General features: G+C 58.6%; 53 protein-coding genes and 2 pseudogenes (1 of these 55 only partly in view). 34 read left to right on the forward strand and 21 right to left on the reverse strand.

Annotated elements, in window-relative coordinates; genetic code table 11:
* From ACIPZE_RS24520 to ACIPZE_RS24540, 5 genes and pseudogenes are all read left to right on the forward strand, one after another.
* The coding region (locus tag ACIPZE_RS24520; RefSeq protein ID WP_400775840.1) for an RHS repeat-associated core domain-containing protein at positions 1 to 1176 on the forward strand (1176 nt) is incomplete at its 5' end.
* Positions 1176 to 1466, forward strand: coding sequence for a hypothetical protein (locus ACIPZE_RS24525; protein ID WP_400775843.1), 291 nt, complete (start codon positions 1176 to 1178; stop codon positions 1464 to 1466). The genes ACIPZE_RS24520 and ACIPZE_RS24525, both read left to right, overlap by 1 nt.
* A 945-nt stretch (positions 1467 to 2411) precedes the next feature.
* Positions 2412 to 2759, forward strand: coding sequence for a hypothetical protein (locus tag ACIPZE_RS24530; RefSeq protein ID WP_400775846.1), 348 nt, complete (start codon positions 2412 to 2414; stop codon positions 2757 to 2759).
* A 742-nt stretch (positions 2760 to 3501) separates the two neighbouring features.
* Positions 3502 to 3915 (forward strand): hypothetical protein, encoded by a 414-nt coding sequence (locus ACIPZE_RS24535; protein WP_283435893.1) that lies wholly within the window; start codon positions 3502 to 3504, stop codon positions 3913 to 3915.
* Positions 3916 to 4028: 113 nt separating this feature from the next.
* Positions 4029 to 4229, forward strand: a pseudogene (locus tag ACIPZE_RS24540) (hypothetical protein); the annotation flags it as partial.
* Here ACIPZE_RS24540 and ACIPZE_RS24545 read toward each other — a convergent pair.
* Both ACIPZE_RS24545 and ACIPZE_RS24550 read right to left on the reverse strand, forming a co-directional pair.
* On the reverse strand, positions 4186 to 4386 hold the full coding sequence (locus tag ACIPZE_RS24545; protein ID WP_283438677.1) for a hypothetical protein: 201 nt from the start codon (positions 4384 to 4386) through the stop codon (positions 4186 to 4188). The pseudogene ACIPZE_RS24540 and the gene ACIPZE_RS24545 sit on opposite strands and share 44 nt — an antisense overlap.
* A 395-nt stretch (positions 4387 to 4781) precedes the next feature.
* The gene (locus ACIPZE_RS24550) at positions 4782 to 5594 is read right to left on the reverse strand and encodes a VanW family protein (protein WP_283435892.1); all 813 of its coding nucleotides are present in this window, start codon (positions 5592 to 5594) and stop codon (positions 4782 to 4784) included.
* Positions 5595 to 5821: 227 nt separating this feature from the next.
* Here ACIPZE_RS24550 and ACIPZE_RS24555 point away from each other — a divergent pair, with 227 nt between their 5' ends.
* Complete coding sequence (locus ACIPZE_RS24555) at positions 5822 to 6625, forward strand: glycosyltransferase family 2 protein (RefSeq protein ID WP_283435891.1); 804 nt, start codon at positions 5822 to 5824, stop codon at positions 6623 to 6625.
* Between the two features lie 337 nt (positions 6626 to 6962).
* Here ACIPZE_RS24555 and ACIPZE_RS24560 read toward each other — a convergent pair whose 3' ends face one another.
* The 7 genes from ACIPZE_RS24560 to ACIPZE_RS24590 form a co-directional block, all read right to left on the reverse strand.
* Positions 6963 to 7547 (reverse strand): hypothetical protein, encoded by a 585-nt coding sequence (locus ACIPZE_RS24560; RefSeq protein WP_283435890.1) that lies wholly within the window; start codon positions 7545 to 7547, stop codon positions 6963 to 6965.
* A gap of 84 nt (positions 7548 to 7631) precedes the next feature.
* Entirely contained in the window at positions 7632 to 7829 is a 198-nt protein-coding gene (locus tag ACIPZE_RS24565; protein ID WP_283435889.1) for a hypothetical protein, read from the reverse strand.
* 11 nt (positions 7830 to 7840) lie between these two features.
* A complete protein-coding gene (locus ACIPZE_RS24570) occupies positions 7841 to 8083 on the reverse strand; it encodes a hypothetical protein (protein WP_129394643.1) in 243 nt (80 codons plus the stop codon).
* Between the two features lie 168 nt (positions 8084 to 8251).
* Positions 8252 to 9322 carry a lipocalin-like domain-containing protein gene (locus ACIPZE_RS24575; protein WP_400775851.1) on the reverse strand — a complete coding sequence of 357 codons (1071 nt, stop codon included), beginning with the start codon at positions 9320 to 9322 and terminating at the stop codon, positions 8252 to 8254.
* On the reverse strand, positions 9312 to 11783 hold the full coding sequence (locus tag ACIPZE_RS24580) for an ABC transporter permease (RefSeq protein ID WP_400775854.1): 2472 nt from the start codon (positions 11781 to 11783) through the stop codon (positions 9312 to 9314). Before ACIPZE_RS24580 ends, ACIPZE_RS24575 begins: the two co-directional genes overlap by 11 nt.
* Positions 11780 to 12433 (reverse strand): ABC transporter ATP-binding protein, encoded by a 654-nt coding sequence (locus ACIPZE_RS24585; protein ID WP_283435886.1) that lies wholly within the window; start codon positions 12431 to 12433, stop codon positions 11780 to 11782. The genes ACIPZE_RS24580 and ACIPZE_RS24585 overlap by 4 nt, the downstream gene beginning before the upstream one ends.
* Positions 12434 to 12607: 174 nt before the next feature.
* On the reverse strand, positions 12608 to 14305 hold the full coding sequence (locus ACIPZE_RS24590; protein WP_400775857.1) for a sulfatase-like hydrolase/transferase: 1698 nt from the start codon (positions 14303 to 14305) through the stop codon (positions 12608 to 12610).
* 390 nt (positions 14306 to 14695) lie between these two features.
* Between ACIPZE_RS24590 and ACIPZE_RS24595 the strand changes: the two genes are divergently transcribed.
* From ACIPZE_RS24595 to ACIPZE_RS24675, 17 genes are all read left to right on the forward strand, one after another.
* Positions 14696 to 16048, forward strand: a complete 1353-nt coding sequence (locus tag ACIPZE_RS24595) for a UDP-glucose/GDP-mannose dehydrogenase family protein (protein ID WP_283435884.1) — start codon at positions 14696 to 14698, stop codon at positions 16046 to 16048.
* Complete coding sequence (locus tag ACIPZE_RS24600; RefSeq protein ID WP_283435883.1) at positions 16045 to 17082, forward strand: NAD-dependent epimerase; 1038 nt, start codon at positions 16045 to 16047, stop codon at positions 17080 to 17082. The genes ACIPZE_RS24595 and ACIPZE_RS24600 overlap by 4 nt, the downstream gene beginning before the upstream one ends.
* 18 nt (positions 17083 to 17100) lie before the next feature.
* The gene (locus ACIPZE_RS24605; RefSeq protein WP_053119140.1) at positions 17101 to 17847 is read left to right on the forward strand and encodes a sugar transferase; all 747 of its coding nucleotides are present in this window, start codon (positions 17101 to 17103) and stop codon (positions 17845 to 17847) included.
* Positions 17847 to 18494 (forward strand): CpsD/CapB family tyrosine-protein kinase, encoded by a 648-nt coding sequence (locus ACIPZE_RS24610; RefSeq protein WP_008084477.1) that lies wholly within the window; start codon positions 17847 to 17849, stop codon positions 18492 to 18494. Before ACIPZE_RS24605 ends, ACIPZE_RS24610 begins: the two co-directional genes overlap by 1 nt.
* A 21-nt stretch (positions 18495 to 18515) precedes the next feature.
* The gene (locus ACIPZE_RS24615; RefSeq protein WP_129394650.1) at positions 18516 to 19541 is read left to right on the forward strand and encodes a polysaccharide biosynthesis/export family protein; all 1026 of its coding nucleotides are present in this window, start codon (positions 18516 to 18518) and stop codon (positions 19539 to 19541) included.
* A gap of 16 nt (positions 19542 to 19557) precedes the next feature.
* Positions 19558 to 21150 carry a Wzz/FepE/Etk N-terminal domain-containing protein gene (locus ACIPZE_RS24620; protein WP_283435882.1) on the forward strand — a complete coding sequence of 531 codons (1593 nt, stop codon included), beginning with the start codon at positions 19558 to 19560 and terminating at the stop codon, positions 21148 to 21150.
* On the forward strand, positions 21147 to 22238 hold the full coding sequence (locus ACIPZE_RS24625; protein ID WP_400775861.1) for a glycosyltransferase family 4 protein: 1092 nt from the start codon (positions 21147 to 21149) through the stop codon (positions 22236 to 22238). The genes ACIPZE_RS24620 and ACIPZE_RS24625 overlap by 4 nt, the downstream gene beginning before the upstream one ends.
* Positions 22235 to 23608, forward strand: a complete 1374-nt coding sequence (locus ACIPZE_RS24630) for an O-antigen ligase family protein (RefSeq protein WP_400775864.1) — start codon at positions 22235 to 22237, stop codon at positions 23606 to 23608. Before ACIPZE_RS24625 ends, ACIPZE_RS24630 begins: the two co-directional genes overlap by 4 nt.
* The gene (locus tag ACIPZE_RS24635; protein ID WP_400775867.1) at positions 23605 to 24573 is read left to right on the forward strand and encodes a glycosyltransferase; all 969 of its coding nucleotides are present in this window, start codon (positions 23605 to 23607) and stop codon (positions 24571 to 24573) included. Before ACIPZE_RS24630 ends, ACIPZE_RS24635 begins: the two co-directional genes overlap by 4 nt.
* Entirely contained in the window at positions 24566 to 25702 is a 1137-nt protein-coding gene (locus ACIPZE_RS24640) for a glycosyltransferase (protein WP_400775870.1), read from the forward strand. The genes ACIPZE_RS24635 and ACIPZE_RS24640 overlap by 8 nt, the downstream gene beginning before the upstream one ends.
* A 13-nt stretch (positions 25703 to 25715) precedes the next feature.
* Positions 25716 to 26717 (forward strand): polysaccharide deacetylase family protein, encoded by a 1002-nt coding sequence (locus tag ACIPZE_RS24645; protein WP_400775872.1) that lies wholly within the window; start codon positions 25716 to 25718, stop codon positions 26715 to 26717.
* Positions 26714 to 28018, forward strand: coding sequence for a lipopolysaccharide biosynthesis protein (locus tag ACIPZE_RS24650; RefSeq protein ID WP_283435876.1), 1305 nt, complete (start codon positions 26714 to 26716; stop codon positions 28016 to 28018). The genes ACIPZE_RS24645 and ACIPZE_RS24650 overlap by 4 nt, the downstream gene beginning before the upstream one ends.
* The gene (locus tag ACIPZE_RS24655) at positions 28015 to 29934 is read left to right on the forward strand and encodes a hypothetical protein (protein WP_400775875.1); all 1920 of its coding nucleotides are present in this window, start codon (positions 28015 to 28017) and stop codon (positions 29932 to 29934) included. Before ACIPZE_RS24650 ends, ACIPZE_RS24655 begins: the two co-directional genes overlap by 4 nt.
* Before the next feature lie 224 nt (positions 29935 to 30158).
* Complete coding sequence (locus ACIPZE_RS24660) at positions 30159 to 30848, forward strand: N-acetyltransferase (protein WP_400775878.1); 690 nt, start codon at positions 30159 to 30161, stop codon at positions 30846 to 30848.
* 4 nt (positions 30849 to 30852) lie between these two features.
* Positions 30853 to 32037: a GNAT family N-acetyltransferase gene (locus ACIPZE_RS24665; protein WP_400775881.1), complete on the forward strand. Its 1185-nt coding sequence runs from the start codon at positions 30853 to 30855 to the stop codon at positions 32035 to 32037.
* Entirely contained in the window at positions 32009 to 32800 is a 792-nt protein-coding gene (locus ACIPZE_RS24670; protein WP_283435873.1) for a ChbG/HpnK family deacetylase, read from the forward strand. Before ACIPZE_RS24665 ends, ACIPZE_RS24670 begins: the two co-directional genes overlap by 29 nt.
* A gap of 114 nt (positions 32801 to 32914) precedes the next feature.
* Positions 32915 to 33607 carry a GNAT family N-acetyltransferase gene (locus ACIPZE_RS24675; protein ID WP_129394662.1) on the forward strand — a complete coding sequence of 231 codons (693 nt, stop codon included), beginning with the start codon at positions 32915 to 32917 and terminating at the stop codon, positions 33605 to 33607.
* A gap of 165 nt (positions 33608 to 33772) precedes the next feature.
* Here ACIPZE_RS24675 and ACIPZE_RS24680 read toward each other — a convergent pair whose 3' ends face one another.
* Complete coding sequence (locus ACIPZE_RS24680) at positions 33773 to 34570, reverse strand: class I SAM-dependent methyltransferase (protein WP_400775884.1); 798 nt, start codon at positions 34568 to 34570, stop codon at positions 33773 to 33775.
* Positions 34571 to 34844: 274 nt separating this feature from the next.
* Here ACIPZE_RS24680 and ACIPZE_RS24685 point away from each other — a divergent pair, with 274 nt between their 5' ends.
* The 3 genes from ACIPZE_RS24685 (at position 34845) to ACIPZE_RS24695 (ending at position 35978) form a co-directional block, all read left to right on the forward strand.
* Positions 34845 to 35138, forward strand: coding sequence for a type II toxin-antitoxin system RelE/ParE family toxin (locus ACIPZE_RS24685; RefSeq protein ID WP_400775887.1), 294 nt, complete (start codon positions 34845 to 34847; stop codon positions 35136 to 35138).
* A 2-nt stretch (positions 35139 to 35140) separates the two neighbouring features.
* Positions 35141 to 35446 carry an addiction module antidote protein gene (locus tag ACIPZE_RS24690; protein ID WP_400775890.1) on the forward strand — a complete coding sequence of 102 codons (306 nt, stop codon included), beginning with the start codon at positions 35141 to 35143 and terminating at the stop codon, positions 35444 to 35446.
* Between the two features lie 181 nt (positions 35447 to 35627).
* Positions 35628 to 35978, forward strand: a complete 351-nt coding sequence (locus tag ACIPZE_RS24695; protein ID WP_400775893.1) for a hypothetical protein — start codon at positions 35628 to 35630, stop codon at positions 35976 to 35978.
* Between the two features lie 115 nt (positions 35979 to 36093).
* Here the strand turns inward: ACIPZE_RS24695 and ACIPZE_RS24700 are convergent, their stop codons facing one another.
* The 5 genes from ACIPZE_RS24700 to ACIPZE_RS24720 all read right to left on the reverse strand — a co-directional run bounded on the left by ACIPZE_RS24700 (position 36094) and on the right by ACIPZE_RS24720 (position 44721).
* A complete protein-coding gene (locus tag ACIPZE_RS24700; RefSeq protein ID WP_400775896.1) occupies positions 36094 to 37524 on the reverse strand; it encodes a sigma-54-dependent transcriptional regulator in 1431 nt (476 codons plus the stop codon).
* Positions 37493 to 38986, reverse strand: a complete 1494-nt coding sequence (locus tag ACIPZE_RS24705; protein WP_400775898.1) for a sensor histidine kinase — start codon at positions 38984 to 38986, stop codon at positions 37493 to 37495. The genes ACIPZE_RS24700 and ACIPZE_RS24705 overlap by 32 nt, the downstream gene beginning before the upstream one ends.
* Positions 38987 to 39080: 94 nt before the next feature.
* Complete coding sequence (locus ACIPZE_RS24710; protein ID WP_400775901.1) at positions 39081 to 40160, reverse strand: SCO family protein; 1080 nt, start codon at positions 40158 to 40160, stop codon at positions 39081 to 39083.
* Between the two features lie 17 nt (positions 40161 to 40177).
* Positions 40178 to 42985 carry a multicopper oxidase domain-containing protein gene (locus tag ACIPZE_RS24715; RefSeq protein WP_400775904.1) on the reverse strand — a complete coding sequence of 936 codons (2808 nt, stop codon included), beginning with the start codon at positions 42983 to 42985 and terminating at the stop codon, positions 40178 to 40180.
* A 287-nt stretch (positions 42986 to 43272) separates the two neighbouring features.
* Positions 43273 to 44721: a sensor histidine kinase gene (locus ACIPZE_RS24720; RefSeq protein WP_283435865.1), complete on the reverse strand. Its 1449-nt coding sequence runs from the start codon at positions 44719 to 44721 to the stop codon at positions 43273 to 43275.
* Between the two features lie 397 nt (positions 44722 to 45118).
* Here ACIPZE_RS24720 and ACIPZE_RS24725 point away from each other — a divergent pair, with 397 nt between their 5' ends.
* The 4 genes from ACIPZE_RS24725 to ACIPZE_RS24740 all read left to right on the forward strand — a co-directional run bounded on the left by ACIPZE_RS24725 (position 45119) and on the right by ACIPZE_RS24740 (position 50751).
* Complete coding sequence (locus tag ACIPZE_RS24725) at positions 45119 to 46465, forward strand: hypothetical protein (RefSeq protein ID WP_283435864.1); 1347 nt, start codon at positions 45119 to 45121, stop codon at positions 46463 to 46465.
* Positions 46466 to 46500: 35 nt separating this feature from the next.
* Positions 46501 to 48735, forward strand: a complete 2235-nt coding sequence (locus ACIPZE_RS24730; RefSeq protein ID WP_400775908.1) for an Ig-like domain-containing protein — start codon at positions 46501 to 46503, stop codon at positions 48733 to 48735.
* Between the two features lie 72 nt (positions 48736 to 48807).
* Positions 48808 to 49272, forward strand: a complete 465-nt coding sequence (locus ACIPZE_RS24735; protein ID WP_283435862.1) for a curlin — start codon at positions 48808 to 48810, stop codon at positions 49270 to 49272.
* A 27-nt stretch (positions 49273 to 49299) separates the two neighbouring features.
* Positions 49300 to 50751: a curlin gene (locus tag ACIPZE_RS24740; RefSeq protein ID WP_129394674.1), complete on the forward strand. Its 1452-nt coding sequence runs from the start codon at positions 49300 to 49302 to the stop codon at positions 50749 to 50751.
* A gap of 589 nt (positions 50752 to 51340) precedes the next feature.
* Here the strand turns inward: ACIPZE_RS24740 and ACIPZE_RS24745 are convergent.
* Both ACIPZE_RS24745 and ACIPZE_RS24750 read right to left on the reverse strand, forming a co-directional pair.
* A complete protein-coding gene (locus ACIPZE_RS24745) occupies positions 51341 to 51712 on the reverse strand; it encodes a DUF6124 family protein (protein ID WP_400775911.1) in 372 nt (123 codons plus the stop codon).
* 469 nt (positions 51713 to 52181) lie between these two features.
* Positions 52182 to 53108: an alpha/beta hydrolase gene (locus tag ACIPZE_RS24750; protein WP_400775914.1), complete on the reverse strand. Its 927-nt coding sequence runs from the start codon at positions 53106 to 53108 to the stop codon at positions 52182 to 52184.
* A gap of 294 nt (positions 53109 to 53402) precedes the next feature.
* Between ACIPZE_RS24750 and ACIPZE_RS24755 the strand changes: the two genes are divergently transcribed.
* From ACIPZE_RS24755 to ACIPZE_RS24765, 3 genes are read left to right on the forward strand one after another with little or no spacing between them, the layout of a single operon-like run.
* On the forward strand, positions 53403 to 53672 hold the full coding sequence (locus ACIPZE_RS24755) for a hypothetical protein (protein ID WP_129394678.1): 270 nt from the start codon (positions 53403 to 53405) through the stop codon (positions 53670 to 53672).
* A 52-nt stretch (positions 53673 to 53724) separates the two neighbouring features.
* Positions 53725 to 54108 (forward strand): hypothetical protein, encoded by a 384-nt coding sequence (locus tag ACIPZE_RS24760; RefSeq protein ID WP_400775917.1) that lies wholly within the window; start codon positions 53725 to 53727, stop codon positions 54106 to 54108.
* Positions 54109 to 54129: 21 nt separating this feature from the next.
* Entirely contained in the window at positions 54130 to 54318 is a 189-nt protein-coding gene (locus ACIPZE_RS24765; protein WP_400775920.1) for a hypothetical protein, read from the forward strand.
* A 145-nt stretch (positions 54319 to 54463) separates the two neighbouring features.
* Here ACIPZE_RS24765 and ACIPZE_RS24770 read toward each other — a convergent pair whose 3' ends face one another.
* The 4 genes from ACIPZE_RS24770 to ACIPZE_RS24785 form a co-directional block, all read right to left on the reverse strand.
* Positions 54464 to 54793, reverse strand: coding sequence for a hypothetical protein (locus tag ACIPZE_RS24770; protein WP_400775922.1), 330 nt, complete (start codon positions 54791 to 54793; stop codon positions 54464 to 54466).
* Positions 54794 to 54826: 33 nt separating this feature from the next.
* A complete protein-coding gene (locus tag ACIPZE_RS24775; protein ID WP_400775925.1) occupies positions 54827 to 55216 on the reverse strand; it encodes a hypothetical protein in 390 nt (129 codons plus the stop codon).
* Positions 55217 to 55245: 29 nt separating this feature from the next.
* Entirely contained in the window at positions 55246 to 56250 is a 1005-nt protein-coding gene (locus ACIPZE_RS24780) for a hypothetical protein (RefSeq protein ID WP_400775928.1), read from the reverse strand.
* A gap of 148 nt (positions 56251 to 56398) precedes the next feature.
* Positions 56399 to 56743: a superinfection immunity protein gene (locus tag ACIPZE_RS24785; RefSeq protein WP_400775933.1), complete on the reverse strand. Its 345-nt coding sequence runs from the start codon at positions 56741 to 56743 to the stop codon at positions 56399 to 56401.
* Between the two features lie 115 nt (positions 56744 to 56858).
* Here ACIPZE_RS24785 and ACIPZE_RS24790 point away from each other — a divergent pair.
* Positions 56859 to 57327 (forward strand): annotated as a pseudogene (locus tag ACIPZE_RS24790) (tyrosine-type recombinase/integrase); its annotated part runs 142 nt beyond the window's last position; the annotation flags it as partial.

A 57327-nucleotide genomic window follows, 5' to 3' on the forward strand; every position in this document is an offset into this window, starting at 1 on the left:
CGTGGTGCAACACCGGAAAGCTTCGCCCACGATCCAGCAGGCAACCTCCTCGGTCAGAATGACCTGCCCGTAGCCAATTTGGCTAACGTCAAAGGTAACCGCCTGCTGATGCAGGGTGACCGCCATTATGACTACGACGCTTACGGTAATTTGAGCCGTGAACGTCGTGGCGCCGGCCAGAAACTCATCACCGAGTATCGCTACGACTGCCAGCATCGCTTGATTGGCGTCTCGCTGCCCGGTGGTAGCACCGCAAGCTACAAGTACGACGCCTTTGGTCGTCGCATTGAGAAGACCGTCGATGGTCAGACCACAGAGTTTCTCTGGCAAGGTGAACGCCTGATCGCCGAAAGTGCCGAGAATCGCTATCGCACCTACATCTACGAGCCTGGAAGCTTCCGCCCATTGGCAATGCTCGATGGCGAAGGCCCGCTGAAGGCAACGCCGTTCTATTACCAACTCGACCACCTCGGCACACCGCAGGAACTCACCGATTACAGCGGCGAGATCATGTGGTCGGCCAGATACCGAGCTTATGGCAACCTGGCGGCACTCGATGTCAGCGAAATCGATAACCCGCTACGTTTTCAAGGTCAGTATTTCGATGCCGAGACGGGGTTACATTACAACCGACACCGCTACTACAATCCGGGGACTGGACGGTTTTTGACGCCGGATCCGATCAAGCTTGCTGGCGGACTGAATAACTACCAGTACGTGCCCAACCCTACGGGGTGGGTGGATCCGCTGGGGTTGAATAGTGAGTGCCCAAAGAAAAATTTCAAATCTACGGGTAATGTCGGAAACCCTACAGAAAAAGCGAGAGTCAATGAAGGCGCACCTGCAGTACCTGCTCCCGCACCACGCGGAGAAAGTACGACTCGCGTCCGGCATTACACCAACAGAAAGGGATCCACTGGCATCGAACGTGATGGAGCAATCCAAGCTCAGGATAACAATCGTGTCTACGTGGAACCTGCCAACAAAAAGCCATTGAGCCAACTAGATGCTGAAGATAAGTATCAAATTGGCAGAGGACGCGGCAGAGACTACATTGAAACAGACGTGCCGGACTCTCAACTTGAATGGGTAAAAAACCCTAGGTACGGCACAATGGAGCTTACGATTAAAGGAAATGTGAAGCTAGAGAATCCAACATTCAACCGGCGGAAATGATGCTAGAAAAAAACAAACAGATAGTTCTTAATGGAAAGGATGCACTCGAAGTTCTAGCAGACATCGAGTTCATCCTAATTTCACTACACAAAATGGGAAGCTACTACGCGGATAAACCCATCGAAGATTACCGGAAGGCCACTACCGACTTTATTGATAACGAAAAGGTTACTCAACGCCTTGCCAAAGTAAGAAAAATCATCAGCAAGAACTTTGACTCAACACTTGGAGATGATGACATGGATGATATAGAGCGCCACTTGGAAGAAATTAAATTCTGGAAGCCTTAAAAGCCATAATCAGTCGCAATCGGGGATAAACCCTATGGGGTCCCCACAAATTCACTACAGGTTCTGCGCCTGATGATGCACCTCATCGCGCAGAGCTTCCTTCAATTTTTCCCAATCTTCGCTGCCTCCGTAAGACGGGGACAGACCACGAGAAAACGGAGAAAACGGGGACAGACCACGGTTTCTTTTTTGTATCTATAATCTGCCCTCTAGAAACTCTCCTCTTTCTCGCTATTTATAGTGGTCTGTCCCTTAACAACACAAGATATATGTTTTATAGATCAGAAACCCCCGTTGACTAAAATAATGGCGAGCTAACAAACTGGGTTAGGATTGAACTTTCAAAAGCGGGCGAACCTGTCATACACAGCTTTCCAGCCTCACCCGAACAAGTTAAAAAATACATGGGTAATGTAAAATGAGACCCAAGCTAAAGTACAAACTTCAACCAATTCGAGTACCAAGCGGCTGGACAATAACAATCAACAACTTTTTTGAGGTTGAGTTAACCCCAGAAACTAACGACTGGTTCACCTCCTCAGTACTATTAGGGGGCGTAAGGCGTAGTAGTGGGCACTGCTTCGATTCTAGATTAGAACCAGAGGGAGACCCCGACGGAGAGTTTGTAATTGATTTCCTAAAAATCGAATATGATCACAAAGGAAAACCGGTTAAAAACTCCGAGGTTTTTCTCGGCGAATTTATAACTAAAAGCAAGATTGAATTCATTAAGCAGATTGAATCATTCATGATCGAAGCATGAAATACAGATAGAGAAAATCAGAAAGGAGACAGATTTATTTTCTAAAAAATGAAAATAAATCTGTCCCATTTTCTCGTCCTTTTCTCAATTCTTAACTTCTTGATTTATCATGACCAAAAAGGGGACAGATTTATTTCCTAAACACTGAAAATAAATCTGCCCCCTTTTCTTAAGTATGAGAAATGAAACTAGAACCCACTCTCGACATACTACCTTCACTACTGTTCCCCATTGACATAAACAGCGAGCAAAATGAAGTCACCGCAAGTTTTATAGCAAATACGGATACAAACAATGAAGATGAATTAATTAAATTATTTGACGCGCTCATCCAACCGGAATTCAGAAGCCGCATCATGAGTGAACAGCAGTGGTACATCGACACACTCACGTTCTTTCTAAACAAAAAAGAAAAATTTAACCGCGTATTCTCAGATATTACAACATATTTTCCGGAGGACTCATTTGACAAACGCCAATTCATGTCAGTTCTTCTAACCTGCTTAAAAAAATACAAAGAAACAAACTAATGATTAACAATGGCGCGCAAACGGAGAGCATAAAATTTTGACAAATTTATATCGTCCTCAACCTAATAGACGAACCAGTAGTTTCTTCAATAAAATTTCAGAATTAAAAATTCCTAGATAACATGGACGATGACGGCTTCCTGATACTCAAGAAAGCAATCATTACATTTGAGAAGATGAGGGGTTATGAAAAACTAATACGCCTATTAAACCAAGATAAAGGCTACTTGACGCACGAATCTTACGGGCCAAATTAGCGAACGAAGATAAAATCTACAACGTTGGAGGAAGATCATTCTCAACACCACAGTTATTGATCAATCTTGCCATTGCCTCACCAAAAAAAGTTACTATCGAGTTCACCCCTTCGAACCATACTTATATAGCAACATACGAAGAACTCCAGAACTCAGTAGAATTCTTAAATTACAAGCAAATCGTGTCCAACCTCCAATTCAGGGATATTCGACATAACCTACAGAAATATGCACACCGTTAGCGATTTTGATGCGGGTTATCGAGTGTACAAACTATAGAACAATGGTAAGTGGAGCCAGTGCATATCTACCCTAAACAGCCCAAAAGATTTTTCACTTCACCCAACAAATGAAGCCCTAGCGCGTAAACCTGAACGGGGACATACCACGTTTCTTTTCCATAAAAAAAGACTAAAAAGGACTAAAAAGGGACAGATTTATTTTCTACGGGGTAACGATCCAAGCGTTCCACCTGGAGACAAAAAGTGAAAGTCACATGCAAAACAAACAAGATAGGCGAAAACTTCTCGACAGAAACAGCATCAAGACTAAAGTGCTACATTTCAATTGGCGACGATGAACTGGAAATCGAAATTGGAAAAGAATATGTAGTTTATGGCATTGAGCTTTGGGATAACTGCCCTTGGCTTTACATTTGCACAGAGCCTTATGACGAGTACCCAAAACCGTTTGCCCTTGATTTTTTTGAAATTTCTGAAAAGAAGCTTTCATCTCACTGGATTTTGAAATCCAAAGAAACTCACAACAACAAAAACAAGACTCAATTTGTTTTTCCAGAATGGGCTGAAGACGACAGTTTTTATGAGAACCTAGTTAACGAAGATCGAGCCTGCATAACTATATTCAACCGATACAAAAAACTCATTGATACAGAATAAAATCAAAAACGATATATGAGCAACTTTTTCACTTGCGAGCTCCGCGCAATAGGAGACAGGCTATATTTTTCCGTTTCGCACTTTAAACGTGGTCCGTCCCTGATTAATTTTACGGCAGCCAACTGCGTTATCGCTACGACAACTCGCAACTCAACCTCACCGAGATCGAGAACGAGCGTGGCGAACGCTACCAACTCGACTACTACTCGAATAGCCTGATCCAGCAGGAAACTGGTTTTGACGGTCGACGCACTGCCTACGAGTACGACCTCAACGGCCAGTTGCTGAAGAAAATCGAGTTCGGCGATGACGGCTGCTGGTTTTGCGGATCGGGATTAAGAGCTTCAGTGAGCCGGGGTTGAGATAGAAGTTGATGGCGCGGTCGGTCGCCTCTTTTATCTTTTGGGGTTCTAGCGATGGGTCGTACGGGATCGGATCGGCGTCCGGTGGGTTTGGCGTTGGTTTGAACATTGATGAAGCTCCGTATCAAGAAAATAGAAGCCATCACTCTCGCTACCAAACGATGGGTGGCGGCCATGCGCGGGTTGGTAGACCGGTCGATACGGAACCCGGCGCTCACGAATGAGCCCCACGCATGCCCACCATTAAAACGCAGCCGCAAAAAAGAGGCTGAATAAGGTGGCACCATACGGCCATACCGAAGCGGGCTACCAAACCCGTTCACTGTTTTGCAGTGACAGGAAAACGATATAGCCCGCCCTATAGGCGCGTATGCCGGCGGATTCTGGAGTACGCGTAGGCAACGGCGCAAGGCGTTGTAGCCTTTGTGGCGTAACGGTTTGTGTAATTTAAACGAGCTTGCAAACGTCCGTTAATACCGCCAGCGACGAAGCTGTTTGTGCGCCCTACCCGATCAACTCTTCCATCACCTCGTACTTAACCACCACCCGATTCCGATACAACCTCACCCGCTCCACCAATTCCCCAACCTGCCCCTTCTCCCTCACCTCCCGCCAGATCTCATTCTCCCGATACACCCGCTCCCCCTCTCGCACAAACCGGTGCCCTTCCTGAAACACGTGATACCGATACGCCCTCACCCGATCACACAACAACTCCCCTTCGAGTTGTGTCTCGCCGACGTTCAACTTCAGCTGAAAAATCCGATCCGTCGGGTTATGCAGCACCAAATCAACGTAGTTGTAGAAAATCGCCGCCCCGGACCCGAACGGCAGCACCCGTCCTTCATCCGGGAATGGATCGAAACTGTGGTTGGAGCGCTCGACCACCACCAGCGGTGAGTGAATCGCCATCCAGTGAATTAGGTTGCTCAGTTGGCAAATACCACCGCCTACCCCGCGTCGTGCCTCGCCGAAAGACAGTTCCATGCCTTCAACGTAGCCGCGCTTCAACGTCGGGCGGCCGACCAGGCGGCAGAAGGAGAAGTGTTCGCCGGGGGCGATGATCACACCGTCGATCGCGGCGACGGCGAGTTTGAGGTTGATGACTTTGTTGTGTTGCAGGGCGAGGTCGGAGTCGCCGAGTTTGCGGATGAGTTTCGAGGTGTGTTTGAGGTAGCGAAATGGCAGGCGCTCGGCCATAGCAACGGGGCGTGCGTAGCGTTTGCTGGAACAGCGCCAGGCAATTTGGCGGAACAGTCTTTTTTGCCACACGCGCAGCCAATACAAGGCTGGGTGGTAGAGGGAGAGTGGTTTCATCCGTGACACAACGGCGTGCGCCGTTTCTTCCTTGAACAGTGAGAGTTGCGCGCATTTTATCCGGTAATGACCGGCAGCACCGCAGGCATTTCATACCACCAGCGGTCTCAATTCGACACACTCTGCCGGCCACCCAATCCGCAAATTAAGGTTCGCCTAAGGTTGCCTCGCTACGATCACGGCCACGAAACCCTGTCGCCCTTGAATCGCAGATGAGTCCTTCTGACATGAAATCGTTTGATTTACCAACCCAGCCAGCGTCGAACTTCAGCCTTGTCTTGGTAAATTACAAAACTGCGGATCTCACCCGAATGTGCCTGGAGCTTTTGCGCGAGCACGTTCAGGAGCGGCAAATTCCCGTGTGGGTGGTGGACAACGATTCGGCGGATGCCAGTCTCGATTACTTGCGCTCGCTGGACTGGATCAACTTGATCGAACGGCCTTCGCCGGGCAAAGAGGCCGGGCATATTGCCCACGGCAAAGCGCTGGATCTGGCGCTGGACCAAGTTGCCACCGATTACCTGTTTCTGCTGCACACCGACACTTTTGTCTACGACAAGGAAGTGTTTGCCATGATGATGCGCGAGTGCACGAAAACGCCGGATATCGCTGCGGTCGGTTGTGTCGAGCAAATCAATCGTGGGGTTGTGCGAGATACCTGGCGTTTAACTTCGCGCTTCTGCAAACACTATGTTCGCCGGGCAAAGACGCAGTTGGGACTAAAAACCAAAGAGCCGAAACCGTATAGGGAAACCCATCTGAAGAGTTTCTGTACGTTGTGGAATGCGCGGTTGATGAAGTCGCAAGGACTGCACTTTTGTATGGATGATCGAGTGCCGGGTTATACGCTGCAGGACCGGATGTCGGCGTTGGGCTACGGCATCAAGTTCCTTTCTCCGCGCAAGATCTTTCATTATCTGGATCACATCCAGTCCGGCACGGTCGCGGCGGCAGGCACGTACGGCAAGGATCACCGCCGCACGAAAATGTATCAGGCGACGCTCAAGCGCATTCAGGCACAGCAAGCGTAGCCGGGCACTGCTTAAATCAAGGGTGAACAAAAAAGGGCGACTCTAGAGTCGCCCTTTTTGTTTTCAAATATTGTATACAACCTCCAAAGAGGTGTTCGCCCAGTGTAATGGCCTGGCAATCCATGCACCGGTAAAGAGCCCTGACACTGGGCGAACGAGAGGGATTTTAATAGAAGTTGGCGGTTATGTCGTCATTGATAATGATGAATTTTATGTACTAGAAAGTTAAAAAGTGTGTATCGCCGATATTTACCGAGAAACTTCCGACAACACACTTTTATATGATTGTTCTCATACCTAAACCTGTACAAGAACAATCACCCTGTAGAGTTAATGCTCAACTTTCGTGTTGACTGGTCACTTTCAAGATATCGGTGTAAGTGACGATGACGCTCTGCCCTTCTTTCAAATCTTTCAATTTGGCTTGAATTTCAGGCTTTTTCACGTCGAGGGTTTTCGATACGCCGGCCGGGTTTTCCAGGGTCACCTGATTCTTCTTCAAATCAATTTTGGTGATTTTCAGTTGCACCTGAACCTGACGGAATGCTTCGCCGCCGGGGTTATCGCTGCCTTGCGCCTTGCGCAGCTCACCGGTTCGCTCGGTGGAGCCAGGCAAACCTTTATCCACATCGGTATCGAGATAAGCGGCGACCGAACGCTGCACTTCGATGTTGACCTGATCGCCGACCTTCAGATTGGCGAGGTTTTTCGCTTTGTCGCTGAGCTGTACGTGAACCGGCTTACCTTCGGCGCCTTCCAGAACCACCTGATGATTGGCCGCATCGACGGACAACACTTTGGTGGTGACCTGATCCGCCTCAACCGTGGCGGACAACGGGATATCGGCAGCCAGGGCGCCGAAGCTGGTGGCGGACAGTAAGGTTGCGAGGGTGATGGCCTTGGCCAGTGCGTCGAGCTTCATAAGCAATACTTTCCCTGTGATGAATGGCAGCGCCCGGCGCCAACGTGGCTTGGCGGCGGACGTGCCACTGAGCATAGACGCTGTTCAGGGCTTGGCTTTGTTTTGTGACGGCGAGGTGTGTTGCTTGGCGGTGTCTTGCGCAGTTGATTCGCCACTGGGCGTGCCTTTGCCACTGTTTTCACGCTGTTTGGGATCAGTGGGGCGCAGGGCATCGTTGTCGCGTTCGGTTTCGCCCGGTGGCCGGGGTTCATCGGGGTGTTCACCTTGGGTGATCGGTTTCATGGCGGTAGTCCTCAGGCTTCGGGATCGTCGAGTTCACGGGCGACGTTGATGGCGGGGGAATCCTTGTGCAGATCAGCGGCCTTGGCACGCAGGATCTGCCATTGTTCGAGGTCGATGGCGCCTTGGCCGAGCAGGTCGTCGGCGATGCGCTGCAGATCGAAGTAATGCGCGTCGGGCGATTGCTGCCAGTAGCTTTCGTCGTCGAACAAACGCTGCCAGGTGTTGAGATCCGGGGGTTGCAGGTCGTCGCTCATGGCAAATCCTCGACAGGTTTCCCTGTAGAGGACAACACCGCAGCCCAAGTTCAAACCGATCCTTGTAGGGGCTACCGAGTGCAACGAGGCTGCGATCTTTCGATCTTGCCCTGAAAAAACACGATCAAAAGATCGCAGCTTTCGGCAACTCCTACACAGAGGGGGGGGTTAGTAGCCGGTCATTTCCAGGTAGCCCTGGCCGGGATGGCTGCCGGTGATGCGCACCGGGCCTTCCCAGTAGGGGATGCGCAGGTTCATCCAGGCGTTGGGATTGAGGGCGTTGAGCTGAATGTCGAAGTGTTTGTCGGGAATACTGATCGACCATTTCACCGGCATCGAGCGGCCGGCGACCGTGGCGGTATCTTGCGGAGTCAGTGTGATCTGCTCGCTGCGCAGGGTTTGCGTCTGGCCGTCGGCGGCAATCCAGGTGCCGGTGAGGTACGGCACGCCGTCCTTCTGCCGGGTGCGGAAGAGCATGACCTTTTCGCCGCTGTCGAGGTGCAGCGACAGCCAGTCCCAGCCGGTCTGGTTGGCGCTCAGCGGCTGGCTGCTCCACTCGCGATCGAGCCATGCCGGGCCGCTGACGGTGTAGCTCTGGCCGTCGATCTGCAAGGTGCCGCTGGCCTGAAAAAACGGCTGACTGTAGTAATACGACGCCTGCCCCTCTGCGGATTTGCGGCTGAAACCGTTATCACCTTGCAGCACCAGCGGACGGCTGGAGGTGAGGTGCAGTTGATAGGCGAAGTCTTTGTCGCGGGCGCTCAATTGCAGATCGCTCAAAGGATCCGGTGCCTCGCTGGCGAAACGCCAATCGTCGATCCACGCCTCGAACGGCGCCACGCGCACACCCGCTTGCCCTATGCCACCGCGGGCATAACGTTCGGCGGCGTGATGTACGCCAGCGGAGGTCACCGCCGCATGCCCCAGCCAGATCGTCTGATTGGCCCAGCCGGCCTGCTCTGCCACAGGTTTCAGGGCACTGCGAAACAACGTCCACTGCACACCGAATTGATTGCCCTGCTGATCCTTCAGATTGGCCGTGACGTACCACCATTCGATGCGAAAACCGGCATGCGCGCCATGATCCGCCGGGAAGCTGAACACTCGCCCGGGCACCACCGGGGTGAACGCTAAAGCCTGATCGCCCATCCCGGCAAAGCCCTTCTGCTCCGGCGCCGATTGATCGCAGCCACCGAGCAGCAACACAACCAGCAGCAATACAACGGCGTCAATCCTCATGGGCAAACGTCCTGAGCAAGTCCGCCGGTTGCGTGCGGTACAGCGAATACAGCGGCCACGCCGACGCCAACAATGTCGCCAACAATGCCAAACCCATCAACTGCAAAAGCTGCCAAGGGAATACCCGCAACGGCAGACGCCAGCCAAATGCCTGCACATTGATTACCGCATCCAGGCACCACGCCAATGCGATTCCCAATGGCAGCGCCAAGACCAGCGTCAGCACTGCCAACAGCCAGGTTTGACCGAGGTTGAGCAGCATCAATTGTTTGCGCGTCACGCCCAGCGCCCACAGCGGCGCGAGCTGTCCGAGACGGCTCTGGCTCTGCGTCAGCAGGCTGATAAACAGCGCCACACCGGCGACGGCCAAGGTCAGGCTGTTCAACGCTGCCGTCGCGGCAAAGGTGCGTTCGAAAACCTGCACCGACCAGCCCTTGAGGCGGGCCTGATCGACGATACGGCTGTCATCCAGCTGAAAACGCGCCTGCAACGCGCTCAACAACGGCGGGATATTCGCTGGATCGATGCGCAGGTTAAAACGGTTCGGGGTCAGTTGCGGCCAGCCGCGCAGCAGGTGATTGACGTTGGCCAGCAAGTGTCCCTTGGGATTGCCGTAATCGGCGTAGATGCCGACGATGCGCGGCGACCATGCGCCGTTGGGTGTGGGAATGGTCAGGTGGTCACCCGCGCGCACCTTCAGGCGCCGGGCGAGTTGTTCGCTGAGCATCACCGCATCGTCGGTCGCCAGGTGCCCCCACGGGTCGCCGCCACTGGCATCGAGCAACGGCCAGTGTTGGCGATAATGCGGGTGATCGATCACCCCGAACACCTCGGCGGGCCAACCTTGCAGCGTTACCGACACTTGCCAGTTGGGCAGCACCGCCGCGACGTTCGGTTGCTGCCTGAGCCAGCTGTACATCTCGCGCGCCTGCGCCGGATTGCTCGGGTTGATGTACAGCTCGGCGCTCAGGCGTTGTTCGAGCCAGTCATTGAAGGTCTGGCGAAAACCGGCGGTCATGCTGCCCGCGCCGATGTTCGCGGCGAGGGCCAACAGCAACGCCATCAACGCCAGACTCAACGCCGGCAATTGTTGCCGGCAATCGGCGAGAAACCACTGCCCGAGCACCGAGCGACTGTGCCCCAGCAACTGATTCAAGATAGCGCTGAGCAACACCGGCAGCGCCAGCGCGGCGCCGAGCAGCAACCCGGCCATCAGCACAAATCCGCTGGCCAGGCTGTCGCCCCACACCAGTGCAGCCAGTGCCAGCGCTCCCAACAGCAAGGCAAGCCAGCACTGGCGACGCAGCCACAGCGCATATTGCTGGTGCCAGGCTTGCGGGTCCGCCACTGCCAGCAGTGGTAACTTCGCCGCGCGCAGCAAACTGTTGGCCCCGGCGAGCAAGGCGCCGAACAGGCTCAAACCAATGCCGCTGAACCACCACCAAGGGCTCAGCCGCAACTGCCCCGCCACTTCCGCGCCGTACAAACCGCGCAGGCTGGCGGCGACGTCCGGCAACAGCACGCTGGCCAGCCAGTAGCCGCTGATCACACCGAACAATCCGCCAATCAGCGCCAGCACACCTAATTCGACAATCAGGCAAAAAATCAGCATCCGCGCGCTGACACCACAGGCCCGCAGGGTGCGCAGCAAGCCTCGGCGCTGTTCCAATGCGAGGCCGATGGCGGCATGGACGATGAACAATCCCACCACAAACGAGAGAAAACCCAAGGCATCGAGATTGAGATGAAAGCTCTCGGTCAGCCGCGCCAGATTGTTTTCCTCGCCGCTGCTTTTCAACTGCAACTGGCCTATGAACGCCGACGGCAGCGGCTGGTGAAAATCCTTGGGCAGCAACAGCCGCGACAATTGTCCGGGTTGTTCGAGCAAGGTTTGCGCCACGCCGATATCGACCAGCAAGACACCCGGCGCCATGTCCTTTTGCACGCGCAACGGTGGCAACGTCAGCCCATTGATAGTCTGCGGTGTGGCGCCCTCGGCGAGGTTCAAGGCCTGCAAGGTTTCCGGGGAAACCCAGGTAGTGCCCGGCGGCGTGAAGAATTCGACGATGCGCTCGATCGGCATCGCCTGCCCGGCCACAGCAGAGTCCGCCGGCAACGACACCGGTTCGATACCGATCAATTGCAGCCGCTGGTTTTCCTCACCCTTGAGGAGCAAACGGCCCTGCAACAGCGGCGACACCGGCCAGCCCTGTCGACGCAGATCGACAAACCACTGTTGGCTGAACGTCGCACCGTTTGGCGTACTCAGACTGGCCTGCGGTTCGCCGCCGATCATCTGGCTGGCGCGGGCGTAGCTGTCGCGAGCCTGACTGTTCAGCGCTTCGACGCCGGTGAGCAGGCTGGTCGCCAGCCACAACCCGGTCAACACACTGAAAAACTGCACGGGATGACGTCGCCAATGGCTGAGCAACGCGCGCAGGGTCTGGCGGAAAACGTTCACGTCAGCCGCCCTTTCGACAGCACCAGCCGTTGCGCCAACCGCGCCGCCACCCGTTGGCTGTGGGTGACCATCAGCAAAGTGGTCGACGTGTCATCGAGCAATTCCAGCAACAGACGCAGCACTTCATCACTGGTCGCTTCGTCGAGGCTGCCGGTGGGTTCATCAGCCAGCAACAGTTTCGGTTGCGACGCCAGCGCCCGGCCCAATGCAACCCGCTGTTGCTGACCACCGGAAAGCTGTTCCGGATAACGCTTGAGCAAATCACCCAGCCCCAGGCGCTGCACCAGATGCGCCTGCCAACGCGGCTCATGACGCCCGGCCAGGCGCGCCTGAAACGCCAGATTGTCCTCGACGCGCAAACTGCCGATCAGGTTGAACTGCTGAAACACCAGACCGATTTCCGTACGCCGCCAATTGGCCAGTTGCGCCTCGTTCATCTCTTCCAGCCGATGCTCACCGCTGCTGATGCTGCCGCGATCGACCTTGTCCAGGCCGGCGACCAAGTGCAACAAGGTGCTTTTGCCGCTGCCGGATTCGCCCATCAGCGCCAGGCTGCTGCCGGCTTGCAGCGTCAGGTCGACGCCTTGCAGCACCGGCAGCGAGCCTTGGGGTGTAACGTAGCTTTTGAAGACGTTTTCAACGCGAAGCATGCCGCCACCTGATCGGTCAGAGTGAGGCAAGGATAGCGGATGCCGATGACAGACCAGAATCTTGCGGTGAATCACACGACCTCTTCGCGAGCAGGCTCGCTCCCACATTTGGAATGCAGGCAACCTGTGGGAGCGAGCCTGCTCGCGAAAGCGTCAGCCCAGCCAACTCAAAATCTACTCTCCCGCCGCCACACTGGCGGGCGCCTGCGTCGGCGTGACAATACTGCCCAGATCAATGTGCTTCCACTCAGGCTTAGCCCCGAGCCGAGCATTGAAGCGATAGTTGAAAGTGAACTCATCCGCCGTCGGCACGCTCAGCGGTTTGCCGTATACCGCCTCGATCCCCGCCAGGTCATAACCCATCAACTGCAACAGCGTCGGGAAGATGTTGTAGTGACTGGAGCGGTCCTTGTTCGCCGGCAGTTGCGCCGACCAGTCCAGTGTCTTCAGATCATTGCCCTGAATCACCACCAATGGCACCAGCCCTTCCTCTTCCACCGGGTCGCCACCGCAATGGGTATTGAGCCCGGGATTACCGCGTTCATGCAGATCCTGACCATGATCGGAGGTGTAGATCAGCAACGCATTATTCAGATGGGCTTGGGCAAACACCCGCGCAAAGAATTCGCCGACGTTCCATAACACGGTGTTCTTGTAGGCGTTGCGATACAGCACCCAGTCATCCGGCTGGCCATTGAAACCGGTGCGTTCGCCCGTGTCGGCGACTTCGGTGAACTGCCCGCGCGGCAAGGTCGGGCGGTAGGCCATGAACGCATCCGGGTATTTATCGTGCACCGGAAAATGCGCGCCAACCTTGTTGATCACCACCAGTTCCGGCTGGTCGTCGTTGAGCAGTTGGATCAGCTTCGCCGCAGCCGTCATGTCGCGATCGCGCACGCTGGTCTGGTCGAATTGCACGAACTCGTCGATGTCCTTCTTCTCGGTATCGGTCATCAGATTCTGCAGATTGCCGCCGGTACGTTGGGCATCGATGTACACCGTGCGCAGCCCGGCCTTTTTCGCGTACTGCCAGATCGACGGCAGCGTGCTGTTGATGCGCATGTAGTCGGCGCGAGTACCGCCGTAGCGCAGCGTGACGTTGGTGTCGGCGCTGCAATTGGCGATGGATGCCGCATAGCCGTAGTTGAAAATGGCGACGCCGGGGTGCGCCTGGTTGAGGTTGCTGTGCACACCGAACGGCGCGTTGATATCGAGGTAATTGCCGGAGATGCTTTCGTCGATGATCAGCACGATGTCATGCCCGACCGCCGTCGAAGCGCGCGCCAGCGTCACCGGCTCACGCGGGCCGACGGTGTTGTGCAGCGCTTCGTAGGCAAACAGGTTCAGATAGGCCAGCGGCGTGTACATGATCGGCAGGCCACGGGCGCCCTCGCCCGCCCGCAAAAACAGCACCGCGCTGAGCAGCAGCACGCCACACACCGGCGCCGCTACGCGCAGGGCATTGGGCACCACCAGTGCATGCCGCGGTTTGAGGCCAATGCCCAACAACAGCAACAAACCGCTGAGCGCACCGTGCAGGATCGCGTCACGGTACTGATACGCCGCTTCCTGGATGAAGCCACCGGAGTAGACCAGCGAGACGAAGCTGCTATAGCTGAGATAATCGGCCGTGACCCGCGTATAGACATCAAAAAACACTGCTGAGACAAACATCGCCAATGCGAATAAATGCCGAATGAGTGTCTGCCGTATATACGCCGTTAGATATAACGCTAAAGTCAGCGCCAAAAACATCGCGCCAAAAAGAAGTGCAGCAAAACCGAAGCCGATAGCATTTAACCGATCAATGTAATATTCGCAATAAAGCAGCAAATAAATAACTAAAAGCAGTTCTTTCAAATATCGAAACATGGCATTCCGCTCGCGCAAAAACGGCAGAGGGTCAAGAGATTGTCGGTCAAAATCTGACACTAGCACCCGGCCATCAAAGCGCAAGAAATGGCTGACTTTTCGTAAAAGCGTCAAAAAACCGATGACTCAAATCTGACACACTCAAGTTGCTGAAAGCCTTTAATTTCGCGGGCTTCGACCGTTTATCGCTTTCTTTTAAATGTGAAAAAAGCGTCAAGGACGGGACAAATCCAGCAATAGCAAGTACTTGATGGCCAATCGCCCCCAAAATTGGGGCTGTTATACAGGTGCAACATGTCATTTTGCTGACACGCTTTTCCCACCCTGCGCTATACCCCTTTTGACAGTCTCATTTCGAACTCTTTCCACCGTCTTACGAGGCACGCCAATATGGACGTGAGCGTATTTGGTACGGGCTATGTTGGCCTGATACAAGCAGCGGCACTTGCCGATGTTGGACATCGTGTTCTTTGCGTGGATATAGACCCGAATAAAATCAAGCAACTGCAACAAGCAGTTCCACCAATCAGTGAACCGGGATTATCCAGCACCCTGGAAGAAAACATTAAAGCCGGGCGTTTGTTGTTCAGCACCCAGGCCAGTGATGCCGTCGAGCACGCCGAGCTGATCTTCATCGCCGTGGGCACGCCGGCCGACGAGGATGGCTCTGCCGACCTCAGCCACGTGCTCAACGTTGCTCGCCAGATCGCCTCGCACATGGAAGCGGATCGCACGCTGATCATCAAATCCACGGTGCCGGTCGGCACGGCCGATCAGGTGCTGGCCACGGCCACCAGCGAACTGCTGCGTCGCGGCAAAACCGAGCTGACCGTGCGTGTGGTTTCCAACCCGGAATTCCTCAAGGAAGGCAGCGCCCTCGCCGATTGCATGCGCCCGGACCGGATCATCGTCGGCACCCGCGACGACGAGGCCCGCGAGCAGATGAGCGAGCTGTACGCGCCGTTCTGCCGCAACCACGAAAAACTGATGTTCATGGACAACCGCAGCGCCGAGCTGACCAAGTACGCGGCTAACGCGATGCTCGCCACGCGCATCAGCTTCATGAACGAGCTGGCCAACCTCACCGAGCTGCTTGGCGCCGACATCGAAGCGGTGCGTAAAGGCATCGGTTCCGACCCGCGCATCGGCTACCACTTCATCTATCCGGGCTGCGGCTTCGGTGGCTCGTGCTTTCCCAAAGACCTGCGCGCCCTGCTGCACACCGCCGAACACAACGGCATGCCGTTGAAATTGCTGCGCAGCGTCACCGACGTCAATGACAGCCAGCGGCACATCCTGTTCAGCAAACTGAAAGCGCAATTTCCCCAAGGCCTGGCCGGCAAGTCCATTGCGGTCTGGGGCCTGGCGTTCAAACCGAACACCGACGACATGCGCGAAGCCCCCAGCCGTTATCTGATGGATGCGCTCTGGGCCGAGGGCGCCAGCGTGCAGGCCTACGACCCGGAAGCCATGTCCGAATGCCGACGCCTCTACGGCTACCGCAATGACCTGCATCTGTGCGCGACCCGCGACGACACCCTCGAAGACGCCGATGCGCTGGTGATCTGCACCGAATGGAAAAACTTCCGCGTGGTCGATTTCGAACTGCTCGCGCAAAAGCTGCGCTCGAAGGTGATCATCGACGGCCGCAACCTCTACAACCCCGAACAAGTGGCCGCCGCTGGCCTGCACTACAGCGGCATCGGCCTGCGCCACATCGCTCCCGAAGGGCTGCGGCCATGAAAATTCTGGTCACCGGTGCGGCCGGTTTCATTGGTGCCCATTGCGTGTTGCGGCTGATGCGCGATGGCCACGCGGTGGTCGGCCTGGATAATTTCAACGCCTACTACGACCCGCAACTCAAGCATGATCGCGTGCAATGGGTGCGCGAGCAGGTTGGCGATTTCCCGCTCGCCACGGTTGACCTGGCCGATGCCTCGGCCATCGAAGCGCTGTTTGTCCGCGAACGCCCGCAAGTGGTGATTCACCTCGCGGCGCAGGCCGGCGTGCGTTATTCGCTGGAAAATCCACGGGCGTATCTGGACAGCAACCTCAGCGGCTTCCTGAATATTCTGGAAAGCTGCCGGCATCACCCGGTCGAGCATCTGATCTACGCCTCGTCGAGTTCGGTGTACGGCGCCAACCAGCACACGCCTTACTCGGTAAAGGACGGCGTCAATCACCCGCTGTCGCTGTACGCGGCGACGAAAAAAGCCAATGAACTGATGGCGCACAGCTACAGCCACCTGTTCGGCATTCCCAGCACCGGGCTGCGCTTTTTCACCGTGTACGGGCCATGGGGCCGGCCGGACATGTCGCCGATCCAGTTCGCCCGGGCGATCACCGACGGCACGCCACTGAAGCTGTTCAATTACGGCGAACACCAACGCGACTTCACCTACATCGACGACATCGTCGAAAGCATCGCCCGCCTTGTCGAACATGCGCCGCACGCCCATCCGGAATGGGACCGCGAACATCCCGATGCGGGCACCAGCATGGCGCCGTGGTGCCTGTTCAACATTGGCGGCCACCACCCGGTGGAACTGAAAACCTATCTGGCGCTGATGGAGAAACACCTCGGCCAGAAAGCCCTTGTCGAGCTGTTGCCACTGCAACCGGGCGACGTGCTCAACACCTGTGCCGAGACCGACGATCTGGCCCAGGCCACCGGATTCCAGCCACGCATAGAGCTGGATGAAGGACTTGGACGCTTCATCGCATGGTTTCGCGACTACTACCCGACTGCCTATCGCCCACGCGCCGCTCGCGGCTGAACATCAGCGGAGGACTCCATGACTGGACATGAAAAAGGTGTACCGATCCAACAACTGCAGCGCGACAAGCGCATGGATCCTGAGCAGCGAATGCGCCTCGACGCAGCGATTCATCGCCAGGGTCGCGGTTGGTTCACGGGCCGCGATGGCGGTCGCCCGTGGCAACTGTCACGCACCAACCGCGTGGTCGCCTGCCTCGGTGCGCTGATGATTCTGCTGCTGATTTCGCCGCTGCTGCTGGGCCTCGCGCTGGCCATCAAATACTCCAGCAAAGGCCCGGTGATGTTCGTGCAGAAACGCACCGGCTACCGCGGCCGCAAATTCGGCATGTACAAATTCCGCACCATGGTCGCCAACGCCGAAGAATTGAAAGAGTCGCTGCGTCACCTGAACAAACACGGTGCCGACGCCATCGACTTCAAGATTGACCAGGACCCACGCATCACCGGCATCGGCGGTTTTTTGCGGCGCACCAGCCTCGACGAACTGCCCAACCTGATCAATGTAGTGACCGGCGACATGCGCCTGGTCGGCCCGCGTCCGACCTCGTTCAACGCCTACCGCTACAAGGACAGCCACCTCGCCCGTTTGGCGATTTACCCCGGCATGACCGGCCTCTGGCAGATCTCCGGGCGCAGCAACATCGACTTCGACCAGCGCGTTGAGTTGGACCTCAGCTACATCGCCGAGCAGAGCCTTTTGCTTGATCTGAAGATCCTGTTGAAAACCCCTTTCAAAGTATTCAGCGGCCACGGAGCAAGCTAATGGACGGTTCAACGAATAAAAGCCTGAGCATTGCCAATCCCAGCGAATCGAACCTGACCTCGACCGTGCTGGATCTCGATCTGCGGATCCTGTTCCTAACCGCCGCCAACCCCGGCGCGGGTACCACCACCAGTGCGCTGGCGCTGGCCAGCCAACTGGCGCAAATGAGCAGCGGCCAAGTGCTGTTGGTCGATGCCAGCCAGTCGGCGAGCAACCTCACCCAGCAACTGAACCTGAGCAAGGAGCGCGGCCTGCGCGACTTGCTGTTCAACCCGGACAACCCGCCGCTGTTGCAGGACTGCGTGGTGCAGGTGTCGAGCCTGCCCTTCCACGTGCTGCCCAATGGTCGGCCGATCCGCACCATGGAACACCTGACCGCCGAGCGCCTGAGCCCGTTGCTCGACCAGTTGGGCAGCCAGTACCGCTTCGTGGTGATTGACGGCGACGCGGTGTATTCCGCCGCTGACACGCTGGTCATCAGCACCCAGGTCGATGGCGTGGTGTTTGTCGTGCGCGCCGAGGACACCCGCTGGGAAGTCGCCCAGGCCGCCGTGCAACGCCTGACTCAGGCCGGGGCAAAAGTGGTCGGCAGCGTGTTCAACCGGCGCAAGTACTACATGCCCAAATGGCTTTACAAAAACCTCTAAGCGAACGCGAAGGATGACGCCATGAACGCCAAGATTCTTGTGCTGCTGATGCTGCCGCTTGCAGGTTGCTCCAGCAATTCCGAAACCCAGAACATGCCGGTGAATATCCTCACCGCCACCCCGGCCAACGCCCAGGCCACCGATATGCCGAAGATCGAGCAGACCCTGCGCCCGCAGGATGTGCTGGATGTGATCTTCCATATCAGCACCAGCGGCTCGGACGCTTATCGCGTGCAGTCGGGTGACCAGATCGGCCTCAACTTTACCGCTGCCAGCCAGCTCAACGGCAATCAACTGGTGCTGCCCGACGGCACCATCGAACTGCCGGGCGCCAACACTTCGGTGAAAATTGCCGGGCTGACCAGTGATCAGGCGCGCGAGGAAATCCAGCGCGCCTATCAGCGCAAACAACTGTTCCAGCCCAACCGCAATCAGTTGACCGTGCAGATCATCAGCCCGCTGACCAATGAGCAGAACCTGAAAAGCGCGCTGAACCACCCGGCCACCGGCATGAGCCGCGAGATCACCGTCGGCACTGACGGCTATGCGAGTTTCCCGGAAATCGGCGCCGTGCCGCTGCAAGGCATGACTGTCAATCAACTGGAAACCTTCCTCAACAAGAAGTACGCGCAACTGCCCGGTCGGATGACCGTGGACGTGCTGCTGAAATCCACCGCAGGCAACGAAATCTATGTGCTCGGCGAAGTCGGCCAACCGGGTTCCTACCCGATCCGCCGGCCGGTCTCGGTGCTTGAAGCACTGACGCTGGCGCGTGGCACCAATGCCAAGGCGCGGCTCGATTCGGTGGTGATCATGCGCCGCAACGGCAATCAGGTGCAGGCGGTGCGTTATGACGTCGAGAAGGCTCTGTCGGGCGAGGCGCCGCAAATCGCCTACCTGCAACCGGACGACATGCTCTACGTGCCGAAAACCAAACTGGCCAGCGCCGGCGAACTCGCCCGGCAATTGGCAGACGTTGTGTTGTTCCAGGGTGTTGGCCTGAGTTTCGGCTATCGCCTGGACAACAAAGACGACAACAGCAACTGACTCTCAGGTGACCGACATGAATCCAAAGGAAAACTACCTGCATGAGTTCTTCAGGATCTTCTTTGCCAACAAGCAACTGGTGAAGCGTGTCTTCCTGATCTTTGCAGTGATCGCCCTGCTCCTGCCGCTGGTGCTCAAACAGAGCTTCGATATCACCGCGCAGGTCATCGTGCAGTCGAAAAAACTCTCCCAGGGTGACGCCACCACGTCGCTCACGGTGGACAACGCCACGTTCATTCCGCCGTCGCTGGCGGACATGGAAACCGAAAGCAACATCCTCCGTTCCCCAGCGTTGATCCGCCAGACCATCAGTGAACTGCGCGCTAAGGGTGAATACACACCTTCGCCGGGTATCTTCAGCAAACTGGTGGCCGAACCGTTCAAGCGCTACATCAGTTCGCCGCTACGCCAGTATGTGATCAATCCAGTGCGCAGCGTGCTTGGGCTGGAGACCGATCCTGTGCGTGACACGGCGCTCGACGCCCTCACCCAACAAGCCATCGACAGCCTGAAAATCGAGACCCTGCCCGGCTCCAACGTGATCTCGATCGTCTACAGCTTCCCCGATCCGCATCAGGGCACGACGTTTGTCAGTGCGCTGCTGCAGAACTATCTGGTCAGCCGTCAGGCGCTGCAATCGATCGACTTGCCGCAGTCCTTCTACGAGACCAAAAAGCATCTGTATCAAGTGCGCATCGATGGTCTGGAAGGTAATCGTCAGGCCTTGCTGGAAAGTGTTGGCGCTTCGGATCCGAAGGAAGAAATCACCTTCCGCCTCAACGCGATCAATACCGAAGAACAAGCGCTGAACCTCTACCGCGATCGCCTGCTGCAAAGCCAGCGCTGGCTCGAATACCTGAAAACCGCGCTGGCCGCTGCGAGCACTAACAAGCTCAACGACTACACCTTTCCCTACACCTTCACCACCACCGTCGACAACGTCGCGTTCGAGGATCGTGAGATCAAGCAAATGGGCGAACAACTGACCACCCAGGTCAGCCGCTACATGAATGATCTGGCGGTGTTCCAGCCAAGCAGTGAGCCGATGCTGCTGACCCGTGAACAGATTGCCCGCACCCGTGGCCAGTTCCTCAAAGTGGTGAGCAACCGCATTCAGGAACGCACCAACGATCTGGCCGTGGTGCAACAGGTGATCGATCAGAAAACCGCGCGCATCACTGAGTTCAAGAACCGCATCCACGAGTTGCAGCAGACCCAGAGCAAACTGCGGCAGATGGACACCGAGATCGATGCGATGCACGCCGCGTTCTCGACCTACGCCCAGCGCTTCGCGGAAAGCAGCACCACCCGCTCGCTCAGCGACGATCTGTCCAACGCGCGGGTGCTCAGCCCACCGTTCGAACCGACCGAAGCGGCGTTCCCGAAACCCGGCCTGATCATTCCGTTCGGCTTGTTCACCGGGTTGTTGCTGGCGATTGCCCTGGTCTACGTGCGTGAGTTCTTCGATCACCGTTTCAAACACCCGGCGCAAATCAGCCACGAGCTGGGCGTACCGGTGCTGTTGGTGATCAACGATCAGAACGTGCTGCCAAGCAACCCGCACAAGAACTGGACAGTGCCGAGCTTCCTGCACTGGGTGCGCAATTGAACACCGCGCCATCCCCTGTTGCCGCGCTGCCGATCATTCATTTGCTCAGCAGCGGCGGTTTCTATGGGGCCGAGCGGATGTTGCTGGATCATTGCCTGGCGACGCCGGGGCAGCATCAGGTGCTGTTCCTCGACGCGCCACCAGACTTGATCCAGCGCTTTCGCGAGGCCGGGGTGGACTGTCGCGGCTGTGCCGGGCTTGGGGAGTTGCTGCGGCACTTGCGTCAGCGTCGCGGTGAAAAGCCGCTGATCAATACGCACAACTTCAAAGGTCTGCTGTTCGGCTGGGTCGGCGCGACGCTGTTGCGCCTGCCGCTGGTGATTACTCAGCACGGTTTTACCCCGCGCAGTCGCAAGCAGAAGTTCTACACCTGGCTGAGCCTGCAACTGTGCCGCACGGCGTCGGTGGATCGGGTGGTCTGCGTGGCGGAAAGCATCGCCACGCTGCACCGTCAGGCCAGCGTCCGGGCGGACAAGTTACAGGTGATCCCCAACGGCTTGCCGGCGGCTGCGGCGCTGGTGCCGGATGCCGATCGGCAACGCTGGCTGGCCGGCTACGTCGGCCGCTTGAGCAGCGAGAAAGGCCCGGATCTGTTTCTCGATGCGTTGATCGCGCTGTGTCATCAACATCCGCAACTGGATGCGGTGATGCTCGGCGATGGCCCGGAACGCGAGGCGTTGCAGGCGCGAATCGACAACGCCGGTCTGCGCGAAAGGATTCGTTTGCCCGGTTACCAGATCGCCATGCAGCCGTGGTGGCAGCAACTCGATGCGCTGGTGATCAGCTCGCGCACCGAAGGTACACCGATGATTTTGCTCGAAGCCATGCAGGCCGGAGTGCCGGTGGTGGCGTTCGCCGTCGGCGGGATTCCCGACGTGCTGCAAGACCGCCACAACGGTCTGCTCGCCGCACCGACCGACACCGCCGCCCTCGCCCGTCAGCTCGACACGCTGCTGACCGAGCCGAAGCTGGCCGCACAGCTGCGCGACAACGCAAAACGCACGCAACAGGATCGCTACGACCTCAAGGCCTTGGCCGAACGCTGGTCGCAGCTGTACATCCGCACGGCACGGGAGGCACGCGCATGATTTTCCCGCTCTCGATCGTCAGTTTGCTCGGTCTGGTCTGCATCGCCCTGCTGGCCAGCCCTTATCCGTATCTGGCGCCGGGAGTGGTGCTCGGCCTGGTGGGTTTTGCTGTGCTGTATCGCAAACCGACCTGGGGCCTGCTGGGCATTGCCGCACTGGTGCCGTTCGAAGGTTTCTTCAAGGACAGTTCGTTTTCCGGGAGCAAATTGCTCGGCGCAGGGCTGGCGGTGATCCTGATGCTGCAACTGGCGCTGCACCAGATTCCGTCGGAGCGTCTGCGCAGCAATAGCTGGCGCTACCTCATCTGGTTCATGGTCCTGTACTTTCTCAGCCTGCTCGATACCGATGACATGGGCATGTCGCTGGGGCATCTGCGTGAACTCAGTGTCGGTCTGATTCTGTTTGTCATCACCTTGTTGATTGGCCGCGAACTCAACCTCGACCTGTTCGCCCGCCTCGTCACCCTCGCCGTCAGCACCACCTGTGCGATGGCCATGTTCTCGACCAAATTCCAGGATCAGGGCCGCGCCGCCGGCTTGCTCGAAGACCCCAACGCCTTCGCCCTGCTGATCGCTTTTGCCGTGCCGATGGGCCTGCTGCTGGTGATTCGCAGCCCGAACCTGCTGCACCGCTTGTTCTGGGGCGGTTGCTGCCTGCTGTTGCTCGGCGGCATGACCAAGACCGAATCGCGCTCGGGTCTGGTGGTGTTGGCCTTGAGCCTGCTGATCGGCTGCTGGCATTACCGCACGCAACTGACGCGGATTCGCCCACGGCATCTGGGCTTTGCCATGCTCGGCGCGGCCATCGTGATTCCGCTGGCGATTTACGCGATGCCCGCCGGTTACCTTGCGCGCATCCAGTCGCTGAGTGTGTTGAGCGCTGGCGCCAAGGGCCACGACGACGAATCCCTCGGCCGCCGCGCGTCGTACATCGTCGTCGGCAGCCAGATGATCCGCGAGAACCCGCTGCTCGGCTCTGGCCCCGGCACCTTCCCGCTGCATTACGCGACCACTGGCTACGCCAAGGCGTTTTCCGCCAACCGCAAGATCGGCGACTTGTACCGCCGCGCGCACAACACCTATCTGGAAATTTTCAGTGAGCTGGGCGTTCCTGCCGGGCTGTTGTTCGTCGGCATGCTCGGCCTCGGTTTGTACAACCTGATTCGCGCACGAGCGGCGTGGATGTTGCGCCGCGATTCGTATCAAGCAGACCTGATGACCCACCTCGGTGTGAGCTTCCTGTCGTTGACGCTGTTCCTGATGTTCCTCAGCGCGCCGAACCAGAAATACGTGTGGATCATGCTCGCGCTGACCAGCGTGCTGCGCCTGAAAGCCGAGCAGGCACCGCTGACCACGGAGACGAAGGCATGAGCCGGATCAGCATCGTCATCCCGATGTTCAACGAGGCCCGGCACATTGGCCGGACCTTGCTCGCTGCGCAAAAAGCCGCGTTCGCCGCCAGTGTCGAGTGCGAGCTGATCGTCGTCGATAACGGCTCAAGCGATGACGGCCCGCACATTGCCCGCCAGTTCGGTGCGCAGGTGCTGGAACTGCCGGGGTTGTTGATCGGCGCGCTGCGCAATCGCGGCACGGCCATCGCCAGCGGTGAGTGGCTGGCGTTTATCGATGCCGACATCGAAATGCCCGAAGACTGGCTCAAGCCGCTGTTCGAACTGGAGGCCAGCGGCCAGGCCGATGTTTTCGCCCTGGATCTGCACACCCCCGCCGAAGCGCCGTGGTACGCCACCGCGTGGCAACGCCGGACCTTGCGCGTATCCTCGCAAACCTCCCACGCCGTGGATTGGCTACCCAGCGCCAACCTGCTGATGCGTCGGCGCTGGTTCGACAAGATTGGCGGCTTCAACGAAACCCTGCGCACCGGCGAAGACAAAGAGTTCACCCTGCGCCTGCACGAACAAGGCGCGCGGCTGCTGTTGATCAACAACAGCGTCGCCCTGCACTGGGGTTACGAAATGAACTGGCGCGAGTGGATGGGCAAGGAGATGTGGCGCCAGGGCAGTCATCTGCAACTGCTGCGCACCCACGGTTTCAGCCTGCGCCTGCTGCGTTTCCCGATGCTCTCGCTGCTGGTGTGGTTGCTGGATTTTCTGGCGATTTCGGCGCTGTTCAATGGCTTCCCGCATCACGCGGCGATCATGGTCGCGATCACCAGTTTACCGGGGCTGGTGCTCAGCCTGCGCCAGAGCGCCAAACACCACGATATCGGCCTGACTCTGCAACTGTGGGGCCTGCACTGGGTGCGTCTGCATCTGGCCGGCGCTGCATTCATCTTGAGTCTGTGTCATTGGAACGCCAGGAGGCCTGCCCGTGGCTGAGTTCATTTTCTGGATGTGCCTGTTGTTGCCAGTCTACGCCTACGTCGGCTACCCGCTGCTGCTGACGCTGGTGGCGCCGCTGTTCCCGGCCTGGCGCCACACCCCGGCGCCGCCGCTGAACGTCAGCATCGTGATTGCCGCACACAATGAGGCGCGGCATATCGAGCACAAGTTGCGCACGTTGCTGGCGCAGGATTATCAGCCGGCGACCCTGCAGATCATTCTCGCCAGCGACGGCTCGACCGATGACACCGTGGCGTGCGCGCACAAGATCGTTGATCCGCGCATCACCGTCCTCGATCTGCCGCGCCAGGGCAAAGCGGCAACGCTGAATGCCGGCGTAGCGCTGAGCAGCGGCGACATTCTGGTGTTCACCGACGCCGACAACCAATGGTCGCGCGAAACCCTCGGCTACTTGCTTGCGCCGCTGAATGATCCGCAGGTCGGCGGCTGCGCCGGGCACATGGTCATCCCGGTGACTGGCGGTGGCTTGAGCGTCGGCGACAGTCTCTATCGGCATTACGAAGGCTGGCTGCGCCGGGTCGAGAACCGCACCGGCTGCATGGTCTCCGCCGACGGCGCCCTGCTCGCCTTGCGCCGCGAGTTGTTCCAAAACGTGCCGGCCGAGGTCAACGACGATTTCTTCATCAGCACCTGCGCACCGGTGGCGCACAAGCGCATCGTCTACGTGCCGGAAGCGCAAGTGATCGATCACGGCGTCGATGAAGCGGACAAGCAATTTCGCCGGCGCCAACGCGTCACCGTCGGCGGTCTGCAAAGCCTCGCCCAGCGTCGCGAGCTGCTCAATCCATTGAAATATGGCCTGTATTCGATTGCCTTGATCAGCCACAAACTGATCCGCCGACTCGCACCGATCCTGTTGCTGCCGCTGCTGCTGAGCAACTTCTGGCTGTGGGACGACCACGGTTTCTATCGCCTGGCCCTGATCGCGCAACTGTTCGGCTACGCCATCGCGATTGCCGGGCTGCTGGATTCGCAACACCGTTTGCCGAAACCCTTCCGCCTCGCCGCGTTTCTGCTGGTCACCCTTGCCGGGATGAGTCTCGGCCTGTGGCAGTTCCTGCGCGGCCAGCGGTATGCCCAGTGGAATCCTGAACAGAACCGTTAAGAGGACCGAAGCCATGGCGATCAAACAATTAATAAAACGCACCAGTGGCTGGCTCTATCTCAATTCATCCGTGGGCCGCAACCAGTTGCACGGCGCCGGGGTGATTCTGATGCTGCACCGGGTGCTGGCCAACGACCGCGCCGCCGACCTGCCGCATCGCAATGAATTGTGCGTCGGGCCGAAAGCCTTCGAGCATTTGCTGGTGTGGCTGCGCAAACATTTCGATTGCGTGCCGCTGATGGAAATCCTCCAGCCCAACTCGTTGCGCACCGAGCGTCCACGGGTGGCACTGACCTTCGATGACGGCTGGCGCGACAATGCGGTCAACGCCTTCCCGTTGCTGCAAAAACATCAGGTACCGGCGAGTATTTTTCTCTCCACCGATTTCATTGGCAGCCGTCAGCGTTTCTGGTGGGAAAGCCTCGGCGAAACCCTCTGGGGCAGCCACGGCGACAAGGCGCGGATGCACCTGATCGAATGCCTGCACAGCCTGCATCACCCGTTGCCGGTATTGCTCGATGACATCGACGTCGACCGGCGCAGCCTGGCGCTGCTGCATTACCTGCAAGGGTTGAAGTCGATTGACCCGCAGGAGCTGGAACGGCTGACCGATGAATGTCCACAGGAGTCGCAACCGCAAGCGCTGGATTGGCATCAAGTGCGCGCGCTGGAGGCTTCCGGTCTGGTGCGCTTCGGCCCGCACGGTGCCAGCCACGCGATCCTCACCGGCCTCGACGATGTGCGTTTGGACGAAGAAATCACTCGCAGCCGCGATGCCCTGTACAACGGCTGCAACCGGCCATTGCCGGTGTATTGCTACCCCAATGGCGACAACGATGAACGCGTACGCCAACAGATCGCCAGCCATGACTATCCGTTTGCGCTGGGCACCGGCACCGGCATTTATCGCGGCGAAGGCGATCCGCTGAACCTGCCGCGTTTCGGTGTCAGCCAGCGCACCGCGCGCAATCCCGAACTGCTGTCGTGGCGGATATTTCGCGGGGCGCGGCCATGAGCCGAGGCAACTACCTCAGGCATCTGGCGCTGAGCATGGGCACCAAACTGGCGATGATCGCCCTGCGCTTGCTGCGCAACGTGCTGCTGGCGCGGATTCTCGGGCCGAGTGAGCGCGGGCTGTTTGCGTTGCTCAGCACCTTGCCGGATCTGATCAGCGCGGCCACCAGTGGCGGCTTGAATTCGGCGGTCGGCTATCAAGCGGCCAAGCAACGGCCGATGGGTTTGCTGCTCAGTCAGGTGTTGGTGTTCGGTTGTTTGCTGGCGGCGTTGCTGACCTTGCTGGTAGTGGCGTTGGTGCGCGAATTCGGCACTGAACTGGATATAACGATGCAGCTTGGCTTGCTCGCCTGGCTGTTGCTGCTGGCGGTGCCGCTGACCGTATTGAAAAGTGGTTTGCTGACACTGCACAACGCCTCCGGCGGCGTGGTGGCGTTCAATGCCTTGCGTCTGGTCGAGTCGCTGGCGCCGCTGCTGCTGTTTCTTGCGCTGTTCTGGATGTGGAAAAGCGCTGCCCTCGAAGCGGCGCTGATCAGTTGGCTGGCCGGGATCAGTCTGGTGGTGCTGGTCGGTTGGGTCTGGCTCAAACGTGCGCAGCCGTTGCAGTTGCAATGGGACCGCGCCAGCCAGAAAGAACTGCTGCGCTACAGCGCGCGCAGTCATCCGGATCTGCTCTTCCAGCAAGTGATCCTGCGTTCGGATTACCTGTTTATCGGCGCCCTGCTCGGCAGCACCGCACTCGGTCATTATGCGATGGCCAGCGCTGCCGCCGAATTGCTGCTGATCGTCCCGGAAGCGGTGACCACACCACTGATGAAACGCCTGCTGCAACAGGACGAAGGCATGGACAAGGTCACACCGCTGGCCCTGCGTTTGACGGCGACGGTGATGCTCGGCGCCTGCCTGACCATGGCGGTGATTGGCGAATGGCTGATCGTCACGCTGTTTGGTGCGGCGTATCAGCCGGCGTATCCAGCGCTGCTGGCGTTGCTGCCAGGGCTGTTGGGTCTGTGCTACGCGAGCATCCTGCGTCTCGATTTGCTCGGCAAGAATCGTCCCGGCACGGTGTCGTTGCTGATGGGGCTGGGCGCGCTGCTGAATCTGGCGCTGAACCTGGTGATGATTCCGGCGTACGGGATTGTCGGTGCGGCGGCGGCTTCGTCGATTGCCTATCTGGCGGTGACCGTGGCGATGCTGGTGCTTTATTGCCGTTTGAGCGGCGTGCCGTTCTGGCAAACGCTGATCATTCTGCCGCGCGACGTCATGCCGATGTGGCTGATGCTGCAACGGAAAACCGCATGAAAGGCCTGGCGCTGCTGCTCGGTCTCGGCCTGTCGCTGGACGCCTTTGCGGCGTCGATGCGTTGGGGCGAGATCCGTGACGGCAGTCTGTATCTGCAAGCCGATCGGCCGGACACGGTGACCGTGCGCTGGACGCCGGCGTGGCAGGCCGAGGCCAATGAAGAGCATCTGTATCTGCTCGATGGTCAGGGCAAACTGGCGGGTGACCGGTTTATAAAAGCCAGCGAAGTGCGTGGCAGTCAGAGCTGGCCGCTACTGCCCGGCGCGGCCAGTTATCGGCTGGAGATTACTGGCTACAGCTTCCGCAATTACCGCGTCGAACACGACGAGCGCACGGTGGCGTTGTTCGCCCCGGCAAAAGTGCATTTCAGCGCCGACACGCACAATGGCGACGAGTTGTATTTCAAGGTCGCGCCGGGTGAACACGCGGTGCTGGCGGGCAAGTTTCATGGCGGCGTCAGTGGTTTGCAGGCGCAGCGGGTCGGCGATGATCAGCAACTGACGCTGGCGCTGAAACCCTATCGCGCCTATTGGCAGTTCGATCAACTTGCCCTGCCGGTCAGCGAACGCGAACAGATCTGGCGCCTGCGTCTGCAAGGCAGCGGCAAAGCGGCTTTTTGGCTCGATGGCACGGCCAATCTGTTTGCGCAGAATCCGCAGCAACTGAAAGCGCTGCGTGAAGACGCCGGGCAGACCCGCTTGACCCTGCACGATAAAGTTCTCGGGCGCACGCCGGATCTCGGCATCGCCCTGCCCTACGTGATGCCGCCGCCCGCCAGTCATGCCGCGCTTGATGCGCTGAAACCGACGGCGGCGAGTTACTACAGTTTTGTCGATGTGATGGCGAAGAATGCACATTTCGAAGATGCGTTCCGGCAGGTGTATCAGGATCGTTTCGGCATCAAGCAGGACATTACCCTGCTGGCCGGCAGTCAGCGTCAGGCCGATCTGCGCGCCGATGTGCAAAGCAACAGCGGCCTCGACGCGTGGCTGGCCGGCACTCGTGCGCTCGGTGGCAAAGGTACGCACTACATCGGTTTTGCCGATGAGCCGAACCTCAACTATTCCAGCTACGCGCAATATCAGGCGATTTTCACCAGCATGGCCCGCCAGGTGCGCAGCGATCCGGCGAATGCCAAGGCTGGCGTACGCATCGCCATGCCGGCCAGTTCGCGCCTGGTCAACGGGCCGTTCGCCGATAACGCGGCGAGCAAGCGCGGGATCGACTGGGCGCGGCGCTTGCTCAGCGAATCGGGCGATCAGGTCGATGCGCTGGCGTGGCACGAATGGATGATCCGCGACCTGCTCGCCACCCGCGTCTACCGCGACAGCGTGCATCGCGCCGCCGAACTGGTCGGCCTCGACGCCAAGGGTCAGCCGCGCAAAGCCTTGCTGCTCGACCAGACCAACATGTCCAGCGGCTCCAGCCTCAGCCCCTACGATCAGGAAACTCACTACGCTTCGCTGTGGTGGGCTTCGGTGGTGATCAACGCTTCGCAGGATGGCTTGCTGAGCATGCTCAACTGGTTCCAGGCCGCCGATGAGCCACAGTATCCCAAGGGTATGTTGCGGGTTGTGGGCGACGACCATTTCGAGTTGAAACCGGTCGGTCTGGCCCAGCAATTCATCGCACAGCACTGGCTGCATCAGGTGCTGTGGCTGGAAAACGATGCGTTCGAAGTCGACGTGCTGGCGATGGCCGGCGACGATCAGCGTGGCTTGCTCGGGGTGAACAAAGGCACGCGTCTGCAACGTGTCGACTTGAGCGGCGCCAAATGCCCGCTGAACAACGGCGCCCTGCGCTACTTCGGCGCCGACAACCGCAGTCGCGACGCGCCGTTTACCTGCCGCGATGGACGCGTGAGCTTTGAGTTGCCGGGACAAACCCTGTTTGCACTCAGCTGGATCGCGTCATGAAGCCAATTGCGAACATTCATGAGAAAGGCCAGGCGAACTTTAACCCCGATGTGATTGAGCTTTTGTGGCGAGGGGATTTATCCCCGTTCGGCTGCGCAGCAGTCGTCGCTTCTTATCCTGTTAAAGCGGGGCCGCTTCGCAGCCCAACGGGGATAAATCCCCTCGCCACAGGAGTTCTCTCAACAATTGGGGTCGCTGCGCCGAAAGGTTCAGGAGCACACACCATGGGCATCGTCAGCAAACTCAGCGAACACATCAAGCAAAAAGGCCTGCGCGCCACTTTGGCGAAAGCCTGGAAACACTACGTTTTTTCCCATCAGGAACTGCTGTGGATGGAGCGCGATCTGGTCAGCCCGGTGCCACCGCACAGCCTCAAACCCTACCCGCCGCTGCGGGTGGTGAAAATCACACCGGACAACGCCAGTGCCTTCGCGCGCTACTTCGGCGACCGCGTCGGCACCATGGCCGAACTGGCCAACGAGGGCCACACCGGGCACATGCACCTGGACGATCAGGGCGATGCCGTGGCGTTCATCTGGGGCAGCTCGCGGGACTATTTCGACCGGCATTACTACGGCTGCATGTTCCCGGTGAAACCCGGCGAGTTCTTCGAGTTTGGCGGTGAACTGACACGCGCCTATTGGGGCACCGAGCTGTCGGTGGATCTGCAACTGGAGCTGTGGAAAGCCATGGCCGCGCAAGGCTGCGACAAGGTCGTCGACGTCTGCGAATTTCACAACATTCCGGCGCTCAAGCTGCATTTGCGCATGGGCTATACCGAGCAGAACCGCATCATGAATGTGTACACCCTGTTCGGCCGCTGGCGCTTCTACCGTGAAAGCCGCTACAGCGGCTCACGCCTCGATGCGCTGCGCAAACCGTCCCGTCCACCCGTAACAGCCACGGCGGCCTGAGCCTATGCTGACGCGATTCGAATGGCGCACTTCGCTGTGCGCCGCCGACTTCCCGGCAACTGCGTATGAAGCGCTGCGCCTGCAGGTGACGGATCACACGCCGTTCAACAACCTTGGCTGGTTGTGTGCGGCCGAGCAGGCCCTTGGCGAGGGTGAGCGTCTGCACATCCTGCTGAGTTGGGAGGCGGACGAATTACGCCTGTGCCTGCCGCTGGTGGCGAGTCGCGAGCGCTTTGCTGGCGTGCCGTTTCGGGTCTTGCATCACTTGGGCTATCCGCTGTCGGATCGCCTGGCGCTGTTGTCTTTGCTGGGCAGCGAAGACATGGGCAAGGCGCTGGTGTTGATTCGCCAACGTCTGCCCCACGCAATGCTGCAACTCAATGAGCTGTCCGAACCTGTCGGTGAAGAAAGTGCGCTGACCGAATGGATGGCGCGCAGCTCGACCGGTGAACGAAGGCTGAGTTGTCGGGTGCCGGTGCACCTGATCAGTGAGACCGATCATCAGGAAGTCTCCGGTGACCCACGCTACAAGCTGCGGCGGGCGCGCAAGCGAATTGCCGCGTGTGGTGCCGAAGTGCACCGGATCATTCCCGATGCGATGAGCATGGGGCCGCTGCTGCAGGTCATCAGCGAAGTCGAAGCAGTGAGCTGGAAAGGTGATGAAGGTGTGGGGATTTTCGCCGGTGAACGCAGTCGACAATTGATCGAACGCGCCTTCACCGCCCTCGCCGGCCAAGGTCTGGTGCGCGTGGTGACGCTGGAGTTGAACGGGCGTTGCATCAGCTATCGCCTCGGTCTGCTCGAACAGGGTCGGCTCTACGATTACAACCTCGCCTTCCTGCCGCAATACGCCGATCTGGGCAGCGGTCGGGTGTTGCTGGAAGAGTGGATTCGCTGGGGCCTGGATGACCACTGGCGCTGGATCGACGCTTCACGCGTCAGTCTGGAAAACTCCAGCCATCAACTGCACGAACGCATGAGCGGACAACTGGAACACTGGCGCTGGAGTTTTTATTCCTGGCGTCCGGGCGGCATCGTCCTCGGTCTGGGCCTGCGCCTGTGGCATCGACTGAAACCGCACGTGCAAGCCTGGCGCGCGCGCCGTGCCGAGCATGCGAAACCCACACTGAAACCTGTCGCAGTCACCACGGAGGGCGAACATGCCTCGCCAAGTCATAGTCAACGCTGACGATTTCGGCCTCAGCCCAAACGAAAACGCGGTGATCCTCGCTGCGTTTCAGGCCGGGGTCATCAGCTCCGCCACGGCCATGGCCAACATGCCGGCGTTTGAAGCAGCCTGCGCAATGGCCCGCCATCCGAGCCTGCAAGGCCGGGTTGGCCTGCACTTCAACCTGACCTACGGTCGCCCCTTGAGCCAAGCGATTCTGGCACGTCGCACCTTCTGCGATGACTTCGGTGTGTTCGACCTGAGCCTGCCGCGCCACAGCTTCTGGCTGGGCCGCGAGGATCGTGAAGCGGTGCGCGAAGAGTTGCAGGCGCAGTGGCAACGTTGCGTCGATCACGGCATGCGCCCCAGCCATATCGACTCTCACCAGCACGTGCACAACATCTGGCCGATTGGCGAGATCGTCGCGCGCTTCGCCGCGCATCAGGGTGTACCGATTCGCCTGGCACGCAATCTGGGGCGCAACCTCAGCCTGCCCAAGCGCGTCTTCAAGGGTTTGCTCAATTGGCGTTTGCAGAATCTGGCCGGTGTGACGGCCGACTATGTGTGCACGCCGATTGACCTGCGCAACGACACTTCGCCGACCGACGGCGTGCTGGAAATCGTCGCTCATCCGACTCAGCTCGGCAGCGATTTTGGTGATGCCTATCTCAATCCCGACGAATCCCTGAGCCGCGTGCTAGAGCAGCGGCTGGCCGGGGTTGCACGGGTTTCCTACACCGATCTGAACAAGGATTTTCTACGCGGTGCCGCAGCACTCGATTGAGTTACATACCTTGCAATACTTTCGAAGATGGCACTTTGAAATGAATTTGCACAGGTGATCTATACCCTCAAAAGCACCATCCACAACACCCGGGCTACGGCCACGGAGGGCATCATGAGCGTCATCGAAAAACTACAAGAACGCATCCGGCAAAAAGGCTTGGGCCGCACTTTCGGCACGCTGTGGAAACGCTACGTGTTCTTCCATTGGGAACTGTTGTGGATGGAACGCGACCTGGTCAGCCCGGTGCCGCCGCACAAACTGCGCCCTTACGATGGGCTGCGCAAAGTCGACATCACCACGGAAAATGCCGGGGCGTTCGCCAAACATTTTGGTGATCGCGTGGAGACCATGGCGGAGCTGGCGGCCGAGGGTCACACCGGGCACATGTACCTCGATGCGGATGGGCATGCGGTGGGGTTTATCTGGGGCAGTCTGCGTGATTATCACGACCGTCATTATTACGGCTGCACGTTCGCGGTAAAGCCCGGGGAATTCTTTGAGTTTGGCGGTGAAATGACCCGCGCGTATTTCGGCAGCAGCCTGTCGGTAGATGTGCAGGTGGCGCTGTGGGAAGCGATGGCGGCCAAAGGCTGCAACAAGGTGGTGGATGTTTGCGAGACGCACAATATTCCGGCGCTGAAGCTGCATATCCGCATGGGCTATCACGAGCAGGGGCGTGTGATGAACGTCTACTGCCTGTTCGGTCGCTGGAAGTTTTTCCGGGAGACGCGGTATGAGGGTTCACGGCTGGAACCGCTGCGCAAACCAGGGCGGCCGGTGGTGAGTGCGGCGGCGCGGGCTTGATTCAGATCTGAAATGTTGGGGCGATCATGAGGCCTCTTCGCGAGCAAGCTCAGCTCCCACAAGGGTGCTGCTGTGCGCCGGAGACCCTTGTAGGAGCTGCCGCAGGCTGCGATCTTTTGACTTTGAAGATCAAAAGATCGCAGCCTGCGGCAGCTCCTACAGGTTTCAGATTTTAGTGGCGATGAGGGTAAAGCACATCGGCATCTGCGCTTGCTGATTCAGATACTGGTCATACACCTCTTCCCGATTCGAATGCGCATACTCCTTGAAGTGCGCGATGTTCAGCCCGGCCGCAATCGCACCGCTGAAGATGGCGCCAAGGTTATGCACAAACCAATAAGACTTCGCCGCCTGCTGCTCGACTTTGCCGACGTAGACAATCGGCTCTTCCTGCACAAACGGCTCGGCGCGGAAGTACGAGCTGGCGAGGCGGTACGGATCTTCGCCATCGGGGTCGACCATTTCCAGGAACGGATGAGTTTCGTAGATCACCAGTTTGCCGCCCGGTTTCAGGGTCTTCGCAACGTGGCCGAAGAACTCGCCGATATCGGGCATCCAGTTGAGAACACCGATGGTGATCAGCGCCACGTCGAAGCGATTGTGCAAGGACGCTGGCAGGTGATGGATATCGCTTTCGATGAACTCGGCGTTGTGCGGCGAACGCTTGTTCAGCTCCCGCGCCTGTTCGAGAAACGCCGCCGACTGGTCGACACCGACCACACTGCGCGCGCCGAGCGCGAACAACGAAAGACTCTCGCGACCGTTGTTGCAGCCCAGTTGAATCACATCCTTGCCGTCGACCTCAAGCAACCCGCTCAACGTCTCATCGAGGCAAGAAAAATCCGCCTGCGCAACTTCGCCGAGTAATGCCCGCCAGTCAGGCGAATCCTGGTGATGGCGGGCGGAATCGTTCCACGCCTGTCGATTGCTGTCGATGGCGGTTTTATTGTTGGGCACTTCCATGGCGCACTCCGGACGATGCTCGTGATTGAGCGGATCCGAGTCTAGTTCAGCCCGCCAATCCCGGTTGTTACAAACTTGTAAACCACCCCCCTGTAGGAGCTGCCGCAGGCTGCGATCTTTTGATCTTGTTTTTAAGATCAAGATCAAAAGATCGCAGCCTGCGGCAGCTCCTACAAATGAAGCGATCGTTGCCTACAAATGCCGACGATTTTTCAAGGTTTGATAGAAGACTTGGCTGACTGCTCGCCTGTATCTACTTGGATACAGTCGGGCAATGAATTATCTTATTCGACAAACAGCGGTATTTCAGGCTTGGCACCAATCGGTTCGAGACCTGCGGGCCAAGGTGGCCATCGCCCGCCGCATTGATCGGGCTTCAACAGGAAATCTCGGCGACGTCAGATCGGTGGGTGATGGCGTCTCTGAAATGCGCGTAGATGTGGGTGCGGGCTTTCGGGTGTATTTCACGATGCGTAACGGTGCAGTCATCGTTCTTTTGGCTGGAGGCGACAAATCTTCAAAAAACGCAGACATCCGACGCGCACAAAAAATGGCTAAGGAGGTTTAACCATGAGCCAGACGTTGACGAATTTCGACATGGCAGCACTGCTGGACAGTGACGAAGCCATCAGCGAATACCTGTCTCAGGTACTCGCAGACGGGGATAACGAAGAGTTTCTTCGCGCAATCGGCTACGTGCTCAAGGCGCGCGGGATGACGCAGATAGCCAAAACTTCTGGCATGGGTCGCGAGAGTCTGTACAAGGCGTTCGCACCGGGTGCAAAACCGCGCTTCGACACGGTTTTGAAAGTTATTCATGCCCTTGGCATCGATCTTTACGCACAGCCGGGGCACGTGAGCCACCCGATTTCCTGAGTGTAGGAGCTGCCGGAGGCTCGGGCCGCGTTCGGACGATCTTTGGATCTTTCTTTTCAAGATCAAAAGATCAAAAGATCAAAAGATCAAAAGATCGCAGCCTTCGGCAGCTCCTACATCGGTTTCGTGGGGGCAGCTATAGTTAATAGCCTTGGGGAAAACCGTATTTGCAGGTACCGCCATGTATAGGCTCGATCGGCTGCTGTTGATGGGTTGTCTGCTTGCTGCCAGTCAGGCGCAAGCGCTGGACAGCAATTTTGTTTACTACGGGCCGAACCAGCCCTTCGCTCACCCTGCCCCGTATTCGCTGAGTTCCACGCCGCCCAAGTCTTATGACGATACGGCGCCGCAGGATTTTGTGGTGATCCCGGGTGACCACGAGTTCTCCGATTCGCAATTGCCGACGGTGGCGGATGCGACGGTGCGGGTGTTTATCCGCACGTACGATGCCGAGCGCGGGATATATGTGAATGACGAGGTACTGGATCCGGGGTGTTTGCTGGAGTGTCTGAGCCGGCAGCAGCAACACTGAATACCGAACGCCTACTGTAGGAGCTGTCGCAGGCTGCGATCTTTTGATCTTGATCTTAAAAACGAGATCAAAAGATCGCAGCCTGCGGCAGCTCCTACATTGTCGTGTACGCCCGTTACCACTGGCGTTTGTCGGGGCGGGCGAGGCCGAGTTTTTCGATGCGGTAGCGCAGCATGTCGCGGCTCAGGCCCAGCAGGCGCGCGGATTTGGTGACGTTCCAGTCGGTCTTGTCGAGCATCTTGCGCACCATGTCGCGTTCGACTTCCGGCAGGTTCATCGATTCGGTGTTGCTCGCCGGGCGTGGTTCGTAATGCATTGGCGCTTCATGGATATGCAGCGGTGGCTCGTCGACCAGGCTCATGCACACGTTCAACTGATGTGCGGCGATGGTGTCGCTCGGCGCCAGCAACACGGTCTGCTCAAGCATGTTGCGCAGTTCGCGCACGTTGCCCGGCCAGGTGTAACTGAGCAGCAGCTCCTCAGCCTGCTGGCTGAAATGCAGGTTCGGTTTGCCGTAGCGTTTGCCATGGCTGGCAAGGAAGTGCCGCGCCAACAGCAAAATATCCTCGCCCCGGGCATACAAACGCGGCACCTTGATCGAGATGATCCGCAAGCGGAAGAACAGATCGCGGCGGAATTTGCCCTGCTGCACCATCTGTTCAAGGTTGCAGTTGGTCGCGCTGATCACCCGCAGGTTGACCTTGCGCTCCTTCACGGAACCGACCCGGCGAATCGTTCGATCCTCGAGCAACTTCAAAATCTTCGCCTGCAACAGCAGGTCCATCTCGCCGATCTCGTCAAGAAACAGCGTGCCGCCATCCGCCGCTTCCACCAGTCCGACACGGCGATCCTTGGCGTCGGTGAACGCGCCTTTCTCATGACCGAACAGCTCCGACTCGACCAGATTCGAGGGGATCGACGCGCAGTTGAATTCAATGAACGGGCCTTTGCTGCGCGGGCCGTCGAAGTGCAGCGCACGGGCCACCAATTCTTTACCGGTGCCGGTCTCGCCTTCGACCAGAACCGGCGGCAAATCGGTGTTGGCCATGCGCCGCTCGGCATCGAGCAATTGGCCGATGGTGTTTTTCAGATACTGCATCGGCGCCGAGTCGCCGATCAGCGCCTGCACCCCGGATTTCTGCGCCTCGCGTTCCTGATAGAACGACAGCGTGCGCTCCATGCGCTCGGTGGCCAACGCCTTGTCGAGCAGCAGTTTCAGTTCCGCCAACGCCACCGGTTTGGTCACGTAATGAAAGGCGCCCTCCTTCATCGCCACCACCGCATCTTCGACGTTGCCGTAACCGGTCATCATGATCACTTTCAGATCCGGCGCGCTGATGCGCAGCTTCTGGATCAGGTCATGACCGCTCATGCCCGGCAGCGAGTTGTCGGTCAGCACGATGTCAGGCATGAAGCTGCCCAACTGCTCCAGTGCGTCTTCGGCCGAATGGCAGACCGTCACCTCGAAGTCCTTGCGCTCCAGGTAGGTCTGAATATTTTCGGCCAGCAGTTCGTCATCTTCGACCAGCAGAATGCTGTGCTCCATATTCCCCTCCCGATGCCACTTTGAAGTTGAGACTGACGCGGGTTCCTTCCTGCTCGCGACTGGTCAGCACGACCGAACCTGCGAAACGCTCCATGATTCTTTTGACCAACGCCAGGCCGACCCCGAGGCCGCCCTGTTTGGTGGTGAAAAACGGTTTGAACACCAGCAGTTGCTGCGGCGCGCTCATGCCCTTGCCGGTGTCGCTCAGGGTCATGCGTACGCAGTCTGGCTGCGGCGTGGCGAATTCGACGCTGAGCACGCCGCCCTTGGGCATGGCTTCCAGGGCGTTGGCAAACAGGCTATTGAGGATTTGCGTGAGCAGCACCTTCTGACTGAGCACTGGCGGGCAGATTTGCGGATTGAATCGCACCTCGACGCGGCTGCGCTGGATCAACGCATCGAAGGCGCCCAGGGTGTCCTCGACCGCCAGCACCAGATCGACCGCCTCGCCGTCGTCATTCATTGGCCGCAGCGACACCAGCAGTTCTCGCACCCAGCGCGACATGCGGTCGACCTGGCTGATGATGTCGCCGATGTTGCGTTGCGCGCCGGAGCTGGCCACTTCCTGGGCCAGTTCGGCGCTGGAGCGAATGGTCGCCAGCGGATTGCGCAGGCTGTGCGCCACCGCCGAGGACATTTCGCCGAGGGCGACAAAGGTTTCGTTGCTGATCAGTTGTTGCTGCTGGCTCTGCAGCAATGTCGCCGCACGGCGGACGATCCAGAACAAGGCGAGAAAGATCGCCGCACCACCAAAAAACGTCGCCGCCCAGATCGAAGCGAAACCACGGTCGATACGATCAACCAGATCCGCCGGTTCCTTGTAGATTTCGACCATGGCGATGACTTTGCTTTTGTCGGCGTTGAACATCGGGATGTAGTTCTCGATGAACAGGTATTTCGGTTCGCGCAGCAGACGTTGCTCGGGGCGTTCGTCGTCGATTTTGTGATAGCTGGAGGAGACCGGCACTCTCATTTCGAACGACTCGTCGAGCTCGTCGTCGTCCTCGATGTGCACGCCGATCAGCTCGGCATTGGTCGACCAGATCACCGTGCGATCCAGCGCATACACGGTGGCCAGCAAAATATCCGGCAGATGTTCGACGTGATCGAGAAACTCGCTGCGCGCCGCCGCATGCGCTTCGGGATCGACATCGGGGTATTTGCCGTCCTGACGCATATCGAGCATTTCACCCATGGTGCGCGCCGGGTTGATGCCGGCGTGGCGCATTTCCGCTTCGCCGATGGCCTGGACGAATTGCGCGGTCAGCAGCGCATCGCGCTCGACGCTTTCAGTGACGACAAAACGCGTGGAGATGTAACCGAGCCCCAGCGCCACGGCCGCGATGATGAAAAAACTTGCGAGCGAGAACCAGCGCAGCAGATTGAACTGCTCGCGCCATCCCTTGCTGACTGCTGCCGGTGCGTGCGGCGCAGGTGTTTTTTGTGCTTCCAGTCGCTGCATGGGAGTGCCCTGGAGTATTTGTATCGAGCCGGTTACAGCCATCAGTGTAGGTGGCTCTGACCGCGACACACGGTTCAATGATGCTCTTTCGCCGCTACTGCATCCGACTCACTGTCGCGGCGCTATCGCCCGGTGTTACTGGCGTCAAGCCGCCGTCGGCCATGGCTTTGGCGGTCGTTTGCTGACGCTCGGTTTCGTCACTGAGGAAGTCGATGATCGACTGCGCCGACGCTTCGTCGAGGCGCAGGTTGGGCATCGGGATTCGCTCGAATTGTTCATACAGTTTTAGGGCAATCGGGTCTTTTTCCGCGAGCAGGCGATCCGGTTCGCGAATCCAGCGATTCAGCCATTGCGGATCGCGATTGCGCGTTACGCCGATCAGGTCGGGGCCGATGCTGCGCATGCCGATGCCCTGACCGTCCTGCGGGCCGAGGCTGTGGCACGACGCGCAACGGGTGCGGAACAACTCTTCGCCATTGCTCGGCGGGCGGATGTCCGGGGCGTTGGCGTAGCTTTCTTCGACGCTGGGCTGTTTCCAGTTTTGCAGGGTGTTGGCCAGTTGATCGGCGAGGATCCACGGGTTCTCGAACGGCGAGGCTTTCATCCAGCGCCCGGTGCTCTGGTTGCCGACGATCAGGCTGAGGTTGTGGTCTTTGCTGCGACCGTTGTCGACGCCTTCGATGAACAGCCCGAGCTTCTTGCGCAGGTCGGTGACGTCTTCGAATTCACCGGTGAGAAATTTCCAGCCGGGACCGACCTTGAAGCGCTGCGCATAGGCCTTGAGCACTTCGGGCGTATCGCTGAGCGGATCGATGCTGATCGAGTAGAAAAAGATGTCTTGGCCGACGCGATCGCCGAGCAGTTTCTGCACTTGGCGCAAGCGTGCGGTTTCCAGTGGGCAGGAGTCGCTGCACGAGGTGAAGATGAAGTTGATCACCACCACTTTGTCTTTGATCAGGTCATCGAAGAAATGCACCTGCTGACCGTCCTGATCGGTCAGCAAAGTGTTGGGGAAGTAGTCGCCACCCCACGGGGTGGCGGATTCACTGGCCGCTGGCGGTTCACCGACACTGGCCTGGTGCGCCAGCAGCACGCGGCTGCCGAGCACACAGACCACCAGCATCAGCACCAGGTGCATGCCCAGCGCGCGGGAACGCGGAGTTTGTGTTGGCATGACGGCGCGCTCGCGGTTCATTTTTTCACGGTCACTTGCGGGCCGAAGCCATCGCCGTTGCGGAAGGTTGGCAGCGCGGCGGAGTTGACGTAGCGCACACCGTCCCAGCTTGGCAAAGGCGTCGGCATCAACTGCAATTGCCCGGGCTTCTCAAGGTCCCAACGCAGCAGCATCGAGTTGTCCTCATGCTGGGTGTTGTGACAGTGCTCCATGTAGGTCCCGGCGAACTCGCGGAAGTTGATCGCCATCTCGACGCTGTCCAGCCCATCGTTTTCCGAACCGATGCGATAGACGTCCTTGCGCGCCCATTTTTCCCATTCTGGCGGTGCCTTGCCGCCGCGACTGAGGATGATCCCCTCTTCGAAGTGCACGTGCACCGGATGGCTCCAGCCCTTGCCGCCAGCCTTGATGTTCCACACTTCGAGGGTGCCGAATCCGGTGACCCCGGCATCGGTCGGGCCGCTGGACAGTTGCGTCGAAGCATTCAGGCGACGCGGGTCCATGTGGAAGCCGAAACCGCCATCGGTCTTGACCGTCCACGGCGCTTCATCGGTGCCGTCGGAACGGCCGAAGGTGAAGGTGCGGTGACGGGCGTTGGCCAGCAGGGCTTTATCGGCAGCGTTGTCGCGATGGATCTTCAGCGGGATCATCACCAGCCCTTCCGCCTTGCCCGGTTTGGCCGGTTCGTAGGCTGCCGGGTCCATGGCCAGATCCTGGCCGGTGTAGGCCTTCACGTTGAGCTGCAAGACCTTGCCCACCGCCGGATCGCCCTTGTCCCACTGCGGGCCTTTGCTGCTCTGCTTGATCACCGCGAGGTATTTCTCGGAGAGCACGTCGGCCAGCGAGATCACTTCTTTCGGGCCTTTGCCGTCGTCGTGGGCCTGCAGGTTGAGGAAGAACACCTTGTCGCCAGGCTTGATGCCGTTTTTGCCGAAGTTGACGATGATGTCGAAGCGCTCGGCGATGCCCTGGGTCGGCAGAATCGCGTTGTGGTTCTGTTTATCGCCATCGGCGTCCAGGTCCATCGTGCCGTCGAACGGTACGCTGTGCTCCATGATGTTGCCGTCGTTGGCGATCATGTGGAACGGTACACGGCTGTACGACACGCCGGAGTTTTTCGGCCCCTGGAACTCGCCGCCGCTGCCTTTGATTTCACGCACCAGCGCCAGTTTGAAGTAACGCGACACCGAGCCGTTGAGGATACGGAAACGGTAGCTGCGTGCGCGCACGTCCAGCGTCGGTTTCCACTGCCAGTTGACCAACACCTGATCGCCAAGGAAGCCATCGGTGTTGAACGGGTTGAACCACAGCTGACCTTCCTGATCCCAGGCCTTGTCGGCGAACACCAGGTTGACGTCATAGTCGCGGTTACCCCACGGCAGCGCACTGCCGCTGGGCAGGCGCAGGTTGACGCCGTCGTTCACCGACTCGTTACCGCGATCGAGGGCGCTGTAATAGTTCATCATCGCCGCGTTGCCCTTGTAGACGTTCTGCGCGGTGAAATCGAGCATGTGGTCGTGGAACCAGTGGGTGCTCATGGTTTCGCGCCAGTCGCCACGGATCTTGATGGTGCCGTGGTCGCAGGTCTTTTTCGCCGGCGCCAGGTCGTTGACCCACAGGGTTTCGCCCGGTGCGCAAGGAAATGCCGCGCGCGGATCTTCGGCCTTGGTGTTGATGCTGTCGTAACCGGCGAGCTGGATCGGCCAGCGATAATCGTAGAACTGCCCCGGAAAGAAAAATGCGTTGGCATAGCCATCGCTTTCCGCCGGCGCGTGGCCGTTGTGTTCGTGGGTGCTGATCGTGTGCAGGCCGAAACCACGGTTGGCCGCGGGATCGATCGGCAGGCCGTTGTAGTGACGCATCATAACCGGCTGGCCGTAACGCACCATCAACAGTTTCGGCGGCAGCGTGCCGTCGAAGGTCCACACCGCGTTGTGGTTCTGCACCGGCATGTTCGGGTGGAAGCGCGCATCGACGCCTTTGGCCGTGCCGTCCGTCAGCGGTACACCCGCGACGTTGTGGTACAGGCCGCCGGCGCCGAATTCGCCCACTGCGTAATGGTGCATCTGCACGCTGTCACGCAGGCCACCATTGAGCCGCGCGCCAGTCTGCGCGGTTTTGTAGGCGACTTGCGGGTAGAACTCGTTCCAGCGCTGGTGCGCCCAGCCTTTTCCTGGCGGCCGCCCTTCAGCGGACGAGCCGATATGGCGGTTGAGGAACACTTCGATCTGCGCCTGCCACGGGTTGCGGTCGACCACGTTGGCGAACTGGCTGGGGAACGGGGTCAGCCCCGGTTGGCGCAGGAACGCATCAAGGGCAGTGCCGGGTGGCGCACTGCGCGCGACGTTGTTCGGGTCTTGCGCCGGCGCCGGGCCAATCGCTGCCGGCGGGAATGGCAGCGGCGCGGCCGGGGTGGTCGGGTCGAGTTTTTCCGGGCCGAACTCTTCGAACAGGGTCAACTGCTGGGTGAACGGCTGTGCGCCATAGAGCGGGCTCGGCTTGCCGTTGGTGGGGTAGTTGAAACTGGTCTGCACGGTCGGCGGCAGGATGTTTTCTGCGCGAGTGGTATCACGCGAGCCTTTCACACCGTCGGGCAAATCGAAGGAATCTTCGTTGGCCTCGGGCATGGTCAGGATAGCGTTGAGCGCCGTCGCCTCGTCCGTCGGTTCGTCGTAGTACGCCGATGGATCGGAGGTTTCTGGCTGACGCTCATCATCGATGGGGCTGGCGCGAACGCCGGCCATCGTGCCGAGGGTCAACATCAGAAACACGCTCAAGGGCGTCAGCAGAAAGGTTTTGCTTGGGTCACGCGTTGTTCTGTCCATCACCAGCCGCCTCATCAAGGAAGGGGTGATGGTGTTTTGCAACTAGCGCGCCAAGAAATCATTTCTAGTTGTAACAGTGACTTGCGATGCCTGTGGTGTCCCCCACTCCCCGGTGACCGGGGCTTGACACCCAGTGATGGGGGAAGTTCACAATTTTTTTCAGCTTATAAGGCCGATGTAGGAGCTGCCGAAGGCTGCGATCTTTTGATTCTGTTTTCAAGATCAAAAGATCGCAGCCTTCGGCAGCTCCTACAGGGAGTGGTGGATTGTCAGATGGGAAATTTGGCTCAGGGGACTAGCTGGAAGGCCAGGCGCACGGTGGTGCCCTCGCCTTCGCGGCTGTCGAGCGTCACGCCGCCGCCGAAGCGTTCCATGATGCGTTTGACCAGCACCAGGCCGACGCCGAGTCCGCCGGCCTTGGTGGTGAAAAACGGCCGGAAGGCCATGGTCCGCTGCTCTTCGTTCATGCCTTTGCCGGTGTCGCTGAGCGCCACGCAAACACCGCCGTCAGCCGCTGGCTCAAGGCTGACGGTCAATGTGCCGCCCTTGTCCATCGCTTCCAGCGCATTGGCCAGCAGGCTGTTGAGGATCTGCGTCAGTTGCACCGGCTGACTGAGCACCATCGGTGTGTGCTGCGGGTGGAACACCACTTGCACCCCGGCCCTGGCGATCTGCTGTTCGAAGGCGACAAGACTTTCGTGCAGCGTTGCCACCAGATTCACCGGTTCCGGGTCATCGTTGAGCGGACGCAACGATTGCAGCAACTCGCGCACCCATTTCGACATGCGATCGACTTGGCCGATGATGTCTTTGATGTTCTTCTCGGCCGGGCCGGCATCGAACTCCAGTGCCAACTCGGCGCTGGAGCGAATGGTCGCCAGCGGATTGCGCAGGCTGTGTGCCACGGCAGAGGACATCTCGCCCAGCGCAACATAGGTTTCATTGGCGATCAGTTGTTTTTGCTGGGCTGCAAGCAGAATCGCCGCGCGCCGGACGATCCAGTACAGCCCCAGATAAATCAGGCCGCCGCCGAGCGCGGTGGCCAGCCAGATCAGCGTCAGCCCGCGTTCCATCCGGGCGATCAAGTCTTTCGGTTCCTTGTAGATCTCGACCATCGCGGTGACGTTTTTGCCGTCGGCGTCGAACAGCGGGATGTAGTTCTCGATGAAAATGTAATCCGGCGGGATGATGAACTTCTGTTCTTCACGCGCCTTGTCGACGTCGTGGTAGCTGGCCGACACCGGGATTTTTTCGTTGAAGGCGCGATCGAGGTCTTCGTCGGCATGAATGCTGGTACCGATCAGAACCGGGTTGGTCGACCAGACCACTTGGCGGTCGGGGGCATAAATATTGGCGAGGATCACGTCCGGCAGGTGTTCGATGTGGTCGAGAAATTCACCCCTCGCGCCCGCCCGGGCCTGCGGATCGACATCGGGAAAATCCTTGTCCTGACGTGGATCGAGCAGTTCGCCCATCGTGCGGATGTTGGGAATGGACACATGGCGCACTTCGGCGGAAGCGATGGCCTGAATGAACTGCGCCGTGAGCAAGGCATCGCGCTGCACGCTTTCCTCGATCACGAATCGTGTCGACACCGCCCCGAGCGCCACCGCCACCGTGCCGATCACCGCCATGCTGATCAGCGAAAACCAGCGCAGCAGATTGAACGATTGCTTGCGCGAGCTCAACCGTAGATTGCCCTCCTCGAGCGCAAGCGATTTCGACTGTATGTTCATGGCGGCGACTTCCCGATACGTCCCTATAGGGTTATAGCCCACGGTTGGGTGTTTGCCCGGTTGCGGGGATATCGACCCGATGCACCCATCCCAAACCCACCCCAAATCCCTGTAGGAGCTGCCGAAGGCTGCGATCTTTTGATCCTGTTTTTAAATCAAGATCAAAAGATCGCAGCCTTCGGCAGCTCTACAGAGGTTCTGTGTTCATCCCCATCGTCCCCGATTCTGGGGAATTGCGCCCTTTTCCCGCCTGTCGCGCTCAGCACTTCGCAACGGCGAAAGCACTCTATCCCGGCTCTCTCCCGCCCGTTCACCGCACCTTGGCATGGAAGGTGTACAGGCCCTCTGCAACTGACCCATCCCCAAGGGGCAGGTACTTTGATAGAGGGATTAACTCATGCACCCTTTACTGTCCAAAACCGCGACTGTCCTGGTCGTGAGCGCCTTGGCCCAGGGCATTGCCCAGGCCGCTTTGTTTGCTGTTGATCCAGGTCCGTATACGCCGGCCAATGGCGGTTTCGCCAATTGGTATCAGGACACCCACGGTCGCACCCTCGATCTGTGCCTGTCCAAAGCACTCAGCTCTCGCGTGCCCAGCGCTCCGGGCGCACCTTCGTACATGTGCTCGCTGCTGCCGACCCCCGGCGTGTTCGACGACACCCAGCCGATTGCCTTCCCGAGCAACTTCCCCGATGAAGCGTTCTGGTTCACCGGCGAAACCACCCTCGTCGATGCTGCACGCGGGATCGACCTGACTTATGTCAGCGCCGTCGAAGCCGCGTTCGCCGCCGAAGAACCGGTCGAAGGCGATCAAGTCAGCTTCGCGCGTATCCGCATTCGCGTCGACGTGCCCACCGCCGGCACCTACGTCATCACCCACCCGTACGGTGTCGACGTGTTCAATATCGACACCCCCGGCCGCCGCGCGATCAACATGACCCGCGACATTGGCATCGGCACGCCGAAAACCTACGACGGCGCGCTTAAGGGTGACATCGGCCCGTTCCTGCGCAGCGTCAACGGCCCTTACACCGAGACCAACCCGGTGACCGGTGCCGCCGAACAATTTGTCGGCGACCCGAACCTCAGCGAGGCGGTCACCGGCAGCCCGTTCAACACCAACTACGTGCGCATCGAAGGCCCCGGCGGGATTGACTTGCGTACGACTGCGTTTGCCGTCTCCGGCAAGCTCTCGACCGTGGTCCGGCCAACGCCAATGATCACCCAGCGCAGCACCTACTCGCGTAAAGCCGGGACTAGCGCGCCGGTCGCCCAGCAGGACGTGTTCGTCCTCGCACCGCCAGCCCCGGGCACCGTCGCCGTGACCAGTTTCACCCCGGTGCTGAACATGACCGAAGCCAACTCCACCGGTGCCTGGTACGCGCAATCGTCGGCCAACCCGACCGTACCGAGCGTCCTGCAGGTGACCGCCGACAACCACCTGGCCATCGCCAGCAGCACGCCGACCACCCTGCCCATGACCCTGACCGACCTGGTGGTGATTTCGCGCGCCGAATACAGCCTCAGCTCCGGGCAACTGACGCTGGTGGCTTCGACCAGTGACGAAACCTCGCCGCCGGTACTCACCGCCACCTCGATCAGCGGCGCCGCGATTGGTGCGCTGAGTGGCGACGGCGCGGTGAAAAGCCTCGCCACCGGGATCTCGCCGATACCACCGGCCAAGGTCCGCGTGACGTCGTCCAACGGCGGCAGCGATACCGAAGAAGTGGTCATCGTGCAATGAACGCTCACATGCCCAGATCCGCATCAGGAGGCATCATGAACAAGTGGCCACGCTTTGCGCTCAACGCGCTCGGGCTCGCTCTCTCGCTGACCGGCAGTGCCTATGCGCAACTCGCCGCCGTCGACCCCGGCCCCTACACCTTTGCCACCGGGAAATTCCCGATGTGGTACCAGGACAGCAATAACCTGTCGATGGAGCTGTGCCAGTCGCGCGCCGCCAGTTCGCGCGTCGGCGTCACCACGCCACCCGCCTACATGTGCACCCTGCTGGCAGAACCGGGCATCTACGACGACAGCCTGCCGATGGTGTTCCCCGACAACTGGCCGCCGGAAGCCTTCTGGTTCCTCGCCGAAACCAATATCCCCAACAACGGCGCCGGTTATGGCATGGACGCTTATGTTGCCGGGATCGAAGCGGCGTTTGCCTCGGAAAACCCGGTGGATGGCGATCAGCAAAGCTTCGCGCGGATCCGCATTCGGGTGAACGTTCCCGTGGCTGGCACCTACGTCATCACCCACCCGTATGGCGTCGAAACCGTCAATGTCACCACCCCGGGACGGCGCGCGATCAACATCACCAAGGACATCGGCATCGGTGCGCCGGGCGATTTCAGCGGCACGCTCAACGGCGCCATCGGCCCGTTCCTGCGCAGCCTCAACGGCCCCTACACCGAAGTGAACCCGGACACCGGCGGGGTCGAAACTTTCGTCGGCGACCCGAACCTCACCGAAGCGGTGACCGGCAGCCCGTTCAACACTAACTTCGTGCGCATCGTCGGGCCGTCCGGCGCCGGGACCATTCAGACCACCCTGTTCACGGTCGCCGGCAAGGTGCTCGACAGCCGTCAGCAAACCCATGTCGACATCGACCGCGCCACCTATCGCCGGACCTCGGCCGGTGTGCGTGCCGAAGTGTTCGCCAAGGCTGACACCAGTTCGACGCTGTGCTTTCGCGAAACCGTCGCGCTGCTGCCCGGCCCGCCACCAACGCCGTGCCAGACCAGCCTGACGGGTGACAATACTGGTCTGTTTTTCGGTCAGCGCCTGGGCAACGGTACGCTGCCTTCGGTCGTCGTCGTGACTGCGACCAATCCGGCCGGCACCACGCGGCCGACCGCCGTTTCGGCCAAGCTCACCGATGTGGTGAAAATCCAGACCGCACGCTACAGCTGGGCCAATCACAGCCTGTTGATCGAAGCGACATCGACCGATGAAGTAGCGATCCCGGACATGGTTGCCCAAGGCTACGGACGCCTGTCGAAAACCGGCACCCTGCAGCGCATTACCGTCGCAGACCTGACCCAGCCACCCGCTACCGTGACAGTGAAATCCGCCGCCGGCGGCAGTGATACCGAGGCTGTCGTCGTGGTCGGCACTGCGCCGGACACCGGTGAAAACCAGGCGCCAATCAGCAATGCCGACACCGGCAGCACCAGCTTTGGCGTGCCGATCACCCTCAGCCTGCTGACCAACGACAGCGATCCCGACGGCAACACGCCGCTGAGCATCACCGCGTTGACCCAACCGGCTGCCGGCCAAGGCACGGTCGCCCTCAGCGGCACCGCCGCCGTGGTCTACACGCCGCCAGCGGTGGTCAACGCGCCACTGACCACCACCTTCACCTACAAAGCGCAGGACGCCAAAGGCCTGGCCTCGACCACGGCGGCCACCGTGACGATCAGCGTCGCGCCAAACCGGTCACCGACCGCCGTCGCCGACAGCGTCGCCACGTTGGGTGTGGCGATTCCGATCAACGTCCTGGCCAACGACACCGATCCGGAAGGCAACGTGCCGCTCGGCGTCGCCAGCCTGACCCAACCGGCCGCCGGCCGTGGCACGGTCAGCACTGACGGCACGGTGATCACCTACACCCCACCGGCCACCGTGACCACGGCGTTCACCACGACCTTCACCTACATCGCCCGGGACAGCTTCGGCGCCCTGTCGACGCCGGCCACGGTCACGGTGCAAGTGTCGCCACGGCCAGCGGCGGAAACCTTCGCCGTCACCGCGTCGACGGTGCAAGCACGCTCCGGCGGGCGCTTCAACTGGGACTTCACTGGCACCTCGTCAGTGACCACCGGCAACACTATCACTGTGCAGGTCACCACCCCGACCGGGCTGGTCACCCTCGGCACCACCACCGTACCGGTGACCGGTCGCTGGCGGCTGACGCTGAACAACACGACGGTAGTGCCATCGGCCAACCCGACCGCGACGATCCGCTCCTCCCAGGGCACCGTGCGCACGGTCTCGGTGACCACGCTGTAAGCCTGATCCCCGGCCACTTTCGGGTGGCCGGAACCGACTTCGAACCGGTTAACGCCTGACAGGATTTGAGCCATGAACACGCCGACCGCCGCCCTGCTTTGCCTGCTTCTGCTGTGCAGCAGCGCGGGCGTGCGCGCCGACGACCTGATGGACAACGACGACCTGGCCCCGACCAGCAGCGACCTCGGCGAACTGCCCCCACCCGTGGGTCAGCAAGCCCTGATCGATCAGCTCGGCCAGGCCAACGTCGCCCTGCTGCAACAGAACGGTCAGTCGCTGCTCGGGCAGATCGTGCAGTCGGGCAGCAATCAGGAGGCGTACATCCTGCAACAGGGCAGCGACCTGATGGCGCTGATCAACCAGAACGGTTCCGGCAACGCCGCCTCGATCATCCAGAACGGCAGCCACAACCGCGCGCAGATTTCGCAAAACGGCAACAACAACGACGCCAGCATCGAGCAGGCCGGTACGGGGCTGCAAAGCGCCGTGACCCAGTCGGGCAACGGCATGAGCGTTTCGGTCAAGCAATATCGCTAAGCACTGCAAATCATCGGAGAGATCATCATGTTCAAACTGACGCCCCTCACCGCCGCCCTCCTGGTCATGATCAGTGCCCAGGCCATGGCCGACGACAGCCTGTCCAACCAGAGTCAGGCCGGTACCGCCAACATCGCGGACGTGAAGCAGACCCAAGCGCCGTTCAGCACCGCCACCCAGACCCAACTGGGCCAGGGCAACGACGCCGCCGCCGTGCAAGACCACGCCAGCAGCGTGATCACCCAGGACGCGGTCGGCGACTACAACGCCGGTTACGCCGAACAGCTTTACGAAGACAACGCCACCATCACCCAGCAACAGGTCGGCGCCTTCAACACCGCCCACGCCAGCCAGTCGCTGGGTTTCGGCGCACCAAACAGTGCGCTGCAACAGCAGCAAGGCAGCGGCAACTTCTCGTTCATCTATCAGGACTCGCAGAACGGCAGCGAAGGCAAAACCTTCCAGTTCGGCGACAGCAACGAAGCCAACATCGAACAACTCTATGAAGGCAGCGGCAACAGCTCGGTGATCACCCAATACGGCACCGCCAACTACGGCACCGCCGAACAGGTCACTCATAACGGCGGGCAGATCGGCATCAACCAGGCCGGCGAAAACAACTACGCCTACGGCGACCAGCGCAACGGCACCGGCGGCAACATCACCATCAACCAGTTCGGCAACCTCAACGGCAGTGAAATCTGGCAAGACAGCCAACTCGCCAGCCAGGCCACCGTCAACCAATACGGCGACAGCAACGAAACCGTGGTCGACCAAAGCTTCGGCGAAAACAATAACGCCGCCGTCACCCAGGTCGGCAACACTAACGCGATCTACGCCGACCAGTTCGAATCGGTCAACTCGACGCTGGCGCTATACCAGGTGGGCAACGGCAACGTGCACTACACCTATCAAAGTGGCGACGGCCACGTGCTCAGCGCCACCTCCGTGGGCAACGACAACAAGGTCTACGCGAGCAACTGGAAAGGCCCGCAATCGGGCGGCCAGTTCGGCAGCAACCAGCGTGCGACGGTGACTCAGGCAGGGAATGGCAACGTTGCCAGCTTCACTCAGGATGGCGTCGGGCACGTGATGACCACGCATCAGACCGGCACGGGCAACAAAACCACCGTGAGTCAGGCTGAGTCGTATAACGAGCTGTATTTTGATCAGAACGGTAGCGACAACCTCTTGATCTCCGATCAGCGCGGCACCGGCAACCTGGTGCAGGGCTCATCGAACGGCACGGGCAACAGCGCCGAGTTTGATCAGTCGGGGTCCGGCAACCAGGCGTACACCGCGCAGTTGTATGGCAGCGACAACATGATCACGGTGAAACAGGCGGATACGATGAACGTGGCGTATGTAACCCAGGGCGGGACGGGGAACATTGCCAATGTCGATCAGAGCGGGATGACGCAAACGGCGAATATTCAGCAATTTGGCTCGGCTAACCAGGCGACGGTTTTGCAGCAGTAGGGGTTGGGTGTGGATGGGCCGCGATTCTCTGGTGAGGGGGATCGCGGTTTTTTTTGCGCTGACGCTTGAATTGCGTCCTACGAAAAACGCAACGTTTTCAGAAATTCGGGGAGTTTTCTGACAAGTTCTGGCGGTTGGCCGTCGGAAGTGCAGGCTCTAGGATTTACCGGGACAACTTGATCTTCATGGAGCTTGGCCTACATGCAATTCATCCAGACAGCGACGGCAGCGATACCGTTAACGAATAGGCTTCGAGACACCAAACCCGGAGGTTCTATGATCGACCCGTCCTTGATCGACCCACTGTGCCCGCCCGAACTATCTCGTCGTTTATCAAGTGGCGGACCCCATTGAGATTGTGAGCATCTTGCATGCGCGTCAGGAGTACCCTCGACGCGACCCCGGTTAAGATCGGTTCCTCGTCTCAACACAAGAAACCGTGCTTCCCGTGGAGGTACGGTTTTTTTGTATCTTGATCGTTCCCACGCTCTGCGTGGGAATGCCTCTCGGGACGCTCCGCGTTCCAGCTCGCGAATTTGTCGCAGAGCTTCAAGGGCTGCATTCCTTTGCTGCGCGTGGGAACGATCAATCAGCCATCCTTCAACTCGACGTGATCCAGCGCTTGATTCACCGCCAGTTCGCCCAACATGACGACTTGTGCGATGCCCAGTGCAGTTTTGCGCTGTGAGGTTTCCAGCGAGGCGGCGAAGTTGATCAGCATTTCGCTGGCCGAGCCGAGGGTTTCACTGGCGTTGGCGAGCAGGGATTCGGTGTTGTACCTGGGATTGGCGAGGTACATCGGCTCCGGCTCGTTGCGGCTGGACATGATGCGGGTGGCGGGATTGAGGTAGAAATCGAGGGCGCGGTCGGCGGCTTCGTGGAGTTTTTTGCTGTCGACTGAGGCGTAGGGGGATGTGGAGTTGGTGTCTGATTCTGGGGGGTTGGGTGTTGGTTTTTTCATAGTGAATCTCTCTCATTGATAGTTTCAGCTGGCCCATTCGACTTCCAGGAAAAATGGGTGGCAGCTGTACGCAGGCTGGAAATCCGGGAGAGAGCAACCCGGCAGACACGAATGTCTCCCGCGCACAACCGCCATAACAGAGTGCACACAATGAAAGTGCGCAAGCATACGTTATGAAAGGCCGATTCGCTCTCTCGTGTCTTCGGGTTTCCATGCCCGATCGCTGATTTGGCAGCGACGAACACAGGCTAGAGGCCGGACGTCCGACGGACAACCTGAAAACATTGTGGGAAGGTTCGACAAATTTGAAACAAGTTTTAAACATTCCGTCACGGACAAGGCTCCGGGTGGGAGTGGGCTTGCTCACGACAGCAAGCAATTAAGCCCGCAAGATCTTTGCTGACTGACCTGAAGCCTTCGCGAGCAAGCTTTGCTCCTGCACTGGTTTTGTTTTTTCAGTTGGAGTGCGTCAGATGAGCGCCCCACGCAAATCGGCGGCGGCCTCGGAGAGCACTTGCGCGGCGCGCTCGACCACCGGCGCCATGCTGATGAACCCGTGAATCATGCCGTCGCAACGCTGTTCACGGACGCTCACGCCAGCCTCGCGCAAGCGCCGGGCAAACGCCTCGCCCTGATCGCGCAGCGGATCGAATTCGGCAGTGATCAACGTGGTCGGCGGCATCTGCGCCAGGCTTGCAGCGCGCAACGGCGAGGCCAGCGGATCATCCCCCTGCCCGGCCTCTGGCAGATATTGCTGCCAGAACCAGTCCATCATGTTCGCCGTGAGGAAATACCCTTCGGCAAATTCCGCATAGGACGGACTGTCGTTACGTGCGTCGGTCACCGGATAGAACAGGCACTGGTAGCTGATTTTCGGCCGTTGGTGCTGCGCCGCCCACTGACTGACCGCGAGCGCCATGTTGCCGCCCGCGCTGTCCCCGGCCAAGGCGAGACGGCTGCCATCAACGCCCAGTTCGGCCGCGTGTTCAACCAGCCAGCAGGTCGCCTGATAGCAGTCCAGCGGTGCTGCCGGGAATGGATGCTCCGGCGCCAGACGATAAGCCACCGACACCACCACCGCTTCGGTCTGGCGCGCCAGCGAGCGGCAAAGATTGTCGTGGGTATCGAGGTTGCCAACGACAAAACCGCCACCGTGGAAATACACCAACAGCGGTAATTCGCGTTTTTCCGAGGGACGATACAGTCGCGCATCGAGTTCACCGACGGCGCCGGCGACGCGCAGATTGCGCACTTCGAACATCGGTTCACCAGGAATGACCGGCTGCATGCTGTCGAAAAACTGCCGGTATTGTGCGGCATCGAGCTGGCTGTAATCGGGTGCCGGCAGCTCGCTGAATTGCTGGAGGATCGGGGCGATCTGTTTATCGACTGGCATGGACGTCTTCCTTAACATCGGACATTTGAAACTGTGGGTTGGATTCTTCGAGGATGCTTTGTACACGAAGCGGTAGTGCCGCTTCAAAGCCCTTGTGCGACAACACCCAAAAAGCGTTTCGCGGCGATGGCCGCAAACACCTGCGCCGCCAGCTCAGTGGGGGCATGCCTTGGCGAATGCTGCGCTTTGCGCGCCTGAATAGTCCGATTGGGGATGCCGCCGGTCTGATGACTCGCACGATCAGCTTTTGGGTTCTTCCAATGCAGTACATGCCTTTGCTCGGAAGACTCTCTCATGAACAATAAAATGGCTGTAATCGGGCTGGCTGGCCTGATTTCGATCTGCCCGCTGTTCGCCCTTGCCGTGGAAAAAACCGGCGGATCCTCGGTACCGCCGACCGCTATTCCGGGGGTGAATCAGGGCGGGTCGGAGTCGAAAGAAGAAAAAGCGGACAAGAAGGGAGAAGAAGCTTCGGGTTCCAACTCAGGGGCTGAGTCGCATGAGACGCAGAAGGATGCCGACAGCTCGAGTGATTCAAAAGATGTGAAAAAGTCCGGGCAGTGAATTCTCCCAGGCATATAACGTGAGCGAACTCGGCAGATGGTGGCGCTGAGCCATGAATGGTAAAGTTCAGGCTCTAAATCAGGGATGGCGCGTCATGATCAAACGAGTTTTTGTAGCAGCAACGCTAATGTTCACCAGCCTTGCGGCTAACAGCGCCAATGTGCCCAACGAGCTTTTGGAAGAGTGCAAACGAGTAGAAAACTCCGCCGGAGCAATCATGAAGGCCAGACAAGAAGGCCTGCCCCTCAAAACAGCGCTGGACTTGGCCGACAACGCACGAAAAGAAAACGAATATGTGGGGAGCTTGTACCGAAGCCTGATCGGTAAAGCCTATGAGTTTCCACAGCAACCGAACGTCAAGATGCAGAAGGACCTGATCGCTGAATTTCAGGAGACGTATTACTCGCTTTGCATCGATGCCGCGCAAAAGACCTAGGGCAAAACTACCTGAGGGGTTATGCGGATCAATAGACAGAAAAAACCCGCCGAGGCGGGTTTTTATGTGAGTCAGGCGATCAAGTCGCTAGACCTCAACGGTGAAAATGGCCCCTGCCGGCGCATCAGCGAAGGCGCTGGAAAAGTCGTTTATTTCGATGCGCTATCCATGCAGCTGAACAAGGTGATGATCCCGCATATAGCGGGATAAAGCAGATATTGGCCGGGATGGACCACCAGCCCGACAGCCCAGCCAACGAGCAGCGCAATACCGACAATGCGTCGGTGGCGAGGCGTGAATCGTCACTGAATGCGCGCCTGCAGTTGGCGCGAGGATCCTGTTAAATTCCGCATGTTCATACCTTTTGAACAGTTGTGCTGAAGCTGAAGAAGTAGAACGAGATTTTTTCTTCTTCAACGTCCCTCAGCTCATATCTGATTCTGTCGAGACCATTGTCGATTCGAGTCGCGATCAGGTCCATGAGTTGAGTGAGTCCACCGCCGAAGCCTTTCAGGTGCAGTGCGCTGACGTCATGGAATTTTACCGTGACAGCGGCTGTTTCTGGATCGTTGGAGGACGACATGGTTAACGACAGGTTGTACTTGAAATCCTGCATCTCGATGTTGATTGAGATGACGCAGTTGTGCGAGACCAGGAGATCGTTCAGGCGGGGAATGCTGTTCATTGTTAGTGAACTCGAAGACATTTTATAAACGCGTCAATGTGACTTGGACTGAACCTTACCGTCCACCAAAGTTACGACCATGTATACGTAAATTTCCGTACCCCATGTATAAACTTGCCTATTGCCGCTACTACCCGCCTCTTTCCCGGGAATCTTGACGATATCCAGTACCTGCTCATACGTCATGCCGGGTTTTATTGCGGCGTATTGTTGATCACTGATGTTGGGGCGCTGGGCTTTTATCGTTTCAAGATCGGGAAAAACAGATTGATAGCTGACGTTGTTGCCGTTGCCAGAAATGACCGGACTGTTGTTACCGCTGGAGCTTTGCGAAACCGCTTGAGTCGGCAAGACGAGCGCCGCCACCGACGCCAAGGCCCCCAATATGCCTGCGTACAAACCAATTTTTTTCATATTCGCCATGTAATTCTCTAGGTTCTCAGATGATTCATTTATACGGTCACGGCGAAGCGCTGAGCATCAAGGGCGGCAACAGCCGAGAATCCAGCACCCTTTTTGAAGTTCATGTTATGAACGAAATTCTTCATCGCATCAGACGGGTCGATAGTTTCGAGGTTAAGTCCGTCAACCGTTGTCCTAGAAAACGCGACACTTAGCAGTGGCTGTTCCTCCATATGACCTGTCGAGCTGTTGAGCACATTGTCCAGTGCGGTAACGATAACCAGATCGTCCGGCAGGATTGCCAACAACTCCCGACCTACTCGCAGGGCACAGCTGCACACATAGTCCTGATGAAGCTCGTTGAACCGCCCAGTTGGCATCGCTTTGGTCGACAGCTTGCCGCTTTTGAGCAGAGATTTGATTTCGGTCGGAATCACGTCGGAGCCATGGATAGCGACTTTAGCTTCCAGGACACCACCTTCGTGAACAATCATCTGAAGAGCTGAGCCGAGGTTAGATATTTCTGAAAACGGCTCGAAAGCTTCGATGGCATCTAGCTTGGCCTGACGGTCACCATCAAGGATACGGGTCGCAATGTCCCTCTCCTCTGTCCAATTAGTATGAGCAGTTTTCCATTCATCAATCAGAGCTTGATATTGCCTTTCATCTTCCGCCTGAGCGGCGCCAATCTTGCCTATCAGCGCTACGCGCTGACGAGCCTCTAGCTTAAAGAGCCGGGCCCAGAAATTGGGGTGATATGTAGCGGCAGCATGCGTAGCTTCTTGCTCAAGAGTACCGCTCTTGAGAGGGTGCATTGGTTCATGATTGGAGAGCAGTCGCTTCCATTTCACAGGTTCGGCACACTCCTTGTGCATCGAAAGGAGGATGTCTACGTGATTTTCGTACACCTCAACTTCATACGCTGCTTGCTCCAGCGCTTCCATCTTTGCGTACTCTTTATGTTGCTTTTCAAGCTCACGCTGACGGCGATGAGCGTTGCGCTCTGATCGACGAGCAGACGTTTGCAGCGAACGTACAGTCCCTTTCCAACCCATCACTAATCTCCATAATGATCACGTGATGGCACATTAACATAGCTCGTAGCTTTGCTTGAATCACTGACACCGTGAAACTATCCTTTTTAAGACTTGTGATCTCACTCATTAAAAGTAAAGAAATAGAACGAGATCTTTTCACTCTATTCTAGCTTTGCAGAAGTTTGGCCTTTTCAGCCTCAAATTCACTCTCAGTGAGCAGGCCCTTTTCCTTCAGGCTACCGATTCTTTCGAGCTTCTGATATTTGTCTTCTTCAGACTGAGGCTGAGGCTGAGGCTGAGGCTGAACATGGATCGTGTCTGCAGATTGTGTTGAGGAGACAGACCAAACGAGGGAAACAACCCAGCCAATGATGGTCCAGCCGAGAAAAAGATCCAGCATAAAAATAGGCCATCTTTCCGGGTGCTTTCGACTGAAAGCATTGAATGAAGGCAAAAAATATGTGGCGATCATCAAGAAGAGGAAAACAATAGCCATTCCGATGTCCAACATTTCCAATACTCACCTCTCTAAATTGATCGCAGCAATTTATCACTATCCAAAGGCAGCGTTATAGCTAGTTACAAGCCCATCGATGAAGCTCTTCATCAAGTGCTTCGCTGTGCGTCAGTCGATTCTTTTCGGGGAGTTGCCGGCTCACCTGCAAACGATGGCGCTTTTCAAGGTGAACACCGGCTGTCGCGAGCAGGAAGCTTGCGAGCTGAGGTGGGACTGGGAGATTTCGGTGCCGGAGCTCGGCACCAGTGTGTTCCTGATCCCGGCGGACATTGACGGCAGACACGAACGGTCTGGCGTGAAGAATGGCGACGAGCGCCTGGTGGTGCTGAACAGTGTTGCCAAGTCGATCATTGATAAACAGCGCGGCCTGAGCAAGGAATGGGTTTTCCCGGCACTGCCCTGCATCGCATGAACGATTCGGCTTGGAAAAAGGCACGGGTGAGCGCGGCGAAACTCTGGCAGGAGGAAAACCTTCGCCCCGCTCACCCTGGCTATCTTTCGATCTGGATTCACGATTTGAAGCACACGTTTGGCCGTCGCCTTCGAGCGGCGGGCGTAACCGAGGAAGACCGAAAGGC

It is taken from the genome of Pseudomonas sp. NPDC089741 (assembly GCF_044748825.1).
Taxonomy (GTDB): domain Bacteria; phylum Pseudomonadota; class Gammaproteobacteria; order Pseudomonadales; family Pseudomonadaceae; genus Aquipseudomonas; species Aquipseudomonas helmanticensis.

Bases quoted from the DNA above. Each gene is read 5' to 3' on its own strand.
- ACIPZE_RS24685 (WP_400775887.1), top strand. From the start codon at position 34,845: ATGAATTATCTTATTCGACAAACAGCGGTATTTCAGGCTTGGCACCAA.
- ACIPZE_RS24645 (WP_400775872.1), top strand. From the start codon at position 25,716: ATGGCGATCAAACAATTAATAAAACGCACCAGTGGCTGGCTCTATCTC.
- ACIPZE_RS24560 (WP_283435890.1), bottom strand. From the start codon at position 7,547: ATGAAGCTCGACGCACTGGCCAAGGCCATCACCCTCGCAACCTTACTG.
- ACIPZE_RS24735 (WP_283435862.1), top strand. From the start codon at position 48,808: ATGAACACGCCGACCGCCGCCCTGCTTTGCCTGCTTCTGCTGTGCAGC.
- ACIPZE_RS24595 (WP_283435884.1), top strand. From the start codon at position 14,696: ATGGACGTGAGCGTATTTGGTACGGGCTATGTTGGCCTGATACAAGCA.
- ACIPZE_RS24550 (WP_283435892.1), bottom strand. From the start codon at position 5,594: ATGAAACCACTCTCCCTCTACCACCCAGCCTTGTATTGGCTGCGCGTG.
- ACIPZE_RS24630 (WP_400775864.1), top strand. From the start codon at position 22,235: ATGATTTTCCCGCTCTCGATCGTCAGTTTGCTCGGTCTGGTCTGCATC.
- ACIPZE_RS24620 (WP_283435882.1), top strand. From the start codon at position 19,558: ATGAATCCAAAGGAAAACTACCTGCATGAGTTCTTCAGGATCTTCTTT.
- ACIPZE_RS24570 (WP_129394643.1), bottom strand. From the start codon at position 8,083: ATGAGCGACGACCTGCAACCCCCGGATCTCAACACCTGGCAGCGTTTG.
- ACIPZE_RS24785 (WP_400775933.1), bottom strand. From the start codon at position 56,743: ATGTTGGACATCGGAATGGCTATTGTTTTCCTCTTCTTGATGATCGCC.
- ACIPZE_RS24555 (WP_283435891.1), top strand. From the start codon at position 5,822: ATGAAATCGTTTGATTTACCAACCCAGCCAGCGTCGAACTTCAGCCTT.
- ACIPZE_RS24750 (WP_400775914.1), bottom strand. From the start codon at position 53,108: ATGCCAGTCGATAAACAGATCGCCCCGATCCTCCAGCAATTCAGCGAG.
- ACIPZE_RS24545 (WP_283438677.1), bottom strand. From the start codon at position 4,386: ATGTTCAAACCAACGCCAAACCCACCGGACGCCGATCCGATCCCGTAC.
- ACIPZE_RS24585 (WP_283435886.1), bottom strand. From the start codon at position 12,433: ATGCTTCGCGTTGAAAACGTCTTCAAAAGCTACGTTACACCCCAAGGC.
- ACIPZE_RS24710 (WP_400775901.1), bottom strand. From the start codon at position 40,160: ATGCCAACACAAACTCCGCGTTCCCGCGCGCTGGGCATGCACCTGGTG.
- ACIPZE_RS24745 (WP_400775911.1), bottom strand. From the start codon at position 51,712: ATGAAAAAACCAACACCCAACCCCCCAGAATCAGACACCAACTCCACA.
- ACIPZE_RS24615 (WP_129394650.1), top strand. From the start codon at position 18,516: ATGAACGCCAAGATTCTTGTGCTGCTGATGCTGCCGCTTGCAGGTTGC.
- ACIPZE_RS24680 (WP_400775884.1), bottom strand. From the start codon at position 34,570: ATGGAAGTGCCCAACAATAAAACCGCCATCGACAGCAATCGACAGGCG.
- ACIPZE_RS24730 (WP_400775908.1), top strand. From the start codon at position 46,501: ATGAACAAGTGGCCACGCTTTGCGCTCAACGCGCTCGGGCTCGCTCTC.
- ACIPZE_RS24660 (WP_400775878.1), top strand. From the start codon at position 30,159: ATGGGCATCGTCAGCAAACTCAGCGAACACATCAAGCAAAAAGGCCTG.
- ACIPZE_RS24740 (WP_129394674.1), top strand. From the start codon at position 49,300: ATGTTCAAACTGACGCCCCTCACCGCCGCCCTCCTGGTCATGATCAGT.
- ACIPZE_RS24690 (WP_400775890.1), top strand. From the start codon at position 35,141: ATGAGCCAGACGTTGACGAATTTCGACATGGCAGCACTGCTGGACAGT.
- ACIPZE_RS24635 (WP_400775867.1), top strand. From the start codon at position 23,605: ATGAGCCGGATCAGCATCGTCATCCCGATGTTCAACGAGGCCCGGCAC.
- ACIPZE_RS24780 (WP_400775928.1), bottom strand. From the start codon at position 56,250: ATGGGTTGGAAAGGGACTGTACGTTCGCTGCAAACGTCTGCTCGTCGA.
- ACIPZE_RS24525 (WP_400775843.1), top strand. From the start codon at position 1,176: ATGCTAGAAAAAAACAAACAGATAGTTCTTAATGGAAAGGATGCACTC.
- ACIPZE_RS24715 (WP_400775904.1), bottom strand. From the start codon at position 42,985: ATGGACAGAACAACGCGTGACCCAAGCAAAACCTTTCTGCTGACGCCC.
- ACIPZE_RS24675 (WP_129394662.1), top strand. From the start codon at position 32,915: ATGAGCGTCATCGAAAAACTACAAGAACGCATCCGGCAAAAAGGCTTG.
- ACIPZE_RS24770 (WP_400775922.1), bottom strand. From the start codon at position 54,793: ATGAACAGCATTCCCCGCCTGAACGATCTCCTGGTCTCGCACAACTGC.
- ACIPZE_RS24575 (WP_400775851.1), bottom strand. From the start codon at position 9,322: ATGAGGATTGACGCCGTTGTATTGCTGCTGGTTGTGTTGCTGCTCGGT.
- ACIPZE_RS24765 (WP_400775920.1), top strand. From the start codon at position 54,130: ATGCGGATCAATAGACAGAAAAAACCCGCCGAGGCGGGTTTTTATGTG.
- ACIPZE_RS24565 (WP_283435889.1), bottom strand. From the start codon at position 7,829: ATGAAACCGATCACCCAAGGTGAACACCCCGATGAACCCCGGCCACCG.
- ACIPZE_RS24590 (WP_400775857.1), bottom strand. From the start codon at position 14,305: ATGTTTCGATATTTGAAAGAACTGCTTTTAGTTATTTATTTGCTGCTT.
- ACIPZE_RS24705 (WP_400775898.1), bottom strand. From the start codon at position 38,986: ATGCAGCGACTGGAAGCACAAAAAACACCTGCGCCGCACGCACCGGCA.
- ACIPZE_RS24695 (WP_400775893.1), top strand. From the start codon at position 35,628: ATGTATAGGCTCGATCGGCTGCTGTTGATGGGTTGTCTGCTTGCTGCC.
- ACIPZE_RS24720 (WP_283435865.1), bottom strand. From the start codon at position 44,721: ATGAACATACAGTCGAAATCGCTTGCGCTCGAGGAGGGCAATCTACGG.
- ACIPZE_RS24610 (WP_008084477.1), top strand. From the start codon at position 17,847: ATGGACGGTTCAACGAATAAAAGCCTGAGCATTGCCAATCCCAGCGAA.
- ACIPZE_RS24650 (WP_283435876.1), top strand. From the start codon at position 26,714: ATGAGCCGAGGCAACTACCTCAGGCATCTGGCGCTGAGCATGGGCACC.
- ACIPZE_RS24600 (WP_283435883.1), top strand. From the start codon at position 16,045: ATGAAAATTCTGGTCACCGGTGCGGCCGGTTTCATTGGTGCCCATTGC.
- ACIPZE_RS24655 (WP_400775875.1), top strand. From the start codon at position 28,015: ATGAAAGGCCTGGCGCTGCTGCTCGGTCTCGGCCTGTCGCTGGACGCC.
- ACIPZE_RS24725 (WP_283435864.1), top strand. From the start codon at position 45,119: ATGCACCCTTTACTGTCCAAAACCGCGACTGTCCTGGTCGTGAGCGCC.
- ACIPZE_RS24760 (WP_400775917.1), top strand. From the start codon at position 53,725: ATGAATGGTAAAGTTCAGGCTCTAAATCAGGGATGGCGCGTCATGATC.
- ACIPZE_RS24755 (WP_129394678.1), top strand. From the start codon at position 53,403: ATGAACAATAAAATGGCTGTAATCGGGCTGGCTGGCCTGATTTCGATC.
- ACIPZE_RS24670 (WP_283435873.1), top strand. From the start codon at position 32,009: ATGCCTCGCCAAGTCATAGTCAACGCTGACGATTTCGGCCTCAGCCCA.
- ACIPZE_RS24530 (WP_400775846.1), top strand. From the start codon at position 2,412: ATGAAACTAGAACCCACTCTCGACATACTACCTTCACTACTGTTCCCC.
- ACIPZE_RS24665 (WP_400775881.1), top strand. From the start codon at position 30,853: ATGCTGACGCGATTCGAATGGCGCACTTCGCTGTGCGCCGCCGACTTC.
- ACIPZE_RS24700 (WP_400775896.1), bottom strand. From the start codon at position 37,524: ATGGAGCACAGCATTCTGCTGGTCGAAGATGACGAACTGCTGGCCGAA.
- ACIPZE_RS24775 (WP_400775925.1), bottom strand. From the start codon at position 55,216: ATGGCGAATATGAAAAAAATTGGTTTGTACGCAGGCATATTGGGGGCC.
- ACIPZE_RS24605 (WP_053119140.1), top strand. From the start codon at position 17,101: ATGACTGGACATGAAAAAGGTGTACCGATCCAACAACTGCAGCGCGAC.